General features: G+C 57.9%; 38 protein-coding genes and 3 pseudogenes (1 of these 41 running past the window's edge). 15 read left to right on the plus strand and 26 right to left on the minus strand.

Annotated features, from left to right (window positions below; translation table 11 throughout):
* Positions 1–765: 765 nt before the first annotated feature.
* The 6 genes and pseudogenes from GGD62_RS29780 to GGD62_RS29805 all read left to right on the plus strand — a co-directional run bounded on the left by GGD62_RS29780 (position 766) and on the right by GGD62_RS29805 (position 7879).
* Positions 766–1884: a hypothetical protein gene (locus GGD62_RS29780; RefSeq protein WP_183711700.1), complete on the plus strand. Its 1119-nt coding sequence runs from the start codon at positions 766–768 to the stop codon at positions 1882–1884.
* Positions 1885–2586: 702 nt separating this feature from the next.
* On the plus strand, positions 2587–3030 hold the full coding sequence (locus tag GGD62_RS29785; RefSeq protein WP_183247681.1) for an SET domain-containing protein: 444 nt from the start codon (positions 2587–2589) through the stop codon (positions 3028–3030).
* 401 nt (positions 3031–3431) lie between these two features.
* Positions 3432–3983 carry a transcriptional regulator, SarA/Rot family gene (locus tag GGD62_RS29790; RefSeq protein WP_183711701.1) on the plus strand — a complete coding sequence of 184 codons (552 nt, stop codon included), beginning with the start codon at positions 3432–3434 and terminating at the stop codon, positions 3981–3983.
* A 675-nt stretch (positions 3984–4658) separates the two neighbouring features.
* Complete coding sequence (locus tag GGD62_RS29795) at positions 4659–5150, plus strand: hypothetical protein (RefSeq protein WP_183711704.1); 492 nt, start codon at positions 4659–4661, stop codon at positions 5148–5150.
* Positions 5151–5464: 314 nt separating this feature from the next.
* Positions 5465–5635 (plus strand): annotated as a pseudogene (locus GGD62_RS29800) (IS5/IS1182 family transposase); the annotation flags it as partial.
* 2031 nt (positions 5636–7666) lie between these two features.
* A complete protein-coding gene (locus GGD62_RS29805) occupies positions 7667–7879 on the plus strand; it encodes a hypothetical protein (protein WP_183257874.1) in 213 nt (70 codons plus the stop codon).
* A 185-nt stretch (positions 7880–8064) separates the two neighbouring features.
* On the opposite strand, the gene GGD62_RS29810 is transcribed toward GGD62_RS29805, so the two are convergent.
* Positions 8065–8322 (minus strand): hypothetical protein, encoded by a 258-nt coding sequence (locus GGD62_RS29810; protein WP_183711706.1) that lies wholly within the window; start codon positions 8320–8322, stop codon positions 8065–8067.
* Positions 8323–8442: 120 nt separating this feature from the next.
* A complete protein-coding gene (locus tag GGD62_RS29815; RefSeq protein WP_183711708.1) occupies positions 8443–8664 on the minus strand; it encodes a hypothetical protein in 222 nt (73 codons plus the stop codon).
* 349 nt (positions 8665–9013) lie between these two features.
* Here GGD62_RS29815 and GGD62_RS29820 point away from each other — a divergent pair, with 349 nt between their 5' ends.
* The gene (locus GGD62_RS29820; RefSeq protein WP_183711709.1) at positions 9014–9274 is read left to right on the plus strand and encodes a hypothetical protein; all 261 of its coding nucleotides are present in this window, start codon (positions 9014–9016) and stop codon (positions 9272–9274) included.
* A 33-nt stretch (positions 9275–9307) separates the two neighbouring features.
* A complete protein-coding gene (locus GGD62_RS29825) occupies positions 9308–9529 on the plus strand; it encodes a hypothetical protein (RefSeq protein ID WP_246800342.1) in 222 nt (73 codons plus the stop codon).
* Between the two features lie 659 nt (positions 9530–10188).
* Here GGD62_RS29825 and GGD62_RS29830 read toward each other — a convergent pair.
* The 8 genes and pseudogenes from GGD62_RS29830 to GGD62_RS29865 form a co-directional block, all read right to left on the minus strand.
* Positions 10189–11337, minus strand: a pseudogene (locus tag GGD62_RS29830) (transposase); the annotation flags it as partial.
* A 149-nt stretch (positions 11338–11486) separates the two neighbouring features.
* Positions 11487–11999 carry a copper chaperone PCu(A)C gene (locus GGD62_RS29835; RefSeq protein ID WP_183711710.1) on the minus strand — a complete coding sequence of 171 codons (513 nt, stop codon included), beginning with the start codon at positions 11997–11999 and terminating at the stop codon, positions 11487–11489.
* Between the two features lie 457 nt (positions 12000–12456).
* On the minus strand, positions 12457–14391 hold the full coding sequence (locus GGD62_RS29840; protein ID WP_183711711.1) for a CopD family protein: 1935 nt from the start codon (positions 14389–14391) through the stop codon (positions 12457–12459).
* Complete coding sequence (locus GGD62_RS29845; protein ID WP_210317980.1) at positions 14391–15329, minus strand: copper resistance protein CopC; 939 nt, start codon at positions 15327–15329, stop codon at positions 14391–14393. The genes GGD62_RS29840 and GGD62_RS29845 overlap by 1 nt, the downstream gene beginning before the upstream one ends.
* Positions 15330–15409: 80 nt before the next feature.
* Positions 15410–16657, minus strand: a complete 1248-nt coding sequence (gene amoB / locus GGD62_RS29850; protein ID WP_183711713.1) for a bacterial ammonia monooxygenase, subunit AmoB — start codon at positions 16655–16657, stop codon at positions 15410–15412.
* 26 nt (positions 16658–16683) lie between these two features.
* A complete protein-coding gene (locus GGD62_RS29855) occupies positions 16684–17505 on the minus strand; it encodes a methane monooxygenase/ammonia monooxygenase subunit A (RefSeq protein ID WP_183711715.1) in 822 nt (273 codons plus the stop codon).
* Between the two features lie 155 nt (positions 17506–17660).
* Positions 17661–18437, minus strand: coding sequence for a bacterial ammonia monooxygenase, subunit AmoC (gene amoC / locus GGD62_RS29860; protein ID WP_183711717.1), 777 nt, complete (start codon positions 18435–18437; stop codon positions 17661–17663).
* A gap of 1246 nt (positions 18438–19683) precedes the next feature.
* Positions 19684–19929: a hypothetical protein gene (locus tag GGD62_RS29865; protein ID WP_183257884.1), complete on the minus strand. Its 246-nt coding sequence runs from the start codon at positions 19927–19929 to the stop codon at positions 19684–19686.
* Between the two features lie 187 nt (positions 19930–20116).
* Here GGD62_RS29865 and GGD62_RS29870 point away from each other — a divergent pair, with 187 nt between their 5' ends.
* Positions 20117–20350, plus strand: coding sequence for a S1/P1 nuclease (locus tag GGD62_RS29870; protein WP_183711719.1), 234 nt, complete (start codon positions 20117–20119; stop codon positions 20348–20350).
* A gap of 363 nt (positions 20351–20713) precedes the next feature.
* On the opposite strand, the gene GGD62_RS41915 is transcribed toward GGD62_RS29870, so the two are convergent.
* On the minus strand, positions 20714–20908 hold the full coding sequence (locus GGD62_RS41915; protein ID WP_210317990.1) for a hypothetical protein: 195 nt from the start codon (positions 20906–20908) through the stop codon (positions 20714–20716).
* 142 nt (positions 20909–21050) lie between these two features.
* On the opposite strand from GGD62_RS41915, the pseudogene GGD62_RS29880 reads away from it, so the two are divergent.
* A pseudogene (locus tag GGD62_RS29880) lies at positions 21051–21272 on the plus strand (IS21 family transposase); the annotation flags it as partial.
* 414 nt (positions 21273–21686) lie between these two features.
* Positions 21687–22256: a YopT-type cysteine protease domain-containing protein gene (locus tag GGD62_RS29885; RefSeq protein WP_246800344.1), complete on the plus strand. Its 570-nt coding sequence runs from the start codon at positions 21687–21689 to the stop codon at positions 22254–22256.
* Between the two features lie 1307 nt (positions 22257–23563).
* Here the strand turns inward: GGD62_RS29885 and GGD62_RS41085 are convergent.
* From GGD62_RS41085 to GGD62_RS29900, 4 genes are all read right to left on the minus strand, one after another.
* Positions 23564–24430, minus strand: coding sequence for a prolyl oligopeptidase family serine peptidase (locus GGD62_RS41085; RefSeq protein ID WP_246800345.1), 867 nt, complete (start codon positions 24428–24430; stop codon positions 23564–23566).
* On the minus strand, positions 24385–25692 hold the full coding sequence (locus GGD62_RS41090) for a hypothetical protein (RefSeq protein ID WP_246800346.1): 1308 nt from the start codon (positions 25690–25692) through the stop codon (positions 24385–24387). Before GGD62_RS41090 ends, GGD62_RS41085 begins: the two co-directional genes overlap by 46 nt.
* Before the next feature lie 593 nt (positions 25693–26285).
* The gene (locus GGD62_RS41095; protein WP_246800347.1) at positions 26286–26588 is read right to left on the minus strand and encodes a hypothetical protein; all 303 of its coding nucleotides are present in this window, start codon (positions 26586–26588) and stop codon (positions 26286–26288) included.
* Between the two features lie 676 nt (positions 26589–27264).
* On the minus strand, positions 27265–27840 hold the full coding sequence (locus GGD62_RS29900; protein ID WP_183711723.1) for a hypothetical protein: 576 nt from the start codon (positions 27838–27840) through the stop codon (positions 27265–27267).
* A 1723-nt stretch (positions 27841–29563) separates the two neighbouring features.
* On the opposite strand from GGD62_RS29900, the gene GGD62_RS29905 reads away from it, so the two are divergent.
* On the plus strand, positions 29564–30910 hold the full coding sequence (locus GGD62_RS29905; RefSeq protein ID WP_183711835.1) for an MFS transporter: 1347 nt from the start codon (positions 29564–29566) through the stop codon (positions 30908–30910).
* Between the two features lie 1417 nt (positions 30911–32327).
* Here the strand turns inward: GGD62_RS29905 and GGD62_RS29910 are convergent.
* The 10 genes from GGD62_RS29910 to GGD62_RS29955 all read right to left on the minus strand — a co-directional run bounded on the left by GGD62_RS29910 (position 32328) and on the right by GGD62_RS29955 (position 47014).
* Positions 32328–34568, minus strand: coding sequence for a hypothetical protein (locus GGD62_RS29910; protein WP_183711726.1), 2241 nt, complete (start codon positions 34566–34568; stop codon positions 32328–32330).
* Between the two features lie 383 nt (positions 34569–34951).
* On the minus strand, positions 34952–36193 hold the full coding sequence (locus GGD62_RS29915) for a cytochrome P450 (RefSeq protein ID WP_183711728.1): 1242 nt from the start codon (positions 36191–36193) through the stop codon (positions 34952–34954).
* 328 nt (positions 36194–36521) lie between these two features.
* A complete protein-coding gene (locus tag GGD62_RS29920) occupies positions 36522–37403 on the minus strand; it encodes a pantoate--beta-alanine ligase (RefSeq protein WP_183711730.1) in 882 nt (293 codons plus the stop codon).
* A 202-nt stretch (positions 37404–37605) separates the two neighbouring features.
* Positions 37606–39087, minus strand: a complete 1482-nt coding sequence (locus GGD62_RS29925; RefSeq protein ID WP_183711732.1) for a pentapeptide repeat-containing protein — start codon at positions 39085–39087, stop codon at positions 37606–37608.
* Positions 39088–39988: 901 nt separating this feature from the next.
* Positions 39989–41716: an ABC transporter ATP-binding protein gene (locus GGD62_RS29930; RefSeq protein WP_183711734.1), complete on the minus strand. Its 1728-nt coding sequence runs from the start codon at positions 41714–41716 to the stop codon at positions 39989–39991.
* Entirely contained in the window at positions 41717–42580 is an 864-nt protein-coding gene (locus GGD62_RS29935) for an ABC transporter permease (protein ID WP_183711736.1), read from the minus strand.
* Positions 42577–43566, minus strand: a complete 990-nt coding sequence (locus tag GGD62_RS29940; protein WP_183711738.1) for an ABC transporter permease — start codon at positions 43564–43566, stop codon at positions 42577–42579. Before GGD62_RS29940 ends, GGD62_RS29935 begins: the two co-directional genes overlap by 4 nt.
* On the minus strand, positions 43538–45244 hold the full coding sequence (locus tag GGD62_RS29945) for an ABC transporter substrate-binding protein (RefSeq protein ID WP_183711740.1): 1707 nt from the start codon (positions 45242–45244) through the stop codon (positions 43538–43540). Before GGD62_RS29945 ends, GGD62_RS29940 begins: the two co-directional genes overlap by 29 nt.
* A 17-nt stretch (positions 45245–45261) precedes the next feature.
* Complete coding sequence (locus GGD62_RS29950; protein ID WP_183711742.1) at positions 45262–46602, minus strand: NtaA/DmoA family FMN-dependent monooxygenase; 1341 nt, start codon at positions 46600–46602, stop codon at positions 45262–45264.
* Positions 46589–47014 carry a hypothetical protein gene (locus GGD62_RS29955; RefSeq protein ID WP_183711744.1) on the minus strand — a complete coding sequence of 142 codons (426 nt, stop codon included), beginning with the start codon at positions 47012–47014 and terminating at the stop codon, positions 46589–46591. The genes GGD62_RS29950 and GGD62_RS29955 overlap by 14 nt, the downstream gene beginning before the upstream one ends.
* Positions 47015–50091: 3077 nt before the next feature.
* On the opposite strand from GGD62_RS29955, the gene GGD62_RS29960 reads away from it, so the two are divergent.
* Positions 50092–52389 (plus strand): hypothetical protein, encoded by a 2298-nt coding sequence (locus GGD62_RS29960; RefSeq protein ID WP_183711746.1) that lies wholly within the window; start codon positions 50092–50094, stop codon positions 52387–52389.
* 640 nt (positions 52390–53029) lie between these two features.
* Here GGD62_RS29960 and GGD62_RS41100 read toward each other — a convergent pair.
* Positions 53030–53773 (minus strand): VirK family protein, encoded by a 744-nt coding sequence (locus GGD62_RS41100; RefSeq protein ID WP_246800348.1) that lies wholly within the window; start codon positions 53771–53773, stop codon positions 53030–53032.
* A gap of 2826 nt (positions 53774–56599) precedes the next feature.
* Between GGD62_RS41100 and GGD62_RS29970 the strand changes: the two genes are divergently transcribed.
* Entirely contained in the window at positions 56600–57289 is a 690-nt protein-coding gene (locus GGD62_RS29970) for a response regulator transcription factor (protein WP_183236314.1), read from the plus strand.
* Positions 57290–57316: 27 nt separating this feature from the next.
* Positions 57317–57671 carry the 5' end (the start) of a type II and III secretion system protein family protein gene (locus GGD62_RS29975; protein WP_183711748.1) on the plus strand. The gene runs 1094 nt beyond the window's last position, so 355 of the gene's 1449 nt are visible here — the first part of the coding sequence; the start codon lies at positions 57317–57319; the stop codon falls past the right edge of the window.

Consider the following 57671-nt stretch of genomic DNA (forward strand, 5'->3'; position numbering starts at 1 on the left):
GTCGTCCGTAAATGACCGACGTTGACGTCCTTCCATCCGACACCTCCTGGCTCTTCGAGCCTACTACAGGTGTCCATCAGTTCGGAGGAGGTTCAATATCTGATCTCGACGCGCTTGCAGTTGCGAAAGCGCGGGCCGAACTCCAGATTATCTTACGTCGACAGAACGGGTGAAAGCCTCTAATTCGATCGCTTCCGTAACGTAACGTCGTGAGGCGGCCACCATAAGTCGCTGCCTCACAATAGGCATGGGCCCGAAGAGGAAGGCGATCAGCCTGAAATTACTTTATGGCGCCCTAAAGGGGGAGGCCGCTCGATCGAAACAACACTCTGTCCACTCGACCGGCGTTTCGACAAAGATTCGGGGCATCGTAGAGATCGCGCGGGCGTTCGCTCGGCGAAAGCCGTGAGGTTTCCGCGAAGGCCTCAACGTAGTCGTAGGCCAGTACCTCGATGCCGTGATCATATCCAGCGAGTATTGTGGTCGTCCGATTTGAACACATGGCCGTAGCGGTCCTTGACCTAAAGACTGCTATAGCCGGCAAAAGGTCTGAACTGTTTTTAGTTCAGGTCGACCTCGATCCAGCAGGAAATTGAAATGCCGCAAGGCGTGCCACTTGAAGCGCAATCCGGCATCTTGCGCGTTTTTAGCGCAAAGTGTGGCGATGGGCAGGCCCATTTAGCTCACCGAATTCTCTGAGTGCGTCAGCTTGTCGACAGCTGATCCTAATAGAGCGAGAGCGACACACTCGAACCGAGGGCGGACATGGACCCATTTAACAGCATCAACCCATTCGACCCAGAGTTCGCTGCTTACAACGCCACGGTCCCGCAAGAGGAACAGCAGCAAGCGGATTTTGAGCCGTACTTGGATGAAGTGCCGCAAGCTGGTACCTCTGCGGTCGCAAAGGGTCCTGTTTTTCCTGATCCCAACTATCCACATCTGTCTGAGGAAGGCCTCAGACTCGCCAAGGCCTTGGGACTTGAGCACCAGAGGGCCGACGGTTCTCATCCCGAACACGCAGTCACCGGACGCGATGTCGCCGCTGCCCCGATGGGTGAGGACTACACCGGCCAGTTGAGGCCTGCGAAGAGGCAGAGGACACTAAGCCAGACGGAAGGCGATGCCATTGAGCGCCAGCCCAGCGAGCCTAGCAATTCAGCCGCTCGCGAGCTGATTCAAGACATCGGCCTACCCTTTCGGGCCAGCGGTCCCTTGATCCTTCCTGCGGAAGGCTACGATCAGGATCTGCTGTGGGCGATGCTGGGAAACGCCGGCTTATCGTCGTCTCTCGAGCCAGCCGCCCCTCATGACCACGCCGTGGATTCAGGAGCGGCCGTTCGTTCCTTCAACTCGTCGCAGGACGACCAGCGCACGTCAGGCGCGCATGAGGGTAGCAGCGTCCCCCTGAGCCAGGACACCCCACCCGCTCCGTTCATAGTTCATAATGACCGCTTCACGGCGCTGTTCGTGCCCGCGGCGGCGATGAGGGGCAGATCTCCACTCAATCTGTCAGGCGCACCCATTCATTTCGGATCTCCAACGGAAAGCGTTTCGCAGCCGAGCGCACAGCCGGCGAATCGGCCCACGCCAACACTGCTTGCACAGACGATGGAGCAAGCAGCTCCCGCGTCCGCGAGAGCTGAGACGACGCCGCCCGCGGCCCGCGAGATTTACGCTGCATCATTCGCCGTTCCTGAGGCCTTTTCGCACGGGACCCAACCCGCCCCAATCACGATGATCTCAAAGCTCGGCCACTGGGGCCTCTTGCCGGACGCAGCGCAGCCGATGAAGCAATACGACATTCGCGGCGAGCGTTACACCGCCCTCTTAGGCCCGGGAGGGCCCAATGACGTTCGGCTCATCCATCACCCACAGAACTAGACACCAGGGACAGTCGCTACGTGAGGGTAGCTCAGGTAGCGGACATGTTGATGGACGATAGCTTGCTTCAGCGACTCTTGCGAGTTTAGTGGGGTCCAGGGCGGTGCGGATAAGCGCTGCCGGCCCCAACGAACTTGCGGGCGCCATCGCTTAGCGGCTCCTTGTTGAGCCGCCCAGCCGTGGCCCCTTCTTGTTTGTGAAGAGCGCGATCACGTTGCGGGCTGGTTGCGGCGAGGTGATAGTGCAGTAAAATCGAAGGCGACTGCCGCCCCCTCAGGGGCCGCTCGTCGCTATAATGTCTGCCCATGTCTCCACTTTCTTTCTGGCAAGGCGCAGGAACGAATGGGCATTGACGCAATCGGCCCCTGCTCTTGAAGGCCTTGATGAAGGCCTTGTCGGCGGCTTGCAGGGTCGCGAGAAAGTCTGGCATACCGCCGCGGTGAGAGTCCACAGGTCACGATCACTCGCCTCCTTGATCGGCGCGGATCTTTGCCCGGAATCCCTCCGACCTGCAGCCCCTTCCAGCATCACTACGATGGCGGTGCCGCGGAAGGCGATCCGGAGCATGCAGCTGAAACCAATCCCGAGGAACACCAAATTGTGATGAAGGCGCGGATAGACGACCTACCAATTCGTGCAGGAGATTTCGCAGCTCACGTCAGTTAGCTTGCTCGGTGTTAGTGACTTTGGGAGATTTCTTCGATGTTGATTGTTGAGACAATTTTGAAGCCAGACCAGTTTGGCGGTATTGGACTTTTCTCTGCGACTCGTTTGCCTAAAGGCGCGCTACTTTGGATTCACAACCCTATCGTTGACATTGCGGTGACGCGCGAACAATACGAAGCTCTAGCTCCAACATTTCAAGCTCTACTTGATAAGCATGCCTATCCGAGAGACCACAAGGTTAATGACGGCGTCGTAGAGTATAATGCTGACAACGCTCGCTTCATGAACCACAGCAGCCATCCAAACACATATCAAGACGATCATTGCAGAATTTTCACAGCCCGTGACGTACAACCTGGTGAAGAACTAACTTGTGATTATTTGTCTTTCGATCCAGGGTGTGACTTATCGTGGAATAAGGAGCTATTGCCGATCTCCAGCTCCTGCTTTCGAAGCCTGGAGCCGGCTCCGACAGGTTGATCCTGCGGCATACGCGTTGTTCTAGTGATTCAGTGAGCAGCTCTCGAACCTAAAAGTTCTCGCCGTCCAATCACGCGGCGGAGCAGTGTCGCTTTTTGAGCGGACTCGCGACGTTCAGGACGTTAGACGCTGTAATCGCGTGCAAAAGCGCTTCGCGAAGCAGGATTCTGCATATGAAAGTTGTATTTTGAGTGATTTCACCAGGGCGCGTGTGTGAAGGTGCTTTGCACCTAAGCAGCTTCGGCACCGGACTGTCTGCAAAGAAGGTTGGCACGGAAGCGAGTTGGTGGGATTGCTTGTTGACCCGAGATTCGACGCTTCGAAGTAGGCGCTTGTGTAGTCCCCGCCAACTGCGCTCTCTCGCCCGGAATAGTTTGAGGATGGAGGCTCCCTGAAATCTCATGCCGTCCAAGCTGCCAGGAACGAAAAGACGGCTCGGGAAAAGCCCTGCCGCGAGTCAGGATGTACTCAGGCGATTCACGTGGGAGATCAGAGCCATTAATGTGTGTCTGGACGACCTTCGCTATTTCCAGGCGCATGCGCTGGGCCTTGCTGCACCACAAATGATGATCTTGATGGCGTTGATCGACTTGGAACAGGGCGACGGTGTTCCGGTCAACGTGGTTGCAAAGTTGATGAAGGTTGAGTCGGCCTTCATTACCAAGCATTCGAAACAGCTTGAGGATAAGCGATTTGTGCGACGTAAGCGCTGCGCGAACGATGCACGAATCGTCAACCTGTCGCTAACCGACAGCGCTCGCAGACGACTTGCGAGCATCGCGGCGCACCAGGAAGAACTCGATGAGTTTGTTTCTGGTTATCTCGATGTTACGGACTTTGCAAAGCTGGCTAGTTGCCTTAGCGGAGTCAGACAACGGCTGGAAAAGGCGCGCCTGCACGCCGCGTTAAAGATGCAAGAACCTTCAAGAGAGCAGCAGCTGCGGGACGCCTAGCGGGTCAACAACTTGGGACCACGGACCTACTCGCCGCGCGATCACAGCGAGCACAACCCCAATCCTGGATCGGGAGTTTGGATTTCCTCTGCCGCTCTGAACAGCTCGAGCAGGAGCCGAGTGACCAAATTCGGTAAATATGGCTGTGCGCATGCTGAAGGAGCCATGCGCCGACAGAACTCCAACGCAGCGATTTACGTCGACTCTAGCAATCATTTCTGCGTCTTGTACCGTGAGACGATGATAACCGATAACTCTGCGGCATTCGGCCAGTCCTTTGCTCGGAGGCGGGTATTCTACGAGCGCCGCCCCAGGGCTTATGGGCTATACTCGACAGCTCGTGGCGTCGTTCTCGGTTGCGCAGTTTGGACTAAAAAGAATGATTTCACCGTCCAATGTGAGGACAACTGACCGAGATGATTCATTTTGCACGAGGCAGCACCCTACATGCTTGATACTTCTCTTCCGTTAAGAACGCATTATTTTGCAGCCAACCACGACCTGCCATCGAATTGCGGCGAGCACCATCGTCGATGTCTTACAGCAGAGAAGCAGGGATTCCTGGACAACTGCCCCTGCCGGCAGCCGGCTGGTTGAGAGCCATGGCGCTGCGTGATCAAGCGCACCTGAGCGGGGGCGCATCCTGTATTCTCGCGTTTTCATAGCAATTGTCACATGACTCCTATCGAAGCAATCAAACATTGGTACGTGTCCCTGGACGACGAACTTCAATCAGACATCGCGTATATGTTCGTATCTCTCACGCTCGGAGACTGCCAGCTATCGCCTGCTGCAGCCGTTCGAAGACTGCTGCAATGGTTCGACCTGCGCGGCGCAGGCACGGAATATGAAGATGCGCTAGCCGCGGTCATGTTTCGCGCCTCGTTCGAATACATGTTTGCCGACCGCTTCACAGCCGCCGGGTGGACCTTTCCCGAACAATTGTTCAAAGACGTGATCCGCGAGGCTGCTGAAGGGAAAGAGGCAAGCAAGTTCGCAACGAGCGCATTTCGGTTGCTGCGTAACCTTCCGGACCGAAAAACGAAATGGAGAGAGGCAGGTGAGAATTGGAATGCCTTGGTCAACTCGGTACTCAACGACGATGCGCTGAAGCAATGGACCCACGAGCAATTCCTGGCGAGCGACTTCGGGCCGAGGCAAGACTGAAAGTACCCCGAAATATTGCGAGAGCGCCGATTCGGAATGAAATTGGGTGAGACCAGGCAGCGCGACGATTAGAACGGCAACTTCCAAAGAGAGTAGAAAAGCCACTAGAGAGCGCCCCAAAAGAGCACCGCCGCGACGGCGAAATAGTCGTCCGTGAACAAGGGTCTAAGCGATTGAGCGAGAGTCAATTTTTTCGGATTCGAGACGGCTTGAGATTGCAGGGATTGGGGGATAGAGGCAGTCAAACCCTGCAATTTTGTTTGTGGATTCCCTTTCGCCGTGGACCATGATTCTGTGGTGCACCGGAGGGAGCGATGCGTCCGAAGAAGCACAAGTCGCCGGGATCGAACGATCTGTTCCGAGCGCGACTGGATCAGATCATCAACATGAAGCACGAGCTGGTTCAGCTCGCCGGCAAGGTCGATTGGGACTGGATCGACTGCGAGGTCGCGCCACTCTACAGCGAGAACGGTCGGCCCGGGATCGTGGCGCAGCCAGGTACGGCATGTTGGAATTGAACTGAAGTCACGATTGAAAAGTCTAGGCAAGGTGCAAATGTAGCAATGTAAGTTAGCGGGAGGTAGCGGCAGGCCCCGCGCCACGTCTGGTCGGCCATGTTCATATTTTCGATCAGCGGGACAAGTTCAGGCCGGCATTCAATGATCAACTCGCCGCCAAGTACCTTCACACTCGCGAAATAGCGCGCTACCGGCGGCTACCGAAAAAGGAGCACGATCGAACGGAATTGCGAGCCGCTATGTAAACGCTGCTCCTGGCGGTCGAACTCAGCGGCGCCACGATGTTCGCCAGGATCCGTATCATGCGAGGGCTGAACCATGGGAAGCCGAAGCCAGTGACCGAGCCGAGGCCGGGGCGACGCCGGGCGCCCTAACCATTCATGGAAAGCGGGATGTGTGGACGCGCGCACCATTGGAAGAGGCAAAGCGCCGCTGATGCGCTCGAGATCGTGATGCGTTGAGCGGATAAGGAAATCGAGCGGTGGCCTAAAAATGCTCTGTCATCGCGATCCCTCCGCTCGCGACACGCCTTCGCGCGGCTGTCTGCGCACATCGGTTGAGGCTGTGCCATGACACCTGCCCTAGCCAATTTGAAACAAACAGTGAAAAAAGAGCGGGGGTATTCCCCAAAACTGACTTGATCGCTCCTTTCGCTGACATCTTCAGCGCATCTAATTGATGAGTAAGCAGCCATGACTAGCAATTAGCCCTGCAAGCGGTTAGCGAAGCGCAACTTATATTGGAAGAATACCTTCAGCCCAGTCCCAAGGATAATGCGCCTATCCTCGATAAGTTGGTAGAAGTTCTCGAATGCCCGGCCTTGATCGTTGCTGTAAGTGGATTGCAGCAACACGGCAATTGAGCACGCTCATGAGCAAAGCCTGTCGCACGAGGTCTCCTAAGACTCACCTCGACACTAGGCAGCCTCGTCGTTGCATGTCAACGCACAGGTTGTATTGGTACACACCGCACTCTTTGATACACGTAAGGCATTGACGACAAATCCTTGGTGTTGTGTCATCTGAGTGTGACCGAACAGGTGCGCGCCTCGTGGTACGACGTTGTTCGCGGTCAAGGGGTCAGCGAGAAGGACGCCGAAACGATCAGGGGCGCGCTCGTATAGCGGCGGCTTCCCGCCGCGACAACCCTTAGGGAGACGAGACCGGACTCTATGAAATAGAGGTGCTCGACATTCCTTTTCGGCTCTTGCAGAACGTTCTTTCAGGACGATCAGTTAAAGGCACTTTGAAATGCTCAAGGCTCTTCTTGTGGTCTGCGGAAGTGGCCTGGTTATTTCGCTTATCGCGGCGGCCTATGGCCTCGACTTGAGCGCTGGCGTGTTTTGAAATAATTGTTTAACGGCAGCTGTGACGGGCGGGAAACGCGATGAGGCGTATAGGGCCCCATCCGATTCCTTGGTGTCGATCGTGTCCCAATGGCAAAGCCTGGCATGTGTTGCGTTAGCGCAGGTACGACGAGCGCGTATCCACGTTGGCCGACCTTAAATTGACTTGCTTCGTTCGGTCGATGGCCAGTCCCTGCCTGTCTCCGTTGGACAAAACACAACTCTGTATTGTAGCGCGACAATTTGGATCGAGCGGCTAGCGCAATAGCTGCGGTCGAAGCGACTTTTCGCACAAAACATGCGAGGCATGCACGAAAATCGCTGACAACCAACGCGAAGAAACAGGTATCCGAGCATTAGGTTTGCGCGTTAGACGACGTTAGCGCAAGCTTGGAGTTCGCGGTGAGTCATCTACTCATCCCGACGCTCGCTTCGAGACATTCCTTTCTGACCCGGCCGCGCGGAATGTCCGCACGGACATACAAGGGCTTTTAGCGCACGCTGTTAGGCACCCGCGCCTGGAGTCCGCGGTCATGATCTGCGACCTCTCCAAGACGATCTGTGCCTTCTCGGTCTCACAGATCCCAGCGATCTGACGCAATCACAATTCGATTATATCAACGAGGAGGCTGCGCAGAGCTATGGGAATCTTAGTGAGCTTCCCCGGTCATTACTTCAGCCGGGATTTTAGCTTCAAGGTCTGTGTGCGATGCGATGGTATCGCCGATGGTCTGACGACTCATTGCCCCGGTGTGGAGTTGCCGCCGCTCGTCGGCTGCAACGTCGCCGCTGGCCTGCTCGATTATGACGAACGCTGCGGCTGGCACTGGCGCATGCCATGGCATTCGCGGAGGCCGCTGGAATGAATTGGTTTCGGCACTCAATCTAAAGTCATCGTCTGGCTGGATATCAACGAGCCTTTGGTGATCTTCATGCTCGATGAGCGCTACAAGCCAGTTTTCGGGCCGATGGTGTTGCACTCTTTAGGCTCGCCACGACAACCCGCTTGTCGCTGCGAAGGCCAGCAGACACCGCTTAGTCCATCAGACCTTTAAGCCGCTTCCAGAAGTTGCTCGCGGCGGATGGCGTATCGGCCATCTCCCAGCTTATTGATGTGTTTTGGCTGAAGGCCAGCAATCGGCCCTTCGCCGTGCTTATCAACAAAGCGGTCCAGCACGCCGTTATAGGTGTCGCGCGTGCTCACAGCCAAAGCCTTGAATTCAGTCGAGCCGTAATAGGGGCGCACCGCCGCCGCTATGCTGCCGACCTTGACACGCCGCACCTCTGGCATCCGCTCGTCAGCGCTCATTGCCGCACGATAGGCCGTCCAGAATTCCGGCGTGTACAAAGGCGCTGGCAAGGCGATTTGCGCCCCGCCCGGGGCGTCGCAGATAGACGCGGGGCTTGCCGTGCCTATCGACGTACTCGTTTACGAATTTAGGCTTTCGCTGCCGCATGCCTTGTCCCAATAGCCGTCGTTTTCATTCGCGACTGAAACACCGTCGAACAAACGATCGAGGTCCTGGCGGCCCCACAGCACCACGCCGAGCATCTGCTTCGGCGCTGGGAATATTGCTGGCTTTGCGCTGGGCATCGAAATGCGTTGGACTGATGCCCAGACAGCGGGCACCAGCCGCACGGCGTAGGCCACGCGGCTGTACGCGATGGTTATCGTTTGCTGGATTGGGCGAGAGCGTGCCCCTGGAAAAGAAGCTCTGCTTTACCTCGTCGGCCGCAGCCGACGCACCGAGCAAATCAAACGCTCGATGGGATTATACCACATACCGCATGGACCGTGGGGGCGCGGTAATGTTGTGTTTCCAGTAAAATGAGTAGTTAGCACAATTGAGTAGTTCTCAAAATTTAAATCAATGACTTAACTAGAAACCAACCACGACCCTGGTTAGTTTAATGCCATCACCGCGCGGTATTGTGGCAAACATCGGTGATGAGAACGCGACAATGCGCTCCCGCCTTCCTCTGACGGAAAGGTGCAGCGCATGATCAAGCGTCGCAACCGAACCAAGCATACGAAAACATTTGAAGAGAGATTGGCCGAGGAGGCTGCGCGGTTCAGGGAGGCTGCAGCGCAATTGCCGCCCGGCACCCAGCGCGAGCTATATCTGAGACGAGCCCGCCAGGCCGATACCGCCGCTCACATCAATGAATGGCTGACATCGCCGGGCTTACAGCCACCGACTGCGCTGGAGAATATGCAGGAAGGAAGACCGGCAAAGCGAGATCGAGTCGCCTCGGATTAGAAACCCGTGTGCTAGTTGCCGCATTGAAACGAAATGGCAGAGTCGTTCGGCCGCTCATTTACCGTCGTTCAAGTGACGGCGGACGACACAACAACGCAAATTTGGGTTGCGCTAGCCAAGCCAAGCCAGGCGCTGACATTGGTTCTCGCTGCCGTTTCAGAAGGCTGGACCGCGGAAGTGTTGGATGTCGCATTGACAGCTGCGCAGCAGCGGATGTGCAGCTTAACCTACAGCCGGGGGACGTTCACAAGCTGACGAAGTAGCGAGCCCGCCCGATCGCTGAGGCAGGCTGCTGCGCCCTTTCAGGCCAGGTCGCCCGATGGCCCCGGAGGAAGCGCGGTTGCGGCTCGTTGGTTATTTCTTGCTGGCTCGTCCGTCGAGCCGGCGGAGCGGCCCCGGCCTGAAAGAGGCCGCTAGTGAATTGAGCATCGAACGTAAAACCTCCGCCCCCCTACCGGCGATTGCAGACGGCGCTTAAGATGGTACGAAGCTCGAAGGCTGCCGAATCCACCAACCATTGAAGCGGCTCTAGAATGAAACACGACGATTTATTAGCTGGGTTACGAAAGCTGCTCGTCGCAGCTGGTTTAGCGACGCTTTGGTCATCCGTGCTGGTGATCCCAGTCTCCATCGCCCAATCATCGGCAAATTGCCGTGCCTATGCCGAGGATTACTCTCTTCGCTATTCGACGCCATGGGCAAGGTTCGACTTTCAGAATCGGGGGACGTCGCGCCGGCGTTGGTACGTTGGCGGCCCATAGGTCCGCGCCGTTCAGCGGTCTACGCTCTTTGACAGCGCGTATGCACGCTGCATGCGCGGCCGCTGGCCGTAAGGGAGCGGCCAAGCTCGCCGAGCTAGTCACCACCCTCTAGCTCTATTGCGGGGTACGGCCCACCTCAGTGACGGGGCGGGCCATTGCGATCTCGCGCGCCATGTCGCGAGCGCCCTCGTAGATCGAGCGCGCCACTTTCCGAGCCGGAGTGCTGGGGCAAGACCTCTTTTTCAAAGAGCATGCTTGACAATCGTGCTTCCTTGCACGCTAGAGGATCGTCGCTTCATCGTTCACTGGCGTCCCTGTGGTGGTGAGGGTTTTGCCATCGGGGCAGCGATAGAGGTCCCCGACATGGTCATAGGTGAAGTCCTCGCGCGAGAAGGTCCCGTCGTTGCGTGCCGACTTGTCGAAGACGGTCACGTGCGGCTCGATCCCGTGTTCGTAGACCAGCCACCCTAGCATCGCGGCCGAGCCTTAGGCGCTGTCGCCGAGACGCCGGCTCGTATAAAGGTCGAATCGTTTGAGCGAGCGTTGGATCATGCGCTTGGCGGCCAACACTTCCGCCTGGCGGATTGCCGTGGTCGCTTCGACATCGACAATGATAGTGTTCTCGACGCGACCAAGTAGTTGGTCGAATACGCAAAGTAGGCTTGTCCGCCGTGCGCTCCCGTCCAGCGCGCCGCCGGATCGGAGGGCGACACGAACTTCGGAGTGACCTCTGTCGCAGCACCGAACGCGGCATCGTCAAGAACGGTAAGGTACTCATCGATTGCTCGGCCCGCGGCCTCCGGTAGAAGCCCCTTTTTGCCTTCGATGCCCTTCTGCCGATTAGCATCCGCTTTGATCAGGCTCGCGTCGACCGCGAACCTTCGCCACCGACCAGCCGCGCCCGGATGCAGTGGCGCAAGACAGTCTCGAACACGCGACGGAAGAAGATCGCTCCGACGGAAGCGGCCGTGCCGTTCTTCGAGAACGTCGAGTGATCGTTGACAGTCCGCTCCAGATCCAGCCGGCAAAACCAGCGGTACGCCAGATTGAGGTGGACTTCATCGCAGAGGCGCCGCTCCGATCGTATGCCGAAGCAATAGCCCACCAGGAGCATCCTGATCATCAGCTCGGGATCGATCGAAGGCCGCCGATGTTGCTGTAGAACGGCGCCAACTCCCGGCGCAGGTCCTCAAGCTCTACGAACCTATCGATCGACCGGAGTAGGTGGTCGGCCGGGATGTGTCTTTCGAGCGAGAACTCATAGAACAACGCAGCCTGTTCGACTTGCCAACGCCCCATCATGACCTTCAGTCCTGCCAATTAGAGAGCATGGCTACTTGCTCGTGAATGTTTCCATATCTGGGGCGCTCCCAAATGCCCATCGCCCTCATGGTTCGATCTCCCACAACCTGCCTCAGACGGCGTCCGTGCTTCGCCTTCTCCTGGCACTTTTAGTGGTGAGTGTGATGATGGATTGGCGTATCATCCTCTTCAGCCAAGGCTGCCGGCTCAATCGTGAATTCGATTTCTATGGTGCCCGCCTTTTCGAATTCCAACGTCCCTTTGACCATCTCTCCTTCCTTTAGTGCACCGTGAAGTCCTTCAAACAGAATCCGCGCGCCACCTGGTTGAAGACGAACGAAACCACCAGGTCCTATTTGAAAGCCATGCTCATGGGTGGCGAACTTAGCTGGCCGTGCGCCTGCATCGGCTTCCTGCAAGATCCCCTTCTCGCCCGAAAGCGAGGCCCCGAGCAACCGATCTGGCTCTGTGCCCCTGTTCTGAATTTCGATCACATAAGCCGTCGTCGCGGTATTGGTCGCACCCTTTGCAGCCACCCAGGGATGCTGGATCAGTAGTGTTCCGACCTCCAACTCATGGCTGAAGGCGGTACTGCTAAAAAACGCCAGGACGGCAACACCGGCAATCGGCGACAGCAACGCCCTTGCACTCGCCTTCAACATCGTGGCTTTCCAAGGCATCATGGCCCCCTCTGTAATCCGCGTTTTAGCGCTTACCACTTTATGTTCGCGGGAAAAGTGGTCAGCGAACGTTTCCCGCAATTGCCGCTTTTGGAGGTGGGCTCAACTGGTCTGGATCAAGATCATTCCGCTGAATGCCGGCAGCGTTAGCCACAATCACTCGGGGGCTGATGCGGGACAGCGAGATGAGATGCTGTTCTTCCGCCACCGATCCCCCCTCCCAGCGCCCCAAAAGAGCTACCGCCTGCTTGTCGACGCAGAATCTGCTCGCTACTATGATCATGGCTCGTCCCGGCCTGCGATCTTGCTGGCACTAGACCTGTCGCCGCGACAAATGATCGATTGAAACTCGCGGGGGGACTGCGCTCGGCGAGAGCATTGATCGCGAGTGCGATCAGCGGGAGCCAGACAGCAGTGAGGGCAAGCGCGGCCCAGACCGCTAATGGTCATGAACGCCTCTCTTGTTGATCTCCGGTTCAGCTTGGAGCTGCGTAATTGCGTCGACCAGTTGCGAATGCGATGCTAATCTCTCCGTCTCGTCCGAACGCCAGCGTGCGCGCACGAATCCGAATCTGTCGATAAGAAACTCGATCATCGCTGGGGGCGAATCGTTGTCATCGAAGCCGGGGTTCGCCATTGTGCGCCGATAGAGATTCCACGCAGCGGCAATGCGATGGTCTATGTCGAACACGATGCAGGGATTTCCTGACTCACTTGGAGATGGGAACTCCTCGGAGGGAGACGGCATCACCGCGACGATCATTCCGCCTGCTTGCTCGATGGCGCGCGCGTGTTGCGTCAACTGATCTAGGCGCTGCGTTCGGATGCCATCTCGGAAGATCAACACAAGTTTTGAGCGCCCATCGCTCCTATCTTTCAACTTCTCTCTCGGGTCAACGCCGCGGCACGTCGGAAAGTCGATCGCGTGAAGCCACGGCTGCCCCGCCGATATTTCGGGACCAAGAACTCTTGCTTCATAGCCAAGCGATAGAGCCATCACGTACTCGACCACTCGCCACCTGTCTAACTCCGACAGACTTTCGGCAAAGCCCGGCATCGCCGAGGATGGGAAGCCATGGCTCACCCACCAGTACATGTCTCCCATCGTATGGTCTCTCGTGTGCGGAGCGGTGAGATCGGCGGCCGGCGGCTTCAAATCTTTTGCCAACGGGCCGTCTCCTCTACCCCTCAGGCCGTGGCAAGCTACGCAATTCGCAGCGAATACGTCCTGCCCCTGGGTAATCGCTTCCGCGTCATACGGCACTGGAACTTTTGAGTAGGTCGAAGGATACGCGGGGACTGACAACCCGGGCAGTGCGACAGCCCCTGCGACGCCAAGTCCAGCAACGGCCGCGACCGTCGCCCACCGCCATCTTCCCATACGGCCGAGCTCAAATGCGGCAATACTCCCAACTAACAGAGCGATGCAGCCGCCAATGGCCAGAACGTTACTTCCCGGTACGGTCCCCCAAGCGATGACTGGATCCAGACGGAACGAAAGCGGCCAGACTATCTCGACGTGCCTCGATGGAATGGCCTGAGACAGGCAGCCCGCAAGGAGCGTGACCAGAAATGCGAAGGTTAGCTCGATCTTCAAGACCATCGCGAGTGGCTGAGTTGCCCCTTCGGTCTTTAGCAACGGCAATAGCCTCTGTCTGATAAACGTCGCGCAGAACAGGACCGTGCCGATGCAGGCGAACTTTCCCGTCAGGAGCCAGCCATATTCGGTCGCCACCAAACCCGGCCAAGTCCCCACGTTTTCGATCGCTAGAGCTACTCCGGTTGCGACCAGGAGCAACATGAGCGGCAGCGCGACCGTCGAAAAACCGCTTAGGAGCCTGGATTTACTTTCGGGCCTCTCCGCTGCGTGGCGGGCCATCGCGACAACGAGGGTTGACAGTCCTCCGAACCAGAGCGCCGCCGCAGCAACATGGATCATATTGATCGCGAGGTCTGCTATAGTGCCGCCAGCCGCCGAGTGGCTCGAGAACAATGCCACCAGCAGCGATAGTCCGCTGAAACTCGCGGCAAGACCTGGCTTGTGAAGAAGTTGCAAGCTCGCAACTGCGACTAGCACAAACCCAAGCGCCGCGACCTGAGCTCTCCCGAACCGCGTGTCCAAAATGATGAAGAGCACGTCGCTGGAGCTGACAGCTAAGACCGGCTTGCCTAGGACGGCGCCGATCCGAACCGTCAAATACAAGAGACCGAGGACGAGTCCTACGGACGCAGCGATGGAAGCTATCGTCGTGAAGCGCGACCGAGTGCCGCTTTCAAGACCCTCGCGCCACAGTGCCAAACCCCAGCAGAATCCGCCGAAAGCTGCCGTGGAGGCGAAAGCAGTCCCTCGCGCAAGTGAGAGGAATGCTTCCATCAAGGTTCTCGGTAGAGAAATTTAAACTTGCCTTCCGTGCGATGCCCATCAATCGAGACGACGCTCCAACTGACGGTATAGAGCCCAGCAGATAGATGAGGTAACGAAACATTCACGATTCGCCCGTTGCCGCTTAGCACGGGCTGCGAAAGCCCTGGTACGGATTCATTATCGCGAGAAAGGGCGACATTGATGAGCCGCTGTTCGAGCGCTTCGGTGAAGTACAGGACCATCGGGTCGATCGGAGCTGAAATTTCGCTGCCATCTTGCGGCGTCGATCGAATGAGATGCGCATGAGCGAGTACCGCGCGTGGCATTACGATCAGCACGGCCATCAGGACGAGCACGAAGCTTTTCATCGAAGCAACTCGCCTTTGCCTGTGGTTCGCCGAGGATAGCTCCCTCCCGATCGAGTATCGCCGCCGTGCCCACAGAAACGTTCCCACGGCGCCTGACACCATGACCAGGCACCACGCCAGAAGACGTATCAGACTCCAGCCTCGCCCCACATCGAATGGAAAGTTTGCCACGCTTTGCCCACGACCCTCGATCGCCACCATGCCGACGTATCTGCCGGCTTTCTCGAATTTGACCTCGATCTTTATCGTTCCGTTCGGATACTTCCTTGGTGGAATGTAGAGGATGCTGGATGATGTGTCTGTCATTTCCATCCTTTGTACGCCGTCATCTCTAGCCAGGTTCACGCTTACCGGGATGTCTCGAAGGGACTCGTCGACAAAATCGAGAACAATGATCGTTCGCCCGACCTCCGGTATGTCCTCACAAAATTCGGCTCTCGAGCTCTGCGGCTGATAGCCAGTAAAATGCATGAAGTAGCTGTCCACTTTCAGCTTGCATTGGTCAGCCTCCATGGACACCGCTCCGTGCGCATGACCTTCGCGGACGGCGGCAAGAACAACGAAAGCGCCGAGCGCCATCACAAGGACGGCCCGGAACGCCCCTCTTCCGCTCGCGGTCGTCCGCCACTGACCTCGTCGCGACATTCGCGCACCCAAGTTTACTTGAGTTCGGTGAATACGGGCACGATTGGTCCGCCTAGCTCCGCTATGACGCGTTTCCCATTAGGAGTGTAGAGGAGCAACAACCCGCCGAACTTGGAGTCGACGTCGGTGAGGAAGCTGACAAGGCGCTCCAATTCCCACACGGCGTCCGCTGCCTCGACGAGCACCTCTCTCGTCTCACCAGGATTTATCGGCGTATCACTACTGAGCTCAAGCCCTGTGCGTGCGACGAGATCCCTTGGGTAGGTCGGATCTACATTGGCTACTGCCGCTGGGAGCCCCTGATTGAGGAAGCGGATGTTTGCGGTCGTAAGCTCGCCGATCGAAAGAGGTTCCGACCCTTTGTTCGTTATCCTGGTCGCTAACCTCATCGAACGGCCCGGCACCTCATAGGTGGCCGATATGACCTTGACCTCTGCGTCAGCAGGGCTTGCCGGGCGCGGCGCGACCTTATTCAACCCGCTCTGGAGGGGCACATTATATGGATATTCCTGATTGGCTCGGACATAACCGCCGAAGACCATGACGAGAACGATCGCCGCCACTATAATCCCGACCCCGGTGTCCCTCAACGAAACCAACAAATCCTCCCTGCCCTTCTGCAGAACAAGCCATCGAGGCAAAAACAGTGGGCGAACCAACCAGAACAACAACCAAGCCGCAGCCACGGCCAGCCAAGCCACATGCCATCCGATCGCATTAGTCAGCCCGAACGTCTGCAAGTCGTCGATCTGCAGTCCAGTCATAGTCTTGATCGGAAACGCGAACGAATGCGCATCACCCGAGATGTTTATCCACTGCCCCGGTCCCACCAGAGGGCCAGATCCCTTGATCGAGATCGAGGGATGGATGTGGCTGCTGCCCGGTGTACGCCCCTCAAGAACCATTCGAAAATCGTAGTCGCGGCCAAGTTCCAGCTTAGCGAAAGACTGCCTCGCTGGCTCACCGTTGAGGTATGTTTCCACCCTGGCAATTGTCGGTCCGGGCGATACGCTCGACACGAAAACAATATCCGGTGGAGTAACTGCGTCCGGCCAGTCCTCCATCAGCCTGAATTTTCCCGTTAGCTCGAACCGCTCGTTCACCTTCACGTCAGTTTTGGAAAAGTAGACATCGTAGAATTGTACCGTCCGGGTCCTCAAGTATGGCTCCTGAGCACGTTCGCCATGAGCGGCTGCGCTAGACACTCCGGCAGTGAAGGCAACAAGCCAACCGGCAGCGAGTTTAATAAGTTGCGCCAACATACCCGTGTTCCCTGTGCTTATTCGCTTTAGGACGCTGGCCTGCTTTTCATACCCATGAAGGATTTGACGACATCGCCGTTCTTGAGGAACGTCGTCTGGGACGCAAAACGCCCAAGCTGCCACCAAAGTTGGTGCATGAATATGCAGATGAAGCCCGCGAACGCCGCCGACACCCAACTAACCGAGCTACCGAAAGTCCGGAGCGTACCGCGCTCGATGATACGCAGATACTCGGGCATGTTCGAACGCGGAAACGTGTAACCGATCATGTCGGCCAACGACGCGACCATTCCTTGGTGCTCGACTGGGAGATAGAACGGAGCCAAAGCGGAATAATTCGATGGCCAGAATACGAATCCGAACGCAAAGCCCGCGACGATGGATGTGAACAGGCTATTGCGAAGGACGATTAAGGCCATATCCATCAACAATGCGCCCGCGATCACCTGTGACGGCACGCCTTCCGTGAACGGGAAGCCTGTCCATATCCACCAATTCGCGTAACGTCCGAGCCACGTGGTGATCAGCAACACTGTCGCGCCAACCGTCGCGCCGATGGGCAAACGGAAGTTGACCCAGAAGATCGCCTGCAGAGCAGCAGGAAACATGATCATGGAGATGGGTGCGACAAGGGGCCAATATTGCCGGTCTTTCCAATCGACATACATGTCCCAATCACCGACCGTGAGCATCACGTGCAGATGGAATGCTCCCGCAAAGAGGGGCACCACCGCCGCCACGACCAAGAAGTCGAATATGCGCGAGTATCTTGCTGCCTTGGGGGTTAGGCCGGAGACAGAAATGACCGTCTCACCCTTGGGGCCAGCTTTCCCTTTCGGAATCGCCACTGCATCTATGTCGGTAATTTGAGGTGACTCCTCTCCCTAGGGTTTACCTGCTCTTCCCGGACTTGGATCGCTGTCCGGGAAAGGCTGTTGGCTTGTATTGTTGTCGCACGGCTTCCCGCACCGCGATTTTCCAACGTGTAGCAGAGGTGCTTTCGTCACGCTCTCGCTGCATCCTGCTTGAATACAATCGGAACGAGTTCTCTAAATCGTCCGACGATCTGCATCAGGACGCCCGCCAGCGCGAGTGCGCACCATCCGAGAACCACGAAACCCCAATGCAGCGGGTGGGAGAAGATTTCTTCGGTGAGCCAGTAAGCGTGCCCCCATTCGTTGAAACCGAGATTCGGCAAAATGAGGAAAGGCCCCACTACGGCGAAGACATGCATGAGCGAGATCCCCCTGCAGAAGGCCGGAATGCGGGTCATTGCGTAAACAAAGCTGCCTACGCCAAAGAAGAGATAGATTGGAATGGTTGCATAGAACAGAATTATGTGACTGGGAGTAAACGGCGTGTCTCTGAGGGTCGTCTGATGCCAGACTCCATCTCCATCGGCGAAGAAGCTGCCTGTCCAGAAGATGCAGAAGCTGTACACGACGAGCCACATGGTCAGATAAAAGTAACTGCGCAACTCGACCTCGGGCGTGATGGCCTCAATGTTCTTGTCACGCGTCAGGAAGAGATAGGTCCAGCAGAGCGCGCCCGCGCCATACAACACCGGCAATTCGATCTTGAAGAGCGTCATCCAGTATTCGCCAAATTCAGGTGAACTCGCATCGAGTCCCATGGAGAAACCAAAAGCCTGCTGATACAGCCGCGCGCAGATGTAGAGGATCGTCAGCCCAACGACCGCGAACGCGAACAATCCGTAGTTTATGCTAAAGGTCTTGGTGCCCGTGACATTCGGTGTGCGATCTAGCGCAGCGTCAGACATTATTCCCCCTCAATTTTGTCCCAGCACCTCAATACTGAAGTTTTTGTTTGTTAGTTTTGGATTCCAAGACGGGTACCTGCTCAGGAGAGACCAGCACTTCGATGCTGTGCGGCGATCCGGGCCCGCGCCTGATGAAGCGGCGCGTTCGGGCGGCAACGCAATCTTGGTGGACGAAGTTGCCAAGCCGTCGCACCAATGTACCGACGTTGAAGCATTTTTCTGGATACGCTGGCCGACCATGAGTGCATATCCCAGTCGGCATCAGTGCGCTCTCCAGGAATATTCATCCTACCGTGCGGACGCGCCGAGGATGCTCGCCTTAACAATTCGGAGTTGCCTTCGAAGTCGAACAGTGGACCGGCGCCCAAAACAAAGGCCCGCCTGTCGTGGAACGTCCCTCGACCGTGGGGCCGGCCGCGTGAGCTGCATCGAAATAGGGACTGCTCTTATTGAGCACGTAAGCGGTGTTCCGAAAATGGCCGGCCGGTCGATCACCATTCGGGAGCGGGCTCCGCTGTTGCATATCCATTCCATCTGCCAAGCTTCGCCCCGACCGCTTTAGAGAGCGTGAAAACAAGCGGACGACCTCGGACTGAACTGGAGGCTCTGCACAGCATCCACGGAGTTCGATCGGCCCCCTCGCTCAAGCCTACTTAACACCAGCTACGCGGCTTGGGCAGCTACCAAGTCAGGTAGTTCCAGGGCAGACCAGAGTCTGTTCCATTCGCTTAGATGGTAGCGGTTGGATCCATCCTCGGTAGCTCCCTTGGCGGTCGGTGGTGTTCGGCCTTTCCTAGATGCTCATCTGCCCTCATGACGAGATAATGCGCGGGAAGGAGTAGGTGTTCATGAGCTAGGGCCAACCCACAATCAAAGTGGCTCACTGGGATACACCGGCCAGTTATCGCGAATAGAAACCATTAGTTCGCCGTCCGATTGCCGATCATGGCGGAATTCGTTCGGGAACTCGTTCACCATCGTTGATGTGACGGCGGACGACTCAAAAGCTCAAGTTTGGATTGCGCCGGCCAAGCCAAGTCAGGCGCTGACATTGGTCCTCGCCGCAGTCTCGGAAGGATGGACTGCGGAAGTGTTGGACTCGTGCCCCGTTGAGCAGCAGCGAACGTTCGAAGAACTAAAGCTTGAAGCCTGCGACGTTTACAAAGTGGCTGAGTAGCGAGCGCGGCCTGGTTTCCGGAGGGCTACTCTGGATAGCAAGGGCTTTCCTCGCCAAGTTGTAGGTTGCCTAGGCAGGCTTACGCCGCTCGTTCTCAGCCCTATTCGCAGCCTTGAGCCGGCCTTCGATGTAGTCGGAAATGTCGCCGATCTCAGCCCGCAACTCGGCTTCCGAAATACCCTGCCCTTCGGCAGCCTCGACAAGGCGCCGGGTGAGTTCGGCCACGTCCTGCGACGCGCCAACCGTCCGATACTGCTCGACAGCGTGAACGCTGTTCTCGACCCAGAAATCGATAAACTCGCGAGCGTTGCTCACCGTGGCTCCCTTACGCCGACGGAAGGGCGATCGTTAGCGCCAGCGAGTAAATGGAGCAAGGCCGCATCAGTTAGCGGAGCCTTGCGTCCAACGCCATCGAAGGCGCTGGCCGTGGGACTGGGATACCATCTTTGGCGGTTACGCCTCGCCATATCGCGCGATCTTAGACGCGGACGACAAGGACGGATTGTCGGGCGTCGGCGTCAACCCAGCGCAGGCGCAGATCGTCGATCCCGCCGTTTGGGCTCAAGAGAGCGCCGATCTCGCAAAGCAGTTCGCGTTCGCGCCGCCGGTCAGTATGGGAAAGAACCCGCCCCTCCTGACGCGCGATTACGAGACCGACGCCAAGAACGTGGCCCGAGCGCGGGCCGGCCTGGCGGGAGCCAGGCTGGCCAATTTGATCGAGACCGCTTTGAAGTAGGCATTTTTCGCCGGCAACCGGCAGGATATTGATTGAAAAGATTATTCGCGCAACATCGCTGCTAACCCTTCCCGCCTTCGCAGGGGTGCTCTCGTTCAATTGACGCCGACCACGGGTGCCCGTCTTGTTCGACCCCAGGAAGATCACGGCCGTCGTCGCCCTGTCGACCAGCGAACTTCACGTCGACGCCGAGACGCCGTCCGACGCCGATTGACAGCCAATCCGCCGGTGGCGGTTTGTCCGCACTCACTGCGGCGCCGATCTGGAAATCATCATGAGGCGCTCGCGACCTCGGATGGAAGATGACGCCAGCCACGACATCAACCCATTCGCGCCGAAGCCGCCAACGATTATCCAAGCCCATTAAGCGATTATGCCGCCATCGGCGATGGTTCCGTCGCCGACCGGCACGATGTCCAGATGGTCGCCCTTGCGCCGGCTCAGGGCGGCGTCGCTCATGCTCGCTTCACCCGTCGCATCGGGCTGCGGCGTTGCATCGGATCGGACCGACGGCAGCGCGCGCACGCCGCTGCCTCCCGCGCGTTCAGGCCGGCGCACGCTAGCCTCCCCCCAGCGTCGCTGCGGTAGCGCCTGGTCGAGGTCTGGTACTGCGCGCGGATGGCCGCCATGGCCTCGATCAACGGCCCCCACGGCGCGGGAAAGTGTTCTTCCGCCATCACCCGGTGCAGCATGCGCGTATGAGGCGCTCGATCACCGGCTCTGTCACTTCCGGCTGGCGTTCTCCAGCTTCGAGCATGCCCATGTCTTGCTCGGCGGCGAAAGCTTCGTCGCTCTGGCCGAGGGCTTGCAGAACGCCCTGTGGGCGCTCGGCGGCGTGCCGCGAGGGCATCGCAGCGATAGCCTGTCAATGTCGTTCCGGAATCCGGCAGCCGACGCGCGGGAGGATCTGACACAGCGCTACGCCGCGCCGCATCAGACATTGTCAGAAGTCCGACAAAGGAACGCTTTCTAAGCTGGACATCAGCTGCCCGTCAGCTCGCCATCAGCTTGCCTGGGTATCCTCGCAGCAGGGCCTACGCAGCCCGAATTGATGCGTAGAGACTAGCGCAGCACAGAAAGGTGAATCGTCGTGTATGATCGAATCAGTGGCTCATCCGCATGCACTAGACAAGCTGACGAACCGAGTCAGTCGGTGGATAGCGGCAGCTTTACGGAAACACTTGCAGATCTCGCGCCTCAGTGGAGCTCACAACCGGGGGAGCTGCCTGACAAGATGGGGGCCTGCTGCAGCAAGCCACATACCTCGGATGCAAACGTTCGAACTTCTAGCGCCTCCGACCCCAGTACGTCCTCTCCAGAGAGTCCGGCCACCTCATTGTTTGAATACAGAACGGCCGACCTGCGTGATGCGAATGTGGACGGCATCTGCGTTGGGCTGACTGCGGAGTGGTTCCGCAATCTTAACAACAGCCCATCAACCCGAATGAGTGCGCTCACACCCGGATCGCAAACGCACGCCTCAGCGGCTGAACGGCAGCAGCAATATCAAAATCTCAAGGATCAGTTGCGGAGCAGGGGAGCAGGATCTTCTCAGGCCGACCTTCAGGCACAAAATACCATTTTGGAGCACGCAGGCTTGGAACCGGCTGGAGAAGAGAAGAGATTCGCATTCGGCAAGTCTTCGAACGTCAAGCGCATGGTGAACGAAATCAACGAAGATGGATCGAACCATTTGCTCAGCTTGTATTTCGCCGAAGGCGGCGCACACACAGTGGCGACGTCAGCCTCGAATGGAAGGACCACGGTTTTCGACCCTAACTATGGAGAATTTACTGTTCGATCAGATCCGGACCAGATGGCTTCATTGTTACAAAGCCTCGCCAATCGTTACAGGAATCCCAACGGGCAGCATTTATCGACAATCACGACGCAAAGGATGCAGTGAGTTGTGCCTTCAGGCCGGTGGTGATTGACGCCTTCTGTGAAGGCGCGGATGCGTCGGCCGGCGGTCGCGGCGTCGGGGGCCAAATCTGCGGCGGATACCCGCGGGCCGGCTCGGGCGCCGACCGCGTGGCCGGTCGACAGTCTGAAGGTATGGATGGCCAGCGAAGTGGCTGCTTCCTTGTCAAGACGAATCAACAGCTTGCACCAGCCGCACCCGGCCACCAGATCGGTCCGAAAAGCGCGACGCCGATGGGACGGTCCTCCGGTCGGGCTACGCCCTCCCTTCGGTCCGTCCCCATCGGCGCAGTCTTATCCTGATTGTCGCTAAGGTCTCACCTTGATCGCCGCCGCCCACGCACTGCCGTTGAAACTAGCGGAAAGGTGACTCGGCGCTGATCGATCTGGAGCAATAGCGCTGTCCCTGCCACATCCCCTTAACCCCAAAGGGCTCTGTATCTGTGATAGCTTACCGCAACTGACAGGCCTTGCGCAGTCGGTCAATGGTACGTGTGGGCTATCAATACCCGCTCAATTTGCCACGGAAATTCCTGCAATCACTCAGACATGCTCTCAGGCTGTCAGCCGTCACGACTTCAGGATTACCCGGACGGTTCAGGCTGCTGAACAGTGAGACATTGTCGGTTGCGGACCATACCATCGTAGATACTCCGCCCCGTTAGAGGGCAGGTCTGCTGTGGCGTCAAATTGCGAATTCGGTGCTTTGCGCCCGCCCATACCTCCGCCTGCATATTGTACTGCCATGTTCGTCGCACTCCGCGTATCGGTCGATTGTCGGAGTGCATTTGTGGAACTCCCGTAAGCCTTCAACAGGGGAATCCTGCGGATTGACGAAAACGAATTAGATGATGATTGCAAACTTAAATTGTAGGCTGTGTGATGCGAGAGAAATACAGCATCGCACGACTGAGCGACATAACGCAGGTGAGCAATAGATGGAAAGCAGCGCGGATGCGACTTGGCGCCTATCGAGGGGACTTGATGAGAAAGGCGCTGTCCCTATCCGCATCGGCACTGCCAATGAAGCTAGCCACGGGATCGAGAGGCTAACGCACCGGTTTGCCCTGAGGGCTATTCACCCGAATTGCCTCGTGGCTATTAACGAGAAATCGGCCTTGAGTGACCTACCCGGACTGATAGGCGAGACTGAGGGCGTAGCTGATCGCTCGGATTCATCCCCAGGGACATACCATAGTCTGCGGAGAACGAGCAAAGACGAGCTTGCTGACGCCGCTGCCGGTAACGTCGTCCGCCAAGCGTCATCATTGAAGTAGATCTTAGTCCTCGACATCACTCATCAACAAGCCGCCGGAATGCATAAGTATATTCTAAAGCGATCCGGCGTGCCTGTTCAATGAGATTGGCGGCTGCGCTATGCCCCCCGTCGGTATTCTCATAGTAGAGGTACGGTTGGCCCAACGCAGCGAGCCTCGCCGCTGCCTTGCGGCCATGCGCTGGATGCACGCGGTCATCCTTGGTAGACGTGAGAATGAAGGGGGCCGGGTAGGTCTTGCCTGGCACCAACCTCTGATAGGGCGAGTAGGCCTCGAGCCACTTGCGCTGTTCGGGAATGGTGGGATCGCCATACTCGCCGATCCAGGAGGCTCCGGCGCCCAGCTTGGTGAACCGAACCATGTCGAACAGCGGAACCTGTAAGATGGCCGCATTGAAGAGCTCGGGTCGTTGGGTGATTGCGGTCCCTACCAGGAGGCCTCCTTGGCTACCGCCGACTGCGCCCAGCCTGCGGGGAGAAGTGATTTTGCGCCGGATCAAGTCCTCCGCGACGGCGATAAAATCATCCCATGTGCGCTGCTTCGTTGCTCCTTGGGCAGTCTGGTGCCATTGGGGCCCGAACTCACCGCCGCCGCGCAGGTTCGCGACAACATACGCGTTGCCCTGCTCGAGCCAGAGTCGTCCGGTGAGGCCCGCGTAAGAGGGGATGAGCGGAGTTTGAAACCCACCATAGCCATAGAGAAGCGTTGGAGTTGATCCGTCAAACCTTGCGCTCTTGGATCGTAGCAGAAAGTAAGGAATGCGGGTGCCATCGCGCGAGATTGCCTCGAACTGTTCGACGACAAGTCTTGAGGCGTCGAACCTAGGAGGTGACGCCTTCAGTGTCTCAAGGCGTTCGGTTGCAGCGTCGAAGTACCAGAGCATCGTCGGGCTAAGAAAAGAAAGCTGGAGACGGTGAACATCGCCTCGTCCGTTTCATGCGATGCCGCAGCCAGACCGACACTCGCATTCTCTGGAAGCGGGATCGGCGTGGCCTGCCAGGCGCCCCGATGGTACTTGTAGACGAGCGCCCTACTCTGAACATTGTCGAGAATCGTTAGGATTAACAAGTTTCTTGTGGCGGTGAATCCGCTGAGCGCTTGTCGAGGCCCAGGCTCGAAAACGAGCGTGGGTCTGGCGCGCAGCGGATCCTGCTTCCATTCGGCCAGGTCATACGAGATGATCGAGCCGGCTGAGAAGGGGGTGTCTCCGGACGGTGCCTTCCAGTCTTCGTTTAGGGTCACCAGCAGGCGACCACTCGCGATGCCCCCGATGGTCGCCTTCTTTGGCAGATTGAGCTTAATCGGCTTGGACCCAAAGAGAATATACTCATGCTCGAACGAACTGACGCTGCGGACGGCGCCGGTCGCATGGATCGTGCCTTCACTGTCGCGCAGCACGAATGGAGTGGCCCCGACATCGGTCGGCTCGCCACGGAAGACCTCGTGTGCTTCCGCGAGCGACTGAGCGCGCTTGAGCTCTTTCACAACGAAAGGGTAACCGGCTTGCGTCATGGTTCCTTCGCCCCAATCGCGTGCAATTAGGACTGTGTCGCTGTTTACCCAAGTGACCTGCTGTTTTCCCTCGGGAAGTTCGAAGCCGTTCGAGACGAAGGCTTTGGCGACTGCGTCGAACTCCCGGACGAACACAGCGTCCTTTCCGCCCTCTGAAAGGTGGAGCAAGCACAGGCGCTCTTGGGGCGGAAGGCAGCTCGCCCCTTCATAAATCCAGTTCTTTTTCTCCGCGTCCGCCAGAGCATCCACGTCGAGAATGGTCTCCCATCGTGGGCTTTGGGTTCGATAGCTTTCAAGCGTCGTACGCCGTAAGACGCCGCGCACCTGGTTCTCGTCCTGCCAGAAATTATCGAGACCGCGCCGTCCCAATGAGACGTACGGAATCCGGTCCTTGGCCTGAAGAACGTGGAGCGCTTCCCCGTAGAAGCGCTGGTAACGTGGATCAGATTGGAGCGCACTGAGTGTCTTGCCGTTCTCGGTGCGAGCCCAAGCCAATGCGCGCGGCCCTTCGATTTCCTCAAGCCAAAGAAAAGGATCCTCAGCCCCGCTCGCAGGCGCTAGCGCCTGGGACAGTCCCGCGGCCATCAAACAGCTCATGGATAGCGACGCTGCGAGAAAAAGCGAATTTTTCATGGGAGTTGTCCTGAGTTAGCCAGCCGGACTTCGGCGCCTTGCTAGGTGAGTGGAAGCATTCGGAAGATGCATACTCGGCTTCAAAGAGCGGGCATGCGGGAACTGCGTCCGCTGACTTTCGATGGAGCAAGCAGCGTGCCGCTTGAAAATTGGAGGTTCTCCAGTCGTTTCCAACCCATGTAAGTGTGGACTTTTGGACGTCCGTCTCAAACCTGACAATCGGTTCTTAGTAAGGGCGGCATGTTGCGCAGCGACCGCCTTGTTCATCGTCGCAGTACGTAATTCCTCGACGGTCGCTTGCGCCACCGTTCGGCCACTCACAACTCGGCTATGGGCAGCATCATCCGTCGACAGTTTCGACTTTAGGTGTGAAGTGCGAGCAAAAGTCCGATCTTCGCGGCCTGCTGATCGCGTTGGCTCGCACCATCAGTGCCCCGCGTAGGCCGCCGGTACTCGATGTGATTTGCGGCCTGTTGGCTGGGAGAGACGTGAGGCGATTGGCGTTGAGCAACGCCTTTGTCCGCTAGCCAAACACGTAGCCTGCGGCAGGTTCGCGGCCGAACCCGTATGGAAGGCGCTCGACGCCACGATTCCTAAATTCCGCAGCGGGATCTCTCCTGAGCAACCGTGACCGCGGCGAGCCCCAACATCACGTCGCGGGTGACTCCGAAATGGAGACGATAGAGCCACCAGATTGCGCAGCACCGGTCGAGATCGTACATGGCGAGCGCGCGCCTTATTGCTACGACCATCCGCGCAATCGGCTTCATTCCTCGTATCATCTGGAAACCTCGACGACTCGGGGCTAGCGTTCTCCCTCTCGTGTTTTGATAGGCGATGGTTCGCTGTGCGCGTGCATCCGCAATGGACTGGTAGCTAAGCTTGATGTTCGTCATGCGCTCTTTTCCGCGTTTCGAAGCTGGCTGCACACGCCTATGTGCGTGCGATCGACCGTGACCCTACGGTGGAGGTGCTGCTTGAAAAACGCCCAGATCTGGTAGGGCCAATTGACAGGACTCCCATCCGATAGATACGCTCGCGCAATCCCACTGCTGGTTTGGCGGCCAAGCCCCGTCTGAGCGCGCTGGCAAGTCTCCGCCTCGCTGAACAACACCTCGGACAGTTCGGCCCGCCGCAGCACACCATCGTGCAGCGCTTGTTGCGATCGATCAGACGCAAAGCAGCCGAGACGGTCATCCCGCGCACGGCTAAAGGTGCGACGCTGGCCGCGTGCAATGGGCATTCCGCGACGTACTCCAGTCCTCCGATCCTGCGTGCTATGGTGCAACCTCCGACTAGCCGAGAGCCGGAGCTACATCGGTCAAGCGAAAGTAACATCCTCAGATGAGGCAATACGGGGGTGATATTGCAGCCCGGATGACGGGTCCGGCACCACCCAGACGAAATGGCCCGTATGACCGTGCATCGCGGCGGCTGCCAGCGGGTCCGATGATGCGTACCCACTGGCGGCGCGAGCAATCCACTGCTAAGCGGTGAATTGTCTATCCAGGTAAGGACAACCGTAGTAACAGCAGGGCTCCAGTCCGGATCGCTTCACCGTCGGGTTGCGTCTCATACCCGCGTAAGCTTAACGAACCCTCCTTCGGCTAATTCGGCTTTGTACGCCCTTCCGTTAAGCTGGATTGTTGTGGGGTTATTAGCGGTCGGCATGAAACCTTCTTCGCGCAGCTTGTCCATCAGGGCAGGTGTGGCCCATTGCTGTGGTAGCGGCGTTCCAAAGCGCCGGTGCTCCGTCCAGAAAGCTCCGAATTCCGGTAGCCCCGCCCGGCCGGCCCCAACCACTTGGTCCTCCGCAGGGTTATGAACAAGAAGAACGCGATTGGACCCATCCAAACCGGCCGTGTAGCGGTGACCTCGGATTTCATTGGTCATCGTCGGCTGGTCCGAGTCAGGCAAGAGACCCTGGTGGAACAGCCTCTCGACCATGAAGTCAGGTGCGATTTGCGAACCATGTGAGAATCTCTGGGGAGCTGCGAACGAGACATCTACCGCTTCCTCAGGTGCGGCAGATGATGATGGTCCCGCTTCATTCATGATCTGACTGAACAAATCATGATCTTCTTGTGTCCAGACGTGCGCCGTTGGTGACTCTGGTGAACGGGCATTGTCGATCGGGCTCGGATCCATAAACCTCTCCTTCTATTATGGGAACAAAGGCCTCTTGAAGATCTCCGCAGGGAGTGAGCTGAAGTTCGTTACGAATTCAGACATGATCGGCTTCGTCATCGAGAGGCCAAGTTTGAGTGTTAAAGAGGCTGGCTTTCGAGAAGCTGACAAAGGTCGAACAAGGGAGACAAACCGGCGGCCGCATCTGCCACGTCTGATGCGACCAACTTCGAGCCAAATCTCGTTCCGCCTGACCTCCCAGTCGGCGCGCAGGTCTGCGTCGTGCATCGCATTCACCTGGCGGTAAAGCTGATTAGGAGGTCCAGGCGATGCGGACCGCGGCCAGATCCAGCCTTGCACCGAACGTGTGCATTTCGATCTCTGCTCGCGACCAGTCGTTCTGGCTTACACTTCGAGCCTATGCACTGGCCGCTAACCGTAGCCGCGCCAGCGCGAAAACAGACGAGAGCGCGACCTACATGAGGGCCCGGCAACCGCGGAGCGAACTGCTCACCTGATTGGATGAAGAACGAAATCGCTCAGACGCAAAGCAGCCGAGCCGATCATCCCGCGTCCTACTAAAGGTGCGGCGGTGCCGGTGATCCCGGGACTGCGGCTGCCACTGCTTGTAATGGGCCTCCGCGACGTACCCAGTGCCTCCGATCCTGCGCGCCATGATGCAACCTCGACTGACAGCCGGAGCTACATCGGTCAAACGGAATGTTACATCCTCAGGTGAGGCAATACGAACGGCCAACTTTGTCCCGGCTGCTATTGACGCTCAGCGTCATGCAGATGGCGCTCGTGTTAGGGCGCGCTTAGAGGAAGCGGACATTTCAGCGGCGACTTCGAAACTGCACTGCACGAATTACGACGATCTTCCTCATTCAGGACACGAGTGAATTCTCCTTCCAACGGTCCGTTGGCGAAGAAACGTAGGCCGCATTCGTGCTCGCCCGTCCGGGCACACGAACGGTAGCTCCTACGTGTGGCGTCACTCATTTGCGTTAACAGCTCCCCAAGTGGTTGACCAAGATGTACGACTCTGAAATTTTGGCAGCGCTCACCGAACGACTTGAGATCGGCCTCGGGGCCGAATACGCCCGCGCCTTGTCCCCTCCCGGTGACGCTCTCGCGCCCGAGATAGCCGAGATGCACGGCGAGCGGCGTCAAACGCACGGATGACGGACGGTCTGGGTCTTGATCGTCGCCAGATGCGAGCGGCCCCTGAGCAGACGGGTCGCGCGCTCGCTGGCGACCCGGCCGCGGCCGTAGGTGGACCACCTATAAATGGTGATCTTGCACGCGCGCGAGAAACCGCCGCAGGCGCCTTGAGTGGCGGCAGGCGCCTGGCGCTGAGGGGCGTGGCCCACTGCTCCTTAAGCTGTGGACGCAACCAGGCGACGCTGAAATGGCTCGAGTCGTGGTCAATCGTGTTCGGCGTCCGCCAATTTGTCGCAAAGTCGCCACAGCCGCGCAATGTCTGCGGCGACGGGCAACTGCAGCAGGTTCGCATATTTGTCTTTGCCGGCCAGGCCAACCATTAGATCAAGGGCTAAATGGTGGCGCAGAGACAGGCATTCTTATTGCAGACGTTACGGTGAGCTTCGTCGTGACACGCTTCAGCCTCCATGTTGACTGGCTCAATGGCCGTGAGGGACGAGTTCGGCAAGTGGAATGCAACAGCGCGACCTACCTGGCCAAAATGTTTGGGTCAGGGATCGCGCTTCAGATTAGGTCGAGGATGTCGGGGCAATCTACTCGAGAGAGGCTGGAGCCTGTCCTCGATCCCGCAGACGAACGCTTGACGAGCCGCGCCGTGTTGGGCGCAACCATCGGCAATATTCTCGAATTCTACGACTTCGGGACCTACAGCTTTTTCGCGATACAGATCGGCCAAGCGTTCTTCCCGGCAACCGACTCGTTCGCTAGCCTCATGCTGTCACTCGCAACCTTCGGCGCAGGTTTTGTGACCAGACCGATCGGGGCCATCGTACTCGGCTCGTATTCGGATCGGGCCGGCCGACGGCCCGCGATGACCGCCAGCTTTACCATGATGAGTGCCGCGGTCCTATTGTTAGCTATCACGCCGTCGTATGAGACGATAGGACTTGCCGCTCCGTCACTGGTCGTCTTCGCACGCTTGCTGCAAGGCTTTGCTCTCGGAGGTGAAGTGGGTCCGACGACCGCCTACTTGATGGAAGCGGCCCCCGCTGACGCGCGCGGTCTTGCTGTCTCCTTTCAGCCCGCGAGCCAGCAGATAGCTGCGACGGCCGGAGCGTTGATTGGAGAAATACTCTCGCTCACCATGACAAGCGAAGCGCTCAATGCGTACGGATGGCGGATCGCGCTGTTGCTCGGCGCCGCTACGTTGCCGTTTGGACTTTGGTTGCGGAGCGTCTTACCCGAAACGTTGCACCGGCCCGAGGCGCACGTTCTGGTCACCCAGCCAGGAGGCCAATCGCGTGCCGATCGCCGCATCATGAGCTTGGGATTTGTCATCTTGGCCAGCTGCACGATCACGACTTATGTTACGGGATATATGACCACCTACGCGATGAACACCCTCCACGTTTCCGCGCCGCTCGCCTTTGGTGCCACGCTCATCAGCAATGTGGTCGGAATTGCTGCAGCACTGCTGGGCGGCCTACTCGCCGACCGCGTAGGTCGTCGTCGCATCATGATATGGCCGCAGGTCACTGCATTGCTGATCACCTATCCGGTATTCTTGTGGATTGCAGAGAGCCGCAGTGCCTTCGCACTTCTAGGAGGTCTCGGCGCCCTCACCCTGATCGGAACGATTCCGTATAGCGCCTTCTACGTGAGCATGGCCGAAGGTTTGCCCAGGAACATTCGTGGTGGCGCCTTCGCGACGATTTACGCTTTTGCGATAGCGATTTTCGGAGGCACAGCTCAACCGATCGTCACCTGGCTGATCCACCTTACCGGAAGCGCACTCGTGCCCGCCTGGTACATGCTTTTCGCTAGCACGGCCGGGCTCTTTGCCATGCTCATGATGCCGGAGACGGCGCCCCTCAATTTTACGCCTAACCATAAACGAACGTTCGTAACGCCACGACGGCTACCCTAGGCATAGCGGGAACAATGACGTCCGAAATCAATGCGAACCATCGAACCGAAGGGGCGCTATGAGCGTGGCAGGGAAAAGCAATAGAAATTCGACGAGTTTGAGATCGAGCTGTGGCTCGCATCGGAACACAACGTCGCGATCTAAAACGACTTTTCCCGTTTACCCAACCTACGCCGATGCGGCGGCTGCGCGCGGCGGTAGTCACAGACTGGCTGAAAGTGAGCAATCGCTTTGATCATCTTAAGAGAATTAAGATGGCGCCGCTTGCACCGTCTGCCAGTTTAACCGTACGCCATGAGGACGCGGCCGCTGTCGGAGCAAGCGGCCGCACGAGGCTCAATCCTCGTTCTCTGCTTGACTTGTTTTCGGTCCTCAGTGTCGCACGCACGAGGGATCGGTCAAACAGAAGAACAGGTCGCAGATACCATCCAACGGGTCGTCCGCGCACTGAGGATATGATGTATCGGCTACCTCCACCCTGCCGGCAGCCGGCTGCGCGGCAACTTTTGCAGCAAAAGGAGGCACCGCCGCAGTTGCAAGCGCGAGGGCGCTCGCCGTCACTAACACAGACTTTTTCATCCGAGAAATCGCTTCCCTAGGTTGGCCCCAACCGTCCTCGGGTCTATACGACGACGCTGTAAGCGGTAAAATTGATTTTCTTGATCAGATCTATCTAGGGAATGGATAAGTCCGGACATCACCGTACGGCTCAATGTTAGCCCGCCCGGAACCTGCAATCAGCTTGATCGAACGCTGGACGAGCCACGGAGTGGTCGATGCATGTCTGGGAGGCACTCGAGTACAGCGTTTTCTGGAATCCGGCTTGTATCGTCGAGCAAGGCGACAGTCGGTTTGCATGGTCCTGCACATGCGCTTCCCGAACGCGCCTGCGTCACACTTGGGGGCGATGTTCATCAGCGAGTACGAAGACTGCGAAGATCACTTACCCATTGTCTTGTTCGCCTGGGCTGCAGAGACGCTGCAGGAAGAACGACGAGCCCCAGCATCTTTGGGGGCCAAGGAGGCTTGATGCTGGGACCGTCGCAGCCTTATGCAAAAGTAGCAAACAGGCGGCGTTGTTGTGCACCGCCCGGCTTGATTCGTCAAAGCGGCCATGATGCTCAGCTCCCGTGCCACCGAACCATCCGCGATCCGTTGAAGCTCCGCCGACGGTGTGCGCGCCAGTTTGCCGCGGGCAGACAGGCGAAAGCACTGTTACATCCGGCGGATCGCCGCCGGCATCAGGTACATGTTTTCCATCTGCAATACTCAGCGGCCTAACTTCTCGCATGGGTGCCGATGTTCGCAACATGCCTTTTGTAAGATGGGCTCGGCGCTGCTCAGGCAATCCGCCGCGCCGGTCTGGAGGCATGAACGCTGCCACCGAACGGCTCAGCGCCGCACGGCAACCAGCTCACTAGATCCCCAGTCGAGCCATCTGCGCTGAAACGTGCTCCGGATCGGGAAGCGGCTGCCACGGCCGGCCAGCGGCGGTGCTCAACAAGGACCTACAGAACCCAGGAGTGAGCTTGCCGCGGTGGATCACGACATTCTCGTGACCCTTGGCGGCTCGAGCGTTCTGCCAATGCTGATTGTATCCGCGCTGCTCGTCGGACTTCACGTGGCAGGCGGCGAATTCGCGATCGCCCAGCGTTGCCAATTGCCAGGCATGAACCGGCTGCTCGGTATGGATGTGCACCCACATCGGCCTTGGCATCGCGCCGGTGCGCAGCGCCTTGGGCTGCAGCTTGATCTCGAATAGCTTACCTGGCTCTCCCTTCAACGCTTGCGGCGGACCCATTGAATCCAGCTCCCCCGCCGCGCGCAGCTGTTCGAGATACTTTTGCGATGGAAACGGGTACGTCTTCATGCAATCGCTCGTGATTGCTGCCTTCCGCGTTTTCAATGAGTTTGCCTGTCCCTGCACCTCAGACCACATCGCCTTGAGCCGGAGTATTTTTTCGTGCACTTCGAGCACTTGCGCAGGCGTGAGCAGGCCACGTCGGCGAGGCTCCTCCAGCGCGGCTACACAGGCCTCAATCTCGGCGGCCTGCGTCTGCAAGCGCCCAATGACGAGATCCAAGACGTGGTCGGCATCCTCGGGCTTCATCTGGCGCGCTTGCGAGACGGCACTTTGCTGAGCCGGCAGATCAAATTGCAGCAGCTCGTCAAGTCGCTCGAGTAATCCCGACAGTGCTTTCCTGGAGGGCGGAGCCTGCCACATCTGGAGGTGCTCGGTAGCAGAGGTTGACGCCCTCGCGCGTGCCTCCTCCGCGGTCGCGAGTTTTTTGGTACCGAGGTCCGAGAGCACGATAACCTTGCCGGTCGGGGCCGTGGCCGCATCGGGCCTGGCGACTTGCGGCTCGGGCGGGCGGGCCGTCGAACTCCCCTCGCCTGCGGCCGCTGCGCGCCTTCCTTTGCCCTTTCTGCGCGCTGCACTGCTTTCGCCCACCATGGCGGTATTTTCCGGCAGCGCAGCCCAAGCCGGCGATTCAATCGTGGCTGGCGTAGTTGGCTGCAATGCCAGCAACCGCATGACCTCGTTCGCGGTCACCCACGCCCCTTCCACGATCTCGTCCAGCAACTGCAGGGGAACTTCAGCTCCCGTTCCGACCTGCCTCAGGCTGGCAACCATGCCGCTCAGCCCGGATGCAAATTCCGAAAGCCTCTCCATGACTCCTTCCAGAACTGCGCGATGCTCCGCGTCGAGCACTGCTCCATGGCGGTGCAGAACGGCGTCGCACGTGGAAACGAATGCCGGAAAAACATCCCCGATGAAGGTCCCGAGCAGACGCACCCGCCCGCTCTCGTCCATCAGGGCATCGCGCACGTCCGGGTCGAGCGTGCTCGCTCGCGAGTCAATCAAGAGCTCCACGAGAGCGATCCGCGTTTGCAGATACACGCACCTCGTATTGAGAGACCAGCCGGTACGCAGTCTTAGTGCGGCCTCTTCGGCCTTGCGCATCTCGGGCGTGCTGCTTGGCAAGCTGGCAGTAGCCACACAGACAGACTGCATCCGCTCCAAGCGCAACACCTTCTTGCCCCACCATTCCATGTGGGCTGCATAGCGGTTCGCCACGCTTTTAAACGAGCCGCTCACCTGGGCGGGCGTACCGGCGCCTTTGATCCTCTCGAGCCAACCTAATGCTTCCTTTCTTTTCTTCTCCAGCTCGTGGACAATCCGGGTGGCCACTGCGTTACATTCATCGGCGGCGTCCAACGTGTCATCGCGGAGCCGGCGAGCCCGATCGTCGGGCAGAATGCGACGCGCCAAATTGGGAGGCAGATCCGCGTAGTACTCCAGAACTGTTGAGCCTGCTTTGATGACCTCATCGATCAGCTCTTGCGCCTGTTCCAAGTTCTGGGGGTGCGTCGCCGCTCGGCGGCTGGTTTCAAGCTCCTCAAGCAGGCTGGTCATTTTTCGCCTTGCTGCCTTGATCTCGTCCCGCGTTGGCGGCGCCCCATCCGACTTTGGGTTGCCAAGCGCCGCGGTTCTGTCTTGAGGCCCAGAGCGCATCCGCTCCATCACGGCATCGAAGGATTGGTTGCGTCCTCCCGGTAAAGACCTGGGTTCCAGGCTCGAACGGCTTACGTCCCCGGTGCTGTCGCCTCCTGCGGCCCACCCCTCCGATGTGCCAGCTCGACCAATCCCCGTCATGCTTCGTCTCCGATAAAAGTCGCGAATGTGCAGCCCGTCTGGATAGACCGCGTGACTGACGACTAGCTGACCAAAAGCGTTCTTGCGGATGCACCAGAAAGCGGATCGCCTGGAGTTCCATTTCCATCGGAGCTCCAATGTTGCTGAAGAGAGCGATGCGGGTAACTGCGTCGGTGTAAGCAGCCGAGACGCGACCGCAGCTGAGATGCCATGGCCTCGACCCGATTCAGTAGAAGTCTTGCCCCTCTGCTGGTGGCTCCGTCCACGCCGTCTGAGTCGAGTCGCCCCCAAACGCCAGTGCTGCGCTGCTTGCAGAAACCAAAGATGGTTCAGGACAAGCCTGCCCCGCCGCCTGCCCTCTGCGCGAGCGGAGCAATCAGGGGCTAGGCTGCAATCCGCACGGGGAGAGCGGAATAGCCGTGCACGAAGTTAGACGCGATCCGCTCGGGTTCGCCGACAACCTCGAACCACAATTCCGCATCCAAAATCTCCTCCCAGAGGACCCTCAGCTGCAGTTCCGCAAGATGTCGACCAAGACAGCGATGGATGCCGAATCCAAACGAGAGATGCTGCCTCACATTCTTGCGATCGATCACGAAATTGTTGGCGTTCTCAATGATCTCTTCGTCCCTGTTACCGGAGATGTACCACATGACGACCTTGTCGCCTTTCCTGATCTGTTTTCCGCCTACGATGCTGTCGATCGCGGCGGTACGGCGCATATGTGCGATTGGCGTCTGGTACCGAATAATCTCGGACACGGCGCTCGAGACCAGCTTGGGATTGTCAACTAGCTTTCGCAGTTCGGAGGGGTACTGATTCATGAACAGCAGGCCGCCGGTAATTGAGTTGCGCGTGGTGTCATTGCCCCCAACGATCAGCAGAATCAGATTTCCGAGAAACTCACTCGGCTCCATCTGGCGGGTGGCGGGCGAATGCGCCATCAGGGAAATCAAGTCGAGGCGCGGCTCGGCTTTGATGCGCTCGTTCCAAAGCCTGGTGAAATAGTTCAGGCACTCGGACAAGATGTTGCTTCGCTTGTCCCAGCTGTCGATTGCATGGTCTGCTTTCGGAGCTGTAACCGCGACGTCTGACCAATAGGTCAGCAGTCGCCGATCCTCAAATGGAAAGTCGAACAGCGTGGCGAGCATTTGCGTCGTCAACTCTATGGAGACCATATCCACCCAGTTGAAGGCCTCATTGCGCGGCAGGCCCGCGAGAATCGCCCTCACCCGAGACCGGATCAAGCTTTCGAGCTTCGTCAAGCTTTCCGGTCCGACGATCGGGCTCACGGTATTGCGCTGCTCGGCGTGCTTGGGAGGCCCCATCTTGATGAAACTCGGGGTCCAGTGCTCGCCAGGCACGTCGGCAATAGTGACACCTTCTTTTGACGAGAACGCTTTGTGGTTTGTGTCTACGGCTACGATATCCCGGTATTTCGTTACGGACCAATATGGACCATGAGCGCTGTCTTGACAGTAGTGAACGGGATCTTCCTTTCGCAACCGCTCAAAGCAAGCCCACATGCTGTCGTCTTGAAAGCGCTTGCCCTCGCTTACATCCAGCTTGCTCAGCGGGATAACACACGAATCCTCAGCCCTATAATCTTCCGATCGCCTTGGCATGATCATCTCTGCAGATTCTGCTCTCGAGAGTTTACGGTGTGGCGCGATTCATCGCTTCGAGCTGCCGCAGCGCTTGGCTGCGACGGTCCGCTCGACCAGGCTACCTCACAGTGCAGCTAGCCTCGCCCTACCATGTCGGGCAGTAACGATCGCATTGACTTTCCAACTCGATCTACTCAATGGATCAGCGAGCGCTCTCAGCGCTGGTTAGAGATGGCTATGCGCTGGAGGCAACATCAAGCCGAGTACGCCTTCATAAGTTGCCCCTCGCCTTGGGATACGGCCGGAGCGGATAGCTTTCCAAGGTCATGGATGAATAATCGTCTGGCTAGGACTGTTCAGGCAGATCGACCCAGATATCCGAAGGACCCTTCATGAGAGTATCCTGATCTGGAACGTAGATATTATCGAAGATCCTGAGACCATGAGCCGTTGCCGCTCCTACAATTATGAAAGGGAGCTTGACTTGCTCTAGGTCTTCGAAGTTGTCAGCGCCGACGATTCGAACAAAATCGAGTTTAAAGTGTCGGAACTTGATCTGAGATGTGGCCGACGCGACCAGATCCTTCACCCTAGATACCCCTTGGGCGATCGCTTTCCTCGAATGGTTGAGTGCCGTGAAAAGACAAGACAGCTCATCAAGCTGGGAACGGCTAAATCGCCTCAAACGCGACGAAATGGGCACTCCGTTCTTGTATCTCACGGTCGGCACAAACCTTATCTCGCAATCCAGAAGGAGGTCTGCGACGGCGCGCTTCACCAGGATCGCCTGACCGATATCTTTCAGGCCGAAGTAGCTGCGAGTTGGCCTTGCATAGCAGATCCAGCGGACCGCCCCGGTAACGGCTTCCTTCAAATACGCCACAGGCCCCCCTAAACGCAAATGACAGTCGCCTTGCGATACAAAGGTTCGATAGCCAGGCGGAAACATTTCGGTGTCGTTCGAGGAAATCACGGCAGTTGCTCCCGAACGCAATGCAAGTCCAATATCCTCGTCCAAATTGAAATCGTAGCTCCCACCTGGTCTAAGCTGGATCTTGTTCGGATAGACTGTGACGATCGCGACGTCATTCTCCGATGCCGCCCTTCTGATCAGTTCTGCATGCCCGAGATGCAGGGCGCCGAGAGTATGTACCGTGCCGATAGTCTGCCCTGTTCTCGCCACCTCCCGGATGAACGCTTTACCTGCGGAAAGACATGTCAGATGCATTTTCCTACTCCAGTCTCTTTGAACGCCAAAAGAGCGATTTGATCGGTAGGCTCGCAGAAGGTCTGCCCTGCGTCTCGTATCTGTCGCGAATGCCAACGAGCGCCAAAGAGCTATAGCGCTCGCTCACAGCTCGGCCACCGCACCAACACGTTCTAAGCTCACGGACACTGTAGTCGCTTCCCTTTTGCGGTTTCCAAAGCAGTCAGGTTGACCCTTCTCGACCACGTCTGATCAGCGATGAGAATTCAGCCAGATAGCTTGATGGCTCGGGCGGCTGATCCGCCTTCAAAGCGGCCTGCAGTCCCCGACATCGGTCTGCAAAAAACGGTGGCTCGAATGTGGTTATCTTCGCGCCCGAAAAGTCGACCTTTACGAAGCTGGCCTGGAACGGCGATATCCCACTCAGGTTCGCGTCACGCAAGGACGATTGGTTCATGCGAACGTATGCGACGCGCGCTGCCTCCAGGTTGCTGTGGGTCATTCCCGCGGCGAGATATGCCTGAACGAGATTGGACCCTTCGAGATTTGCGTGATCCAATGCCATCGATTGAGGAGGATCACCGGTAATCATCGACCGGTAGAGGTAAGCCTGGGACAAGTCTGCATGTTCAAGATCGCAGTCGCGCACAAAGGCGCAGCGGCCACGAAAGCCCGTCAATTTGGCGGCTCGCATTGTACTCTCTGTTATCGAAATGCTTTCGCCTGATACCCGAGACAGGTCCGCTCCATCGAACTGACAGGAGTGAATAGAGGCACCGTTCAACACAGCCCCGACGAGGTTCGCGTTGGACAAGCTTACGGACAGAAGCCGCGCCTGGCTCAAGTCTGCCTGCTCAAGCTCCGCACTTGAAAGATTTGACAGGTGAAGATCAGCGAATGGAGCGTTCAGGGCTCTCGCCGCAATGCGGCCGCTCACCTTTGAGAGTCTCAGATACGGAAGATGAGCGCCTTCCAGGACAAGACCGTCGACCGAGGTGGGACGCACGATCGATAAACAGTCCCCCTTTGACTGGAAGAACGAGCAATCCGCCAGATACGCCTTCGTGATCGTGACTTGGCTCAGCTTGGCAAAGCGGAAGGAAGCGGAAGGCAGGAAGCATTCGTTGATGGTCGAACCCTGTAATTCCGCGCCATCAAATACAGCATCACTCGCATCGCATTGGTAAGCGAGAAGCCCGCTGAGCATGGCGTTGTCAAAGCGTGTTCTTTTCATGCTGCAACCGTGAAACAAGCTGCCTGTTGCATCAATTACATTGCGCAGACTGGCATCATCGAAGTTACAGACCTGCGCTGCAATCGCATGCATATACGCAAAATCGAGCTTGGCCCCGAGGAAACTTGCCCTTTCTAGCCCCGGACAGATAAGATTCGCCCCAGAAAGGTCTGCCCGATCCAACTTTGCTCCGTAGAGCTGCGCACGATTGAGGGTACAGCGTCGCAACGGGAAATCTGACAGGTCGTGACCGTTAAAGTTCTCGGAGGATAGCTGCAAGCCAGTCCCGGTCCTTCTGATCGCCTCTTCGGTTCGCCTCCCGACGGCGGCCACCGCGCGCAACCGATCGGCAGCTCGGCTCCAGTACCGAACAAAGTCGCCATCTGATGAAAGATTATGTTTCGGATCTGACCAGTCCTCTGCCTCTTCATTCGCGGTGCACCTGCTATCAGCGCCGATCGTTTGCGACATGACGACGATTCCGTATTGCCCGGATTATTTGGGGGCCTGTTGTTGACCTCTCTTTGCTCCGCCTTGGAGGTACGCTATACGACTTGTGGCGAACTCGTCGGCGAAATGGCGACACGATGCGTCGATGAGGCGCCTATCGTGTCAATGACCTCCGCAGCCGGCACAGTTGAGCACGTCAGCCGAATTCTAGTCATGCGCCCCCACTGCCGCTCGCTGAGATTGTTCACCGAGCCCGGCAACGCTGACCACGCAACGGTCGTTTGACAGTGTCGATAATGTCCAGAAGTTGCGGTTTGTCTCGTCCGCTCTTATAGGCAAATGCCAAATCGCTCTCCATCAAACCGAATGCGAAAACTTCAAGGTCTTGCCTCTTTCTCAATGGACCCACGGCTTCCGGGCGGAAAAGTGATCGTCATCTAGGGCTGCACTCAGCCCTTACGCGGCGTTACCTCGTTATCCGATAGCAACGACCGTGCCAGCCGCGCATCAGTCGGAAGCAAGGGGCTGAATAGGCGTCATGAAATCGATATTGACGCCGAATGTTTTGAATCTGACAAACACGCTTTCGTTGTCAGGGACCGCACCATGATCGCAAGGGTATCGCGAAAGCGAAAATTCCGAGCTCGTTAGCAGGAGAGCAAGAGCCGTTAGTCTCCTTGCGGGCACTCAATCGATGCAATTCGATATTTGCGGAACGCCGACCTCTCGGTTAGCGAGTGTTCGAACTCGGCTAGCCCTGCTCGGCGCGCCGGTCCGTCATCTAGTTGGAACCCGCGCCACAAACTGTCCTGGTCGATTCAATGAACGAGCGCGCAATCGTGACCAACTCGGTGCGCAAAGGCGAATGCCCCCGCGATCGGAGATAGACAATTTTATGATAAAGGATCGAATTCGAAGCCGTTCATGCGATGCCTTCTTCGAGGATGGTAGCTGAATGACCTATCTTGTGGTCGCGCATAAGACGCGGCATGGCGGCGATAAGGCTCTTGGTATATTCAGACTGTGGATTACGAAATATCTCGTCAGTGACGCCACTATCGACAATTCTCCCCCGACGCATAACTATGACGCGATCGCTGATATGACGAACAACACTGAGATCATGCGAGATGAAGAGATAACTTACGCCGAGGTGGTCCCTCAGATAGCCGAGCAGGTCCAAGACCTGGGCCTGGATCGAGACGTCGAGCGCCGAAACCGGCTCATCGCAGACGATTACGGCAGGATTTGGTGCAATCGCGCGGGCGATCGCAACGCGCTGGCGCTGACCGCCCGAGAGCTCGAGCGGTCGTCGGTCCAGCAAGGCCTGGGATAGCCCGACCAGATCGAGCAGCTCGATAACGCGCTCCTGCCGCTTGCGCCGTGTCTCAACATCGCTCGAAAGGCTGTCGGATATGATGCGCCCGACCGTCCAACGTGGATCAAACGAGCCAAGAGGATCCTGGTAGATGATCGATAGCGACCGCCGCCGAGCCCTCCGTTCGCGCTCGGCGAGCCTGGTCCAAGGCCGGCCTGCAAGCTGAACGGCTCCCTCGTCAGGCTCGTCGAGGGCCAGGACCATGCGCGCCATCGTTGACTTTCCTGATCCGGACTCACCCACGATGCCCAAAGTCTCGCCGGATCGCAGTTCGAAGGAGACGTCGTCCACAGCCGCCCGTAAAGTGCCATCGGGGCCCTTGAAGCGCTTCACCAGACTTGTCGCTTCGAGCAGGATGGGGCGAGATTTCGGCAGCGATTGTAGGGGTAGCTGCATTTGCTGCAGGGGCGAACGCACAATAGTTGATGATGGTGAGAGGCGTGAGCCGCGCGGCCGGCCTGATGGCACGGCGTCCAGCAGCTGACGAGTATAGGGGTGTCGCGGATCTCTGAATATCTGGGCAGCGGTGCCGCGTTCGACGACCTCGCCTCCTCGCATGACGAGGATCTCATCCGCCACGCGGGAGACCACTGCCAGATCGTGACTGATCAGGATCAGAGCCTTGCCCCTCGTTTTGGTCTCCTCGAGCAGTGCCAGCACATGAGCTTGCGCTGTCACATCGAGCGCGGTCGTCGGTTCGTCTGCGATCAGGATGCGCGGATCGAGTGCAAGTGCCGAAGCGATGAGAGCCCGTTGACGCTGGCCGCCGGATAACTGATGCGGCAGCTGCTCGGCCTTGGTCTCGGGCTCAGGGACACCGACGAGCTTAAGGAGAGCAATGACGCGCTGCGCGAGCTCCTCGCGTGATGATACCGCACCGTGGAGGAGCAAGCCTTCACCAACCTCTTTGCCAATCCGGCGAAGCGGGTCAAGCGAGACGAGTGCATCCTGTAATACAAAGCCAATCTCGGTGCCGCGGATGCGCCGCCAGGCACGATCGCTAAGGCCGATTAGGTCCATCCCGTCGAAGCTTAGCTTGCGTGCATGAACATTGGCGTAGCGACCAGCAAGGCCTATGAGAGACCGCGCAGTCACGCTCTTGCCCGAGCCGGATTCACCGACAATCGCAAGACACTGTCCCGGTCGGAGGGAGAACGATATGCTGCGCACGACCGTGTTCTCGGCGATGCCGCGCCCGAAGGAAACACGCAGCGATTCGACCCTGAGGAGGTCTGGCTGCTGCGGGACAGGCTGGGGGCGATCCTGCGACATTCATCTTTGTCCTTCCAGACGGTCCTGTAGATGGCGCCCGATGATGGTGAGGCTGAGAGCAAACGCCGTAACTGCCAAACCGGGTATGATCTCCAGCCACCAGGCGTAGATTACATAATTGCGCCCGGCATTGAGCAGCGCGCCCCATTCAGGCGCCGGGGGGGCGACGCCGAGTCCTAGAAAAGCAAGACCGGAGGCCCATATAATCGCCTGTCCTACGCCGATCGTCATCATTGCCGTCAGCGGGTTCATGACGTTGGGAAGAATATGCCTCCAGACAATACGGGGAAATGGATGGCCCAGCACCTTAGCGGCCTCCACATAGCCTGCCCCTTTGATGGAAAGCATCTGGCCCCTGATCATGCGCGCATAGCCTGGCGCTGTTCCGATTCCGACAGCTACGACTTCAGTCAATACTGACGTCCCAAAAACTGTCACGAACACAAGAGCGAGCAAGAGCGTGGGAATTGCGAGGAGCACGTCAATAATTCTGCTGAGAATGCTGTCTAATAAACCGCCAGAAAGTGCAGCGGCGCCGCCGATGGCCATTGCAACGGACATGCTCAGCGCTGTCGCGCCAAGTCCGATAGCCAAGGATTGGCCTGCGCCCTCGACCACGCGAGAGTAAAGATCTCGACCCAATTGATCAGTTCCAAACCAGTGAGCGATCGACGGAGACTGCAATGCCGATCTCAAATCAATAGCAAGCGGATCGTGCGTCTGCAGCACCTTTGGCGCCATGGCTGCGAGGACAAAGACGCCAAAGATGATAAGACAGACCGCAATTCGAAAGGGGACATGACGCACGATCGCTAGGAGTTCTCTGAGCGGCCGAGACAAGGTGACTTCGGCGAACATGCTCATGTCAACTTGACCCTCGGATCGACTACCCGGTAAGTCAGATCGACAATGATACTGGCAAGGACGAATAGGGCCGCGGAGATCAAAACAGCTCCCGAGACAATTGGAACGTCTCGCGAGGACGTCGCAGCGACAAGGACGCCACCTAGGCCTTGACGGGCGAAAACCATCTCGATCAAAATCGCGCCCGAAAGAAGTTTGCCGAGCGCCCAACCGGATAAAGTAATGCCGGGCAATGCGGCATGGCGGAGGACATGGCGAAGCCTGACGCCGAAATCACTCATACCCCGCGCCCTTGCGGATGTAACGAACGGCTGCTCGAGCACGCGCGTGAATTCGTTCTGAACGACTTGTCCGAAAAAGCCCGATAGTTCAAGAGCCAACGCAAGTGTCGGCAGAACGAGCCCAATCGGCGAATTTCCCCCGATCACCGGAAAAATGCCTAGCTTTACCGCAAAGAGCACAAGCAGAATTGTGGCTAGCCAGTAAGGCGGCACCGTTGCCAAAAAGACTTGTGTGTCATTGAGCAGCTTCGACCACATGTTGTCTCTGCCAGCGATGAACAAGGTTGTCAGAATTGCGATAAGCCATGCGATCAGCAGCGCAGCGATGGCCAGAACAATCGTGGGGCCAATCTGTTCCGCAATAATCGCTGCGACGGGCCGATGTTGCTGGTACGACTCGCCAAGATCTCCATGCAGGATCTGCAATATGTATTTGCCGTATTGAACCGCGAGCGGCTGATCAAAACCATATTTCGCGTTGATCGCTGCAAGCTCCGCCGACGACGCCGGCCCGACGTTGCCACTCGTCACATTGATGATGATCTGGGCGCGGTCGCCAGGGAGCACACATTGAATCAGGAACGCAAAGGTTGCGGCAGCCCACACCACGACCACGCCGGAGAATATCCGGCGCGCGAACCAAACGATGGGATGATGGGCTACTATCCTCACAGCGTCACTTTTCGGCATCGAAATGAGCGTCATAGAAAACGGGTTCGCCAACCGAGCCGCGGTCCAGCCAAACGTCTTTGAGGTTCGGCTTGGTCGCCAATGTTACGTCCAGCACCGTGAGGCCAATCACAGGAGCCTCATCCACGATCTTCCGTTCCGCCTCCTGATAGAGGGCGGTACGTTGCGCCGCATTGAGTTCCTGCTCCGCCTTTTGAATGACGTCCCAAAGTGCCAGATCTTGATAGCGTGAGGGATTGAAGCGATTGGTCTCGCCGTTCTGATCGGGCTTCCACGAGATCCGGAATATCTCAGCGCCGGGGGCAACCCAATAGAGGAGAACGACCTCATAATCATCGGGTCCGAGGTTTCTTCCGGCGAAGAAATCAGCCGGATTGGTGGGTTGAAGACGTACGTCAAAACCGGCCTCCCTTGCCTGCTGCTGGATAACTTGCAAGGCTTGCTCGCCATCCGGCTTCAGAAAAGCGTTCGAATAGGAAATGCGCACGATGAGCGGATTGCCGTTCTTGACACGAACGCCGTTACGATTACGCTCAGTCCAACCCGCCTGATCAAGCAGCTGATTGGCCTTCCGAACATCGTATCCATAGGAATGGCCGAGCTCAGGCAGGTATTCCGGCGAGCTCTGACTTAGCGCCCCGTTGCCCTCAAACGGCAAAGAGCCAAGGAAGGATGTGTCGACCGCGGCCCTTCGGTCAGTAGAATAGGCAAAGGCCTTGCGGACGAGCACGTCGTCAAATGGGGGCCGGGCCGTATACAACGCCAAGCGCAGGGGGGTGCCGCCGGTAAGGTGCCGCAAGAGTGAAAAGCGGGAGTTGGCGTCCTTCCATGCGACAGCCGGGATATCGTATATGGCATCGGTCTCGCCCGTGATCAGCGAGCCGTATCGGACAGTCTGATCTGGCAGAAACTTCCAGGTGATCCCGTCAACGTAAGCCGGCCCTTGATGTTTTGCGGTGGCCGGGGCCGAATTGTAGTCGGGATTGCGGCGAAAGGTGACTTCTCGCCCATGGCGCCACTTGTCGACAATGAATGGGCCGGAACCGACAGGGTTCTCGCAATTGACCGCGAGTCCACGTTTGAGCGCCGATGGCGAGAGAATGCCTTGTGAGGATTGGGCGAACACGTTCAGCAAGGGCTGGAACGGCACCTTTAATTTGACCTGCAACTTCAGAGGAGCAATTGCAGTTGCCGATTCGAAGCTATCGCCAAGATAGGGAGCGGCAGTCGGATTGCGAAGATCGGGGTCGTTGCTAAGCCATCCGTTGATATTGTCAGCGATAGCCTGCGCGTCGAGCGCAGTCCCGTCGGTGAACTTTACTTTCGGCTTTATCTCGAATGTGTACACCTTTTTGTCGTCGGAGATGCTCCAAGACTCGGCCAGCCATGGCACAATGTTGCCGCCCTCGGTGCGCGCAACCAGATTATCGCTGTACTGACGTTGCAGATACCATTGCTGCACCCAGCCCCCGAACAGGCAAGCGGGCTCTTGAAAATGCCCGTAACGAATAACGCCTCCTCGCTTTACACTGCCGGCTAACCCTTCTTGAGCATGAATGCTGGGCACCAATTGCGACAGGCCCAAGAGCACGACAAGGGTAGCCGCCACTTTTCTTGCTGGATAGTTCGGCTTGCCAGTGAAGCGCCTCGTTGACCGCAAATTCGATAAAGGCATATTCAGGCTCCAGAGCATTTGGTGTTGAGGAAGCGTCAGAGCGGTGAGCTAGGTGTGGCACTTGCCAGCTCGAAAGGAATGGAAATCCCGAAATGCTCTCGCAGAGTCTGTCCCCGATATTCTTTGCGAAACAGCCCGCGCCTCTGCAGGATGGGCACCACATTGTCGACAAACGCTTGAGTGCCATCTGTCAGCACGTCGGGAATGATGTTGAAACCATCGACCGCGCCAGCGCGGAACCATGTCTCAATCGAATCCGCGATCTGCTCGGGTGCACCCACGAGCAAGCGATGGCCAAAAGCTTGAACGCTGCTGATGATCTCGCGAACCGTCCGACCTTGACGCGCCAGAGTTTCAATCGTGCGATGGTGACCGACAGAAAACGGAACATCATCTGCAGTAGGCAAAATCTCCTCCGGGATCGGCCTTTCGAGGCTAAGCTTCTCGACCGCCACGCCCATGCTTCGTGCAAGAGAGGCGACGGCGCGCTCCAGATCGAGCAGTCCGTCCAGTTTTTCTTTGCGACGAGCCGCTTCTTCCTCGGTGCCTCCGATACAGGTGACAAGGCCTGGCAGGATGAGCGGAGCTGCAGCGCGGCCGAATTGCCGAGAGAGCGCGCGCAAGCGCCCTGCCTCCTGCAAAGCCGTTGTCAAGTCTCCAGCTGCCGCAAACACGACATCTGCACTGCGGGCACCAAGCCGTAGTCCGGGATCCGAACCACCCGCTTGAACGATGACTGGCTGGCCTTGGGGCGAAGCGGGATGCGTGAGTGGGCCTCGGATGCCGAAACTATTCGTATTGGGGTCGAGCAGGCGGAATTGACTCGCATCTGCGTAAACTCCCGCAGCCTGATCGGCGATGACCATCTCGCCGCTCCAGCTCAGCCAGAGAGCACGGACGGTTTCAACGAAGTCCTCGGCGCGTCTGTATCGATCCGCTCGCCCGACCTCTCGACCGCCAAAGTTTGCAACCGTCGCCGGGCTCGACGTCGTGACCGCGTTCCACGCAACGCGGCCACCGCTGATGACATCAAGCGATTGGAAACGCCGAGCGAGATTGTATGGTTCATTGTAGGTTGTCGACGCCGTCGCAATCAGGCCAATTCGCTCCGTTTCACGTGCAATCACAGCGAGAACCAGCGTCGGTTCGAGCCCATTAAGCGGCGGTTGGCGCGCAATGTCGGAACTTATCGCAGGGGTATCGGCCAGAAATACAGCATCCAGCAGACCCCGCTCGGCAGTCTTCGCAGCGCGGACGTAGTGCTCGATGTCGAAAAAGGCGCTTGGATTTGTGCCCGGCCAGCGCCACGCCGCGAAATGACCGCCGGCACCATGAAGATTTAAGCCAAGATGAAGCATGGAGTTACCCGAAGACATCGCAGCCCCTCGTGCGGCGGCCTCTGAGCTGCTTGGTGGGCCTTGTGGACAAGTCGATCTCGGCAGCCAGCCTGCGCTTTCTCGCAAGCTCACCCTGCATGTGCTCCGGGCATTCAACTTGAGGGATAGACAACAAACAGTCGGTTGATGTGAGAAGAATGTCACCAAAGAAGCTTTTGTTAGGTCTTGCGATCTTCTCCGAGCGGGCGCGGCCGAGAAGAGCTTCGATCGCGCTATTTGCCGATTGGCGCCGACGTGACAGCTTGTTTCCAGCGGCTGGTTGTTTCCACACGAGTACACTCACATCGGCTCTCCAGAATTCATCAAGAAGCGAGCTCCTTTTCAGGAAGATGTCTTGGATGGCATTCGCGATCGAAACGTTTGGACTCCCGACCGGGCGAGCAATGATCAAGCAAGAGGATCTTTAGAGGTCCAGACCCCGCAAACGCAATAGTTGAGTATTTCAATCTACTATCGTCTATTGGCATCCTCTTCTATTTCGATGCCTATCTTTCCGTCGCTTAACCCAAATGGTCTCTGATCAGGCTCACCGAAAACGCGCGGCCTGATTGCAGCGGCTTCAATTGGCAGCGCCGGCTCGAAGCGAACGACATCAATTGATGCGTTCGAGAACAAACGACAGATTTGGCGCGACATTGTAGATCAACCGCTTGCTGCTCCGTTGCAAAGCGACATCCGATCAATAAGGCCGCGCCAAGTCCACCATCTAATAATGCGATGAAACATTCCACATTTTCGATGCCTCGTTAAGGCAACGCTTGGAAGCTGAACTCTCTTCTGCACCACCCGTGCCGCCTGCTGCATTCGAGGATCTACGGACCTTCGGTTGATTATCTTACAGGCGCCGCATCGTTCTCGCGTTTTTTCTCGGTATGATGACCGAGCGCGACTTTGCAAGAATGCCCGTCGTCACGGCTCCTTCTCGTGAGCGCGCCGATACGTGCACGGATTCAGTTACCTTTGGACATAGGTCACCTCAGAGCGTCAAAAATCGCCCGCATCAACGTTCACGAAATCACGCAGTTGGGTATTGGAGCGCGTCAGTTACCGGCACATGAGGTGGGGCGCGCCTCTCGTGATGAATCGCGGGCTATCAGCTTCAACAATGCCAGATCGAATCGCCTGCCCAGCGTCGAGGTCTGCGGCCATCATCGGCGAGGGAGATCACGGATGACACGCTCCGCGCCAGCTTGGTGGCCGACCGCAGCCCCGGCGTTCTGACCTAAGCCATCGCCGTCCTGCCACTAGCAACAGGGGTGCAACCCGCGAGCGCCAAGAGCCGCTTCCTTCTGGGCATTGCAGCGGCCAACTGGCCGCTTTGGATCGACTCAGGAAGACTAATGATAGTCTAATTTTTATGCACCGGGTGCGGCACCACTTATTCAGTGGTTCAGGAGCAGGTCTCCGCCGCTTTGAATAGCTCAGGCCTTTTTAGCTGTACGCGTTGCGGGAACCCCGTCCATCAATGGTCTGGGATCTATCGCTACTTTCACTGGAAACGCGTCGGGCCCGGAGGATCGGAAGGAGGAGCCGATACGGCCGACTGCGCAGATCGGTCTAGGTCCTTTTGTTCGGCTGCGCCTGCAGGCCACACCAGAAGGCTTTCGCCGCGATATGGTTGTTTAGGCGCGACCAACCTTGTGGTGCACGTGTGGCGCATTGGCTGCAAGCGTCAACTCGCCATTTTGTCTTTCCGAGCTGAGGCGCTCGTGCGCCGGTTCGTCGCCGCCGCGGCTTTCATGCGAGCCGAATTGTTCGTGGCCTTGCCAAGTCTGGTCGGCAATCCAACGTCTCGCGGCAACCCAGCCCCCATGATATTGTGAGTTTAGGCTATTCCGCGCGTGTTGCGGATGCCTGGATCGAAGTAGCATCGCGCAGGTCTTTTTGGCGACCAGCGCCCGGCGGGCCCACGCGAATCCTCGCGCCCATCAGCAATCCCAACAGAGCACAGTGAGCTCCACGCCACGCCGGCGCGGTCACGAGCCCGATGGCCGCGACCAGATCGGCTGTTCGGACCAGAGCTAGCGTCTCGAGTAACGTTTCAAGGACATCGACTCGCAGCCGATGCAAGCTGGCCTCGGCAGACTTCCTCACGCAGCTCTGGCTCAAAATCTGGAAGAGAAGAAGGAGCTGGATCCGAGTCAGTCCCACGTATGCCCTCAACACAGCGACCCATTCGAGAACCAGATCCAATCCAGTTTATAGACATTTGCGCGCGCCTCAGTTGCTGATCCTTATCGGATAACTTTGTCTGAATGATATCGACAGAGGCTACCAAAGGGAGACGGGAATGGACCCATTTGACGACGTCAACCCATGCGCGGCTCAGATGAATTACGTCGAGCCGCGACAGGAGACAGCGCAAGCAGCGCACCGGCTTAGAGAACCACAGCCAATCCTCCCAACATCAGCTTCACCCCGGGGCTGGATCGACCCGGACTGCAACGGATGGCAATAAGAGAGCGCAGGCTATCCAGGAGAACGAACGGTGCGCAGCTTCATCCTTTGTGAGAACGCGCGCTCAGGTGCCGCAACGCTGACCTGCGCGAATATTGCGGAACTCGAAGAGAAATCGAACTCGCTGCGCAAAGATCAGCACAATGGTCAGGAGCGACTGGGCCGTCAGCCGACGGCGTCGATAGTGGCCGCCTCTACGACGACGTGGTGGCATCTTCGTACGCGGAGCTGCAGCGCTTTCAAGACCACGCCAGCCATTGCAAGCCAAATGGGTTGGTCCGTAAAAGCGCGATGGCCCATTTGCGTTCCATGGCGGCTTTGCGTTACGCGCGCCGCCCCCTGGAATATCTGGGGAGGCCAACGACTTGATCTGGGTCGCGCAGGGGCAGAGCACATGAGGGGCGATATTTGTATCACTGTCCGAGGAGGCCTCACAACTGCTCCTTTCGCCGGACGACGGCAACGAGTATGGCGCCAAAGCAATCGCGGAAACGCGAATGAGCTGCACAGCTACACGGTGCCGAGGGTCCACCACTTGGACGGCCGAAGAGATCGTCAGTATTGTTGAGGACGGGCACGAGAATGATGAACCCAATCTGGCTTGGGTGAGCGATACCCCAACTGAGGAGCGCGAGGTACTGTTTCTGGGCTGAAGTCTAGCTGACTATCGGACCGCTAGCGCATCGAATCCATACAGAAAGTTAGGGACAAAAGGCTGAGGGTAGAGGCTCCGCAGTTGTCTTTTCCGATGCTCGGAAAAATCGAAAGCAGCGTTCGCGCCATCTATAACACTCCGGTCCGACTGGCCGGGGGGCTGGCCGCGTACTGCACTTGGACAATCCGAGTTTCAGCCGAAAGCTGTACCGTCTTTAAATTCGCCGCACTTGTCGTCAGGTTGGAAAAGCCACTGCCCGCCATCATTCATTCTATCTTTCCGCCCGGCCACGTCAGGTTTTGGAAAGCTAACGTGAGTAGCGAAAGAACGAGGAAGCGACGCCAGTGGACTGCACCATGGACCGATACAACGCGATCAACCCAGCCGATAAAGATTCCGCTGCGTCAGATACCACCGTGGAGCAGCCGCAACAACCGCAAGTGGTGTTTGAGCAACACTTGGGAGAGGTGCGACAGCTCGGCCCGATATATTCCCATAGCGATCTTTATGACATCACTGAAGAAGACGATCGCCTCATCCAAGCAGCGTCTGGTGCTGCCCTTGACCGAGGGCCACAGCCGAATGCGACCACCATCGAAATTTACGACCGTCGGCTTCGGAAATTGGCTGAGGCGCTGAAGCAGTCTGGTCAGTCGATTGCTGAGCTCGATGACGATACGTTGCTTGACCGCTCCAAGAAGCTACTGCCAAAAGACAAGGTCATCGCCCCTGCATTGTCAATGGTTAGTAGGTACCGTGAGCCCAGCGACACCGCTCCGGCCCCCACAACACATTATCGTCCGTCCAAGGAAGACGCGAGCCTCATCAGAAAGGCCACCGAGGCGGGCTTTGGTCGAGCACTCGATGCAAAAACCGCCGCAAATTATGCTAGCAGTCTTCGGAAGCTAGCGGCAGCACTGCGACCTTTGTCAATTGCTAAGCTCAGTCACAAAGCGCTGCTCGGCCATGCCGACGCTTTGTTTCCGAAGGACAAGAAACTCATCTACTCGTTGAACAGGCTGAGTGACTACCGCCGGATCGCCGGGCAGGACAATTCGGGGGCTGACGGAGGCAACTCGCGCCAGCCAATACAGCCGGACGCCGATTTACCCGTACAGCTTTTCGATCATGAGCAGCCTTTGGGGAACGCTGCGGACCAAGGCGGCTCATTGCCGGCCCACGGTTCCAATGCTACGCAGGTTTGGGAGGGAACGGGGACCCTTCATTCTCCCGTGCAACGTGTCGCCCAGGATGTGCTTTTCGACGCTGTGCGTCGAAGCGAAGTGCCTCCACGTGCCAGCTTCGATGCGCCGGTACTTTGGCAGGGAATGCGTGCCGCCGCCCCCTCGCCCGTGCAGAGTTTTGCTCAGGAAGCGCTTTTCGATGCCGCGGATCGCGAGGGCCTGATGCCAGCGACATCCTTCGATGGACCAGCGCTTTGGCCAACGCGTTCAGTCACCCACTCACCCGTGCAAAGTGTCGCTCAGGAAGAGCTTTTCGATGCGGCGGATCGCGAGCGCCTACTGCCAGCCGTGCCCTTCAATGCACCGGTGCTTTGGCCAACCACGAGTTCAGTGACCCACTCGCCCGTGCAAAGTGTCGTCCAGGAAGAGCTTTTCGATGCCGCGGATCGAGACGGGTCTGCGCCTGCTGTCGATCTGGATACATCCAAGTTATGGACGGCAATGGGGGCGCCCCCCCATGCCGTGATCTGGCAGCCCAGCTCACGGTCGCAGAATCCCGACTCTGAAGAAGACTTTGGGAGGATGATGCATCAAGATGGTGCGACCCCGGCAACACATGATACGATGTCCGCCGCAGCCGGCGAGAGCTTTGATGCCTCTTTGGCCGTTCCCGAGGATTTCTCCCATGGCACCCAGGCCGCGCCGGATATGATGCGCTCCAGGCTCAGCCGCTGGGGTCTGTTGCCGGATGCGGCACAGCGGGTAAAGACCTACGACATTCACGGTGAACGCTATACGGCCGTGCTAGGACCGCGTGGGCGCAATGATGTTCAGCTCATCCATCTGCGGTCTCCTGCTATCGGCGATACGTTTGATGTTTCGTTCGCCGTGCCCAAGGATTTTTCGCATGGCACCCAGTTGGCCCCCGAAATGTTGCTTTCCACGTTGGGCAAGTGGGACTTCTTGCCTAATGGAGAACATCCGGTCATGAACTATGAGATTGGCGGCGATCGCTACACGGCCGTGTTGGGACCGAGAGGATCCAACGACGTTCAACTCATTCATCACCCAAGGCTCGCTTTGCCGGGTGAAGCTGCGCTTGTAACGCCGACGGCTGCCCCGCATGCCTACGGCGGCCTTGCACCTGGGTTTAGTCCGCTCTCCTCGTTCGAATTGCGAAAAGACGCTCCTTTGGCGCTGGCGCCAAACATTCCACTGCCGTCTGCCGCACCGGGATCAGGCCATCAGCCGTCCCCGCAAGTGCCTGAACTCGGAGAGTTGTTCGGCGACGACTGGAGGCACGGCCCCCAAGAGGCTTCGCCTGTCGTGATCGACATGCTCCAAAACCTGGGTCTTCTGCCGAGCCAGGAGGTCCCAATGACCCGTTTTCTGATCCACGGTCAGCCTTACACGGCCGAAAGCCTACCCGGTGGCCGCGTTCTTCTCTTCCATCGGCCGCAATTTGGCTGAACGAGGTGCTCGTCCTCACCTCGGGCAGCTGCTCAAGCTCCCGAAACCACGTCGGATCGTTTGCTTTCAGAGAAATTAGAATTGCGTCCGAAAGACAGTTTAAGCGGCGAGCAAGCCCCACAGCGGCGAGGCCCAGCATGATCTAAAGCGGGATGGTTCAATCACGTTGTGGCCGCATTCGGCAGCACGGAAGTTTCCGGTGAAAGGACCCCAAAAGACGCAGGATGCAAGATACGAGCGCATCGTGGGGTGGGCAAGGGTCGCGCGTCATCATCGCGGGCGCCGCTTGATCGGGTTGGAAACAATGCCCTCACAAGGACCGCCGACAGCGTGCGGACGTACCTTGGTGAGCCAATCTGGAGCGTTCAACTGAGAGGCCTTGGCTCCAACCCATACACGATAGCCTGAACCGCCGATCGTCCAATCACTGAGATCGAATCGAGATCGACGGCCCTCATAAGTTACCTTGATCGAACTGCAGCAAGTTCGTGCAACTCGATGCCTCCCCCGACGAAAAGACGGCCAGAAACACTCTGGCCGTTCCTGACGATCGAAGCGATCCGTGCCATGGCTTGGGAAGATGTCCACACGATTAAAGGATCAAGTCTTCGAAGGGCATCCCCCTGCCCTGTGCTCTTCGTTACCAGATGAACTTTGCGCCCTCCGGCAGTTCGCAGATAAATTCGCCCTGGTTCACGAGTTCGGTGGTCCCGACGACGAGCTTCGAGGCTCGCACCGTCAGCTTGCCTTCGCGGCTGAGGCTATGGCGGATGTACTCGGTCACGGCATGTCCGGAGCTGTCGACCGTTTGGTGCGCATTGGCGAAGCTGATGCCGTTCTGGGCGGTCACCCTGAAGGCATTGATGACCAGACCGGCCTGCGTCGCCGACGAAGGCTTGCCAGCCTCCGCGGTGGTACAGCGGCTCATGTCTAGTATGAGCTTCACATTCTTCCCGGCCTGCAGGGCATTGAGCACCTCGGTGTATTTCGGCGAGGGCTCGTCGGCTCTCGCCAGAGCGCTCGCGCTCGCGGCCGAAAGCAAGGACAACAGGATCGTCAGTCCTATGCCAGTAAACTTCATATGCTCTTCTCCCTCGATTAAATACCACAGATCTCGTTTTTCAAGACGTCGTGCTCGCAAACCGCTTGGCTGATTCCACACATCAAGCGCGCTCTCGCCTGCGACAAAAACATCCTGTCGCAACCAAGCGCAAGTAGTTGTGATGGCTATTCCGACATCACAACCTCGTATGGCAGGTTTGCGGAAGTGGCTTAGCCTCGCGCGACGTCGACTAGAACTATCTGATCGAGCGTTGATCGCTTGGAAAACACAAAACGGCAACCGGTCGCGCTCCTCCATTGCAGGCTCAACGAGCGAAAGCATGCAATTCTCACATCTGCATAAAGTAGACGATCTGCAAAGGAACACTTCGGACAGCCGCATGCGCCAGCTTGTCCATCTTGATAGCTGTGCAAGGACTGTCTGCCCTAGACGACGTGTCCGCAATGAGGTGGTGGAGCGAACCTGACGCGACGGTCGGATCAAGCTCAGTCAAGGCACCCGATCTCGGCCTAGTCGAAACAGCAATACCAGAAGGCACAAGGCGGCACCGACTTTTGATCCGTCGCTTTGCGCGGCTTCCGTCCAGCTGACCGCTCGCCTCACTGACTGAATCCATTCGGCATCCCTCAAACGGCTAAAGCTAACTGGCTTCCTTCCTGGTCCGTCAGCTTCTCGAAAGCTGCACCTGCAACAATGTAAGCCGACAGCCGGCACTCGAAAGGAGAGAGATATGAATATTAATCCACGGAATGCCGCAGACACTCCCTTTCAGGTTCACGGCGCGCTGCAGCACGCGCACAGCGTGGACTGGCAACCGGACGAGCTTAGCGCCCAGACCGGCGCACCAGTAAGACAGCTTTGAGCAGCAGCTGAATGACTTGGATCTAGACGACTTAGATTCGGTCTACCCGACCTCGGATTCAGTCTCGTTAGCGGCAAATTCCGCGACTGCCAGGTCCTCGTCTGCGCCAAACGAGGTGGCCCCAACCAATCGCTATCCAGCCTCATCATTTGTCAGCGCGCGCTCAGCTTGCCGCAACACTGACAGGTGACACTCTTGAAGTGCTTCGGAACGAGATCGATCTTGCCGAACAGCAAGCAGCACATTGGTCATCGGCGACCGCAGCATGGCGTTCAAGCACCAAAACACCCCCCAAGGAAGAATTGGAAAACGGCGCACCAGCTCCGCCTCACGCACAACAGCTTGAGCAAATTGCGGCGTGATCGATGGCCCGATCAATTCGCCGATCGAGCGTTACAGCGGTTGAGGGCTGCGACGGAAGATGCACCCCCGACGGTTGGGAGGAAGCCGGACCATCCTGCCCGCTCGTTAAAGCATTCTGGCATCTTGGATGCGTTGTGACAGCGCCCGGCATCAATTTGTTAGCCGCCCCCACGGTTGGCCGGCGGCTTTGGTGAGGTAAGCCGCTGAACGCTCCTCGCCTTAGCTAGCTCGGCCTGACATTAACCGCGCGGTCAACCAACGGGTCTTTTGGCCGCAATCGTATCAGGTATTCACTCGTCCGCAGCAAGCGGCGTTGTTGCAGTACGGCCGATCCGCCACCTGGATGCGTTCCATCAAAACAATCGATTTTGCCGAGCACGCCTAAAAGCCCCATAGTCGATCGCAATGTATGGAGGCCCGCATTCAAGATGACGTCTGGCAATCGATTCTCTCCTCGGTCCCTTGCTGAACAACTTGGCTCGCGCGATCGGCCGTCTGCATCTCGGACCTCAGCTCCTGTCGTCACTTGGACGCATCCCGCGCCTTGCCACGGTCTTCCCGCTAAGTTGCCACGTATGAGGCAAATCGGATCGCCCGATCGTGGGGTCATGGCTTACCCAAAGCGTGGTAAGAACGACCGCCTTTTCGGACATTTCAAAGCGTTTCTGGCGCCACGTTCAATTGGACGGACAAATGCTCACGACGTTGGACAGAGCGAGACCGACCGCCACGCGCAGGTCGACGGCGTGGCCGAACTGTGTCGTCGTTGCCTCACAACGATTCCGAGTTTGAGGGCACTGCTACAAGGAGCCTTTAAAGGCACTTGTATCGCACCCAGCGTCAGATTGTAGGATTTCCGACAGTCCCGCGACAGAATCCGCTCGCGTGAACTCTTCCTGACAGGGAGCAACAATTGCGAACGTCTCAAAACCTCAATGCTCGACCGATCCGCCTCGTCGCACTACTCGACTGCTCCCCTTCAGAGTTTGCGTCGTTTATCTGCTCTGTAAGCGCAGGACGCAGCGCCCTCCTCGCAGCCGGACCAGGATCCAGCGCAGGAGAACAACGCGGGCAATCGCTATTTCGCACGTGCCGACCACAGGCCGAGTCCAAGCTCGAGATTAGATCATTCTTGCGCCGTTCACCCTGTATGACGAAAGGGAGGCGGCGTAACCACCTTAGACAATGCGCGACAGCAACGCCGGACTCAATTTGTAGTTCGTTGGCAGCATTCGCTCGACTGCGGCGGAGAACGTCTTCGGAGCGACCGAACTTCGGGACAGTTGACGTCTTGCTCGGCTATCACCGGCTATCGAGAGGATGTCTATCCCGCCGATGTCGCGTTTCGTCGCGCATCTCGGCCTTTTCAAGCCATTGGTCGATGCATAGCGCGTGAAGTGTCTTCAAACGCGGAAAACTTGCGTTGTCGTGACTTGACGACACTACGGGCTCAAGAGCCTTGCAGGACTGACCGCGGTCAAGGCGAACTTGGGGAGTTTCCAATGTCGGTTTCGCAAGTCTGTTCGGCGGCAAATACAGCCGCTCTCGCCTGCGCTTTCGTATCGTTCGGGCGGGTTGGCACGATCGCTACTGCAGGCGCTCGTGTAGTGCATGCAGGCACGGCTATGCTCGGCCTACAGATGCATCAGCGCGCGGCCAGGACTCTCAGCTTTAGAGATTGCAGAGCTCTTGCGGGCGTGAGGGAGATTTTGAGACGCGTCCTCCCGCGCAGGCGATCCGCCGCAGGCCGCCACCTATCCGATGACGATGGACGCGCAGACATTGGTCGCCTGCTAACAACGTCTTGCGTGTCGTTTACGGCGTTTCGAATTCACGCCAAAGCGGCAGCCTCTGGGTTTCGCCGAATCTCATGGTCAGCGTGGCACGCTCAAGTCCTGCCGAGGATGGACGAGAGGCAATGAATGCGAATTCTCCTGGTTGATCATCATGCGGACTTTGCCCGCGACGTGAAGGAAGCGCTCTTAAAATGTGGCTTCGCCCTCGACGTGACCCGCACGCTGGATGAGGCGGCGGTTGCGCTCGATTGCGCGAACTACCACATGGTCCTGCTCGAATCGGCTTTGCCCGATGGAGACGGATTGGACTGGCTGAAGCAGTTGCGGCGCGAGGGACGATCAATGCCGGCTATGATGATGAGCAGTCTCAATGACCTTAGCCGGCGGATTGCGATCTTCAATGCGGGCGCGGATGATTTTCTGCCCAAGCCCGTGTCTATCGACGAACTCATTGCCCGCATGCGAGCTATTTTGCGGCGGTCAACGCAAATGATGGCGCCTGTTGTGACATTCGGGAATCTGCATTTCGATCCGATCGCGAGACAAGTCTCGATCGGTGGTCGAATGCTGAGAATTGCGCGCCGCGAAGTGTGCATTCTTGAACATCTGCTCAACCGCGCGGGCCGCACCGTGCCGCGCGCATCCCTCGAAGATAGCTTGTATGCATTTGACGATGAGGTCTCGACCAATGCGCTGGAAGTCGGGATTTATCGCTTACGCACGCACTTGAGCCAAGCGGGTGCAACGCTGAGGATCAAGACCGCGCGCGGTGTCGGTTACACCCTCGAACTCATCGGCGTAGCATCGGCTGCCTAGCCGATCGAACTCGAAAGCAGCACTCCCTTGAACGTGGTTAACAATGACGCCGGCGAGCCGCCGATGGTCGCCAGCGGCTCGCACTATGCCGCTTTTCCCCGCCTCTGCTACGTCCTGTGCGCACTCGCTGTGCTATTTCCGCTTGCTGTCACAGCTCAGACAAAGCGGGATGGCAAAGGGGAACCGCCACGTGCGGCGCCTGGCAGCACCACGGGCACGATCAACCTTACCTCCTCACAGGGCAAGACAGTTCATCTGACCGGGCCGGCTGCGAGCATTTTTATAGCCGACCCGGCGATTGCGGATTATCAGGCGCCATCGAACACCACGATTTTCGTGTTTGGCAAAAAGGCCGGACGGACGAGCCTGTTTGCCCTGAACG

This window comes from Bradyrhizobium sp. ERR14, from assembly GCF_014198235.1.
GTDB lineage: Bacteria > Pseudomonadota > Alphaproteobacteria > Rhizobiales > Xanthobacteraceae > Bradyrhizobium.

Excerpts from the sequence above, each read along its gene's own strand:
- GGD62_RS29780 (WP_183711700.1), top strand. The coding sequence starts at position 766 with ATGGACCCATTTAACAGCATCAACCCATTCGACCCAGAGTTCGCTGCT.
- GGD62_RS29785 (WP_183247681.1), top strand. The coding sequence starts at position 2,587 with ATGTTGATTGTTGAGACAATTTTGAAGCCAGACCAGTTTGGCGGTATT.
- GGD62_RS29790 (WP_183711701.1), top strand. The coding sequence starts at position 3,432 with ATGCCGTCCAAGCTGCCAGGAACGAAAAGACGGCTCGGGAAAAGCCCT.
- GGD62_RS29795 (WP_183711704.1), top strand. The coding sequence starts at position 4,659 with ATGACTCCTATCGAAGCAATCAAACATTGGTACGTGTCCCTGGACGAC.
- GGD62_RS29810 (WP_183711706.1), bottom strand. The coding sequence starts at position 8,322 with ATGAGCGCTGACGAGCGGATGCCAGAGGTGCGGCGTGTCAAGGTCGGC.
- GGD62_RS29820 (WP_183711709.1), top strand. The coding sequence starts at position 9,014 with ATGATCAAGCGTCGCAACCGAACCAAGCATACGAAAACATTTGAAGAG.
- GGD62_RS29825 (WP_246800342.1), top strand. The coding sequence starts at position 9,308 with ATGGCAGAGTCGTTCGGCCGCTCATTTACCGTCGTTCAAGTGACGGCG.
- GGD62_RS29835 (WP_183711710.1), bottom strand. The coding sequence starts at position 11,999 with ATGTTGAAGGCGAGTGCAAGGGCGTTGCTGTCGCCGATTGCCGGTGTT.
- GGD62_RS29840 (WP_183711711.1), bottom strand. The coding sequence starts at position 14,391 with ATGGAAGCATTCCTCTCACTTGCGCGAGGGACTGCTTTCGCCTCCACG.
- GGD62_RS29845 (WP_210317980.1), bottom strand. The coding sequence starts at position 15,329 with ATGGCGCTCGGCGCTTTCGTTGTTCTTGCCGCCGTCCGCGAAGGTCAT.
- amoB (WP_183711713.1), bottom strand. The coding sequence starts at position 16,657 with ATGTTGGCGCAACTTATTAAACTCGCTGCCGGTTGGCTTGTTGCCTTC.
- amoC (WP_183711717.1), bottom strand. The coding sequence starts at position 18,437 with ATGTCTGACGCTGCGCTAGATCGCACACCGAATGTCACGGGCACCAAG.
- GGD62_RS41085 (WP_246800345.1), bottom strand. The coding sequence starts at position 24,430 with ATGCTCTGGTACTTCGACGCTGCAACCGAACGCCTTGAGACACTGAAG.
- GGD62_RS41090 (WP_246800346.1), bottom strand. The coding sequence starts at position 25,692 with ATGAAAAATTCGCTTTTTCTCGCAGCGTCGCTATCCATGAGCTGTTTG.
- GGD62_RS41095 (WP_246800347.1), bottom strand. The coding sequence starts at position 26,588 with ATGACGAACATCAAGCTTAGCTACCAGTCCATTGCGGATGCACGCGCA.
- GGD62_RS29900 (WP_183711723.1), bottom strand. The coding sequence starts at position 27,840 with ATGGATCCGAGCCCGATCGACAATGCCCGTTCACCAGAGTCACCAACG.
- GGD62_RS29905 (WP_183711835.1), top strand. The coding sequence starts at position 29,564 with ATGTCGGGGCAATCTACTCGAGAGAGGCTGGAGCCTGTCCTCGATCCC.
- GGD62_RS29910 (WP_183711726.1), bottom strand. The coding sequence starts at position 34,568 with ATGACGGGGATTGGTCGAGCTGGCACATCGGAGGGGTGGGCCGCAGGA.
- GGD62_RS29915 (WP_183711728.1), bottom strand. The coding sequence starts at position 36,193 with ATGCCAAGGCGATCGGAAGATTATAGGGCTGAGGATTCGTGTGTTATC.
- GGD62_RS29920 (WP_183711730.1), bottom strand. The coding sequence starts at position 37,403 with ATGCATCTGACATGTCTTTCCGCAGGTAAAGCGTTCATCCGGGAGGTG.
- GGD62_RS29925 (WP_183711732.1), bottom strand. The coding sequence starts at position 39,087 with ATGTCGCAAACGATCGGCGCTGATAGCAGGTGCACCGCGAATGAAGAG.
- GGD62_RS29930 (WP_183711734.1), bottom strand. The coding sequence starts at position 41,716 with ATGTCGCAGGATCGCCCCCAGCCTGTCCCGCAGCAGCCAGACCTCCTC.
- GGD62_RS29935 (WP_183711736.1), bottom strand. The coding sequence starts at position 42,580 with ATGAGCATGTTCGCCGAAGTCACCTTGTCTCGGCCGCTCAGAGAACTC.
- GGD62_RS29940 (WP_183711738.1), bottom strand. The coding sequence starts at position 43,566 with ATGACGCTCATTTCGATGCCGAAAAGTGACGCTGTGAGGATAGTAGCC.
- GGD62_RS29945 (WP_183711740.1), bottom strand. The coding sequence starts at position 45,244 with ATGCTCTGGAGCCTGAATATGCCTTTATCGAATTTGCGGTCAACGAGG.
- GGD62_RS29950 (WP_183711742.1), bottom strand. The coding sequence starts at position 46,602 with ATGTCTTCGGGTAACTCCATGCTTCATCTTGGCTTAAATCTTCATGGT.
- GGD62_RS29960 (WP_183711746.1), top strand. The coding sequence starts at position 50,092 with ATGGACCGATACAACGCGATCAACCCAGCCGATAAAGATTCCGCTGCG.
- GGD62_RS41100 (WP_246800348.1), bottom strand. The coding sequence starts at position 53,773 with ATGCTTTCGCTCGTTGAGCCTGCAATGGAGGAGCGCGACCGGTTGCCG.
- GGD62_RS29970 (WP_183236314.1), top strand. The coding sequence starts at position 56,600 with ATGCGAATTCTCCTGGTTGATCATCATGCGGACTTTGCCCGCGACGTG.